At 42.3% G+C, this 57671-nt stretch carries 45 protein-coding genes and 2 pseudogenes (2 of these 47 cut by a window edge); 18 read left to right on the top strand and 29 right to left on the bottom strand.

The features are described 5' to 3' along the window. From recA to trmB, 4 genes are all read right to left on the bottom strand, one after another. A protein-coding gene (gene recA / locus ACERC6_RS02880) for a recombinase RecA (protein WP_284674617.1) crosses the window boundary here: on the bottom strand, nucleotides 1–273 show its beginning. It extends 801 nt beyond the left edge of the window; the window shows 273 of its 1074 coding nt (coding positions 1–273); its start codon is at nucleotides 271–273; the stop codon falls past the left edge of the window. Between the two features lie 672 nt (nucleotides 274–945). Then, nucleotides 946–1743, bottom strand: a complete 798-nt coding sequence (locus tag ACERC6_RS02875) for an endonuclease/exonuclease/phosphatase family protein (protein ID WP_373627628.1) — start codon at nucleotides 1741–1743, stop codon at nucleotides 946–948. A 665-nt stretch (nucleotides 1744–2408) separates the two neighbouring features. Next, nucleotides 2409–3860, bottom strand: coding sequence for an NAD-dependent succinate-semialdehyde dehydrogenase (locus tag ACERC6_RS02870; RefSeq protein ID WP_373627630.1), 1452 nt, complete (start codon nucleotides 3858–3860; stop codon nucleotides 2409–2411). 289 nt (nucleotides 3861–4149) lie between these two features. After that, on the bottom strand, nucleotides 4150–4929 hold the full coding sequence (trmB, locus tag ACERC6_RS02865; protein ID WP_373627789.1) for a tRNA (guanosine(46)-N7)-methyltransferase TrmB: 780 nt from the start codon (nucleotides 4927–4929) through the stop codon (nucleotides 4150–4152). A gap of 158 nt (nucleotides 4930–5087) precedes the next feature. Between trmB and ACERC6_RS02860 the strand changes: the two are divergent. Then, nucleotides 5088–6027 (top strand): annotated as a pseudogene (locus ACERC6_RS02860) (DUF2628 domain-containing protein). Beyond that, nucleotides 6024–6761, top strand: a complete 738-nt coding sequence (locus ACERC6_RS02855) for a TraX family protein (RefSeq protein ID WP_373627632.1) — start codon at nucleotides 6024–6026, stop codon at nucleotides 6759–6761. The pseudogene ACERC6_RS02860 and the gene ACERC6_RS02855 overlap by 4 nt, the downstream one beginning before the upstream one ends. Before the next feature lie 9 nt (nucleotides 6762–6770). Here the strand turns inward: ACERC6_RS02855 and ACERC6_RS02850 are convergent, their stop codons facing one another. From ACERC6_RS02850 to queE, 5 genes are all read right to left on the bottom strand, one after another. Continuing rightward, nucleotides 6771–9044, bottom strand: a complete 2274-nt coding sequence (locus ACERC6_RS02850) for a primosomal protein N' (RefSeq protein ID WP_373627633.1) — start codon at nucleotides 9042–9044, stop codon at nucleotides 6771–6773. Between the two features lie 49 nt (nucleotides 9045–9093). Next, nucleotides 9094–9477 (bottom strand): Rid family detoxifying hydrolase, encoded by a 384-nt coding sequence (locus ACERC6_RS02845; RefSeq protein WP_284673247.1) that lies wholly within the window; start codon nucleotides 9475–9477, stop codon nucleotides 9094–9096. A 394-nt stretch (nucleotides 9478–9871) separates the two neighbouring features. After that, the gene (locus ACERC6_RS02840; protein ID WP_373627634.1) at nucleotides 9872–12088 is read right to left on the bottom strand and encodes a bifunctional (p)ppGpp synthetase/guanosine-3',5'-bis(diphosphate) 3'-pyrophosphohydrolase; all 2217 of its coding nucleotides are present in this window, start codon (nucleotides 12086–12088) and stop codon (nucleotides 9872–9874) included. 426 nt (nucleotides 12089–12514) lie between these two features. Further along, entirely contained in the window at nucleotides 12515–12784 is a 270-nt protein-coding gene (gene rpoZ / locus ACERC6_RS02835) for a DNA-directed RNA polymerase subunit omega (RefSeq protein ID WP_284673245.1), read from the bottom strand. Nucleotides 12785–12855: 71 nt separating this feature from the next. Further along, a complete protein-coding gene (queE, locus tag ACERC6_RS02830; protein ID WP_373627637.1) occupies nucleotides 12856–13599 on the bottom strand; it encodes a 7-carboxy-7-deazaguanine synthase QueE in 744 nt (247 codons plus the stop codon). A gap of 136 nt (nucleotides 13600–13735) precedes the next feature. Here queE and ACERC6_RS02825 point away from each other — a divergent pair, with 136 nt between their 5' ends. Further along, nucleotides 13736–14140, top strand: a complete 405-nt coding sequence (locus ACERC6_RS02825) for a hypothetical protein (RefSeq protein ID WP_373627638.1) — start codon at nucleotides 13736–13738, stop codon at nucleotides 14138–14140. Nucleotides 14141–14297: 157 nt separating this feature from the next. Here ACERC6_RS02825 and ACERC6_RS02820 read toward each other — a convergent pair. The 5 genes and pseudogenes from ACERC6_RS02820 to ACERC6_RS02800 form a co-directional block, all read right to left on the bottom strand. After that, nucleotides 14298–14444, bottom strand: a pseudogene (locus ACERC6_RS02820) (TM2 domain-containing protein); the annotation flags it as partial. A gap of 82 nt (nucleotides 14445–14526) precedes the next feature. Beyond that, the gene (dapD, locus tag ACERC6_RS02815) at nucleotides 14527–15345 is read right to left on the bottom strand and encodes a 2,3,4,5-tetrahydropyridine-2,6-dicarboxylate N-succinyltransferase (RefSeq protein ID WP_284673242.1); all 819 of its coding nucleotides are present in this window, start codon (nucleotides 15343–15345) and stop codon (nucleotides 14527–14529) included. A 117-nt stretch (nucleotides 15346–15462) separates the two neighbouring features. Then, nucleotides 15463–16386: an alpha/beta fold hydrolase gene (locus ACERC6_RS02810; RefSeq protein ID WP_373627639.1), complete on the bottom strand. Its 924-nt coding sequence runs from the start codon at nucleotides 16384–16386 to the stop codon at nucleotides 15463–15465. 278 nt (nucleotides 16387–16664) lie between these two features. Next, nucleotides 16665–17729: a lipoyl synthase gene (gene lipA / locus ACERC6_RS02805; RefSeq protein WP_373627640.1), complete on the bottom strand. Its 1065-nt coding sequence runs from the start codon at nucleotides 17727–17729 to the stop codon at nucleotides 16665–16667. A 373-nt stretch (nucleotides 17730–18102) separates the two neighbouring features. Next, nucleotides 18103–18852 carry a TSUP family transporter gene (locus ACERC6_RS02800; protein ID WP_373627642.1) on the bottom strand — a complete coding sequence of 250 codons (750 nt, stop codon included), beginning with the start codon at nucleotides 18850–18852 and terminating at the stop codon, nucleotides 18103–18105. 132 nt (nucleotides 18853–18984) lie between these two features. On the opposite strand from ACERC6_RS02800, the gene ACERC6_RS02795 reads away from it, so the two are divergent. From ACERC6_RS02795 to ACERC6_RS02745, 11 genes are all read left to right on the top strand, one after another. Further along, nucleotides 18985–19701, top strand: coding sequence for an aspartate/glutamate racemase family protein (locus ACERC6_RS02795; protein WP_284673238.1), 717 nt, complete (start codon nucleotides 18985–18987; stop codon nucleotides 19699–19701). Between the two features lie 204 nt (nucleotides 19702–19905). After that, the gene (locus ACERC6_RS02790) at nucleotides 19906–21183 is read left to right on the top strand and encodes a dicarboxylate/amino acid:cation symporter (protein WP_373627643.1); all 1278 of its coding nucleotides are present in this window, start codon (nucleotides 19906–19908) and stop codon (nucleotides 21181–21183) included. Between the two features lie 217 nt (nucleotides 21184–21400). After that, nucleotides 21401–24025: a bifunctional aconitate hydratase 2/2-methylisocitrate dehydratase gene (locus ACERC6_RS02785; protein ID WP_373627790.1), complete on the top strand. Its 2625-nt coding sequence runs from the start codon at nucleotides 21401–21403 to the stop codon at nucleotides 24023–24025. A 465-nt stretch (nucleotides 24026–24490) separates the two neighbouring features. Further along, nucleotides 24491–25867, top strand: a complete 1377-nt coding sequence (locus ACERC6_RS02780) for a diaminobutyrate--2-oxoglutarate transaminase (RefSeq protein WP_373627644.1) — start codon at nucleotides 24491–24493, stop codon at nucleotides 25865–25867. Nucleotides 25868–26138: 271 nt separating this feature from the next. Then, the gene (locus ACERC6_RS02775; RefSeq protein ID WP_373627645.1) at nucleotides 26139–27683 is read left to right on the top strand and encodes a type I restriction-modification system subunit M; all 1545 of its coding nucleotides are present in this window, start codon (nucleotides 26139–26141) and stop codon (nucleotides 27681–27683) included. 1 nt (nucleotide 27684) lies between these two features. Beyond that, nucleotides 27685–28707: a virulence RhuM family protein gene (locus ACERC6_RS02770; protein ID WP_373627647.1), complete on the top strand. Its 1023-nt coding sequence runs from the start codon at nucleotides 27685–27687 to the stop codon at nucleotides 28705–28707. Continuing rightward, nucleotides 28707–29837 (top strand): restriction endonuclease subunit S, encoded by a 1131-nt coding sequence (locus ACERC6_RS02765; RefSeq protein ID WP_373630500.1) that lies wholly within the window; start codon nucleotides 28707–28709, stop codon nucleotides 29835–29837. Before ACERC6_RS02770 ends, ACERC6_RS02765 begins: the two co-directional genes overlap by 1 nt. 22 nt (nucleotides 29838–29859) lie before the next feature. Then, nucleotides 29860–31029, top strand: coding sequence for an anticodon nuclease (locus ACERC6_RS02760; RefSeq protein WP_373627650.1), 1170 nt, complete (start codon nucleotides 29860–29862; stop codon nucleotides 31027–31029). A 2-nt stretch (nucleotides 31030–31031) separates the two neighbouring features. After that, nucleotides 31032–34133 (top strand): type I restriction endonuclease subunit R, encoded by a 3102-nt coding sequence (locus ACERC6_RS02755; protein WP_373627651.1) that lies wholly within the window; start codon nucleotides 31032–31034, stop codon nucleotides 34131–34133. 158 nt (nucleotides 34134–34291) lie between these two features. Then, the gene (locus ACERC6_RS02750) at nucleotides 34292–35833 is read left to right on the top strand and encodes an aspartate aminotransferase family protein (protein ID WP_373627652.1); all 1542 of its coding nucleotides are present in this window, start codon (nucleotides 34292–34294) and stop codon (nucleotides 35831–35833) included. Nucleotides 35834–35842: 9 nt separating this feature from the next. Continuing rightward, nucleotides 35843–36667 carry a DUF72 domain-containing protein gene (locus tag ACERC6_RS02745; protein WP_373627653.1) on the top strand — a complete coding sequence of 275 codons (825 nt, stop codon included), beginning with the start codon at nucleotides 35843–35845 and terminating at the stop codon, nucleotides 36665–36667. Between the two features lie 85 nt (nucleotides 36668–36752). Here ACERC6_RS02745 and ACERC6_RS02740 read toward each other — a convergent pair whose 3' ends face one another. The 3 genes from ACERC6_RS02740 to ACERC6_RS02730 form a co-directional block, all read right to left on the bottom strand. Continuing rightward, complete coding sequence (locus ACERC6_RS02740) at nucleotides 36753–37316, bottom strand: tetratricopeptide repeat protein (RefSeq protein WP_373627654.1); 564 nt, start codon at nucleotides 37314–37316, stop codon at nucleotides 36753–36755. An 82-nt stretch (nucleotides 37317–37398) separates the two neighbouring features. Further along, the gene (metW, locus tag ACERC6_RS02735; protein WP_373627655.1) at nucleotides 37399–38016 is read right to left on the bottom strand and encodes a methionine biosynthesis protein MetW; all 618 of its coding nucleotides are present in this window, start codon (nucleotides 38014–38016) and stop codon (nucleotides 37399–37401) included. 68 nt (nucleotides 38017–38084) lie between these two features. Beyond that, nucleotides 38085–39296, bottom strand: coding sequence for a homoserine O-acetyltransferase (locus tag ACERC6_RS02730; protein WP_373627656.1), 1212 nt, complete (start codon nucleotides 39294–39296; stop codon nucleotides 38085–38087). Between the two features lie 285 nt (nucleotides 39297–39581). Between ACERC6_RS02730 and hemH the strand changes: the two genes are divergently transcribed. After that, nucleotides 39582–40547: a ferrochelatase gene (gene hemH, locus ACERC6_RS02725; RefSeq protein ID WP_373627657.1), complete on the top strand. Its 966-nt coding sequence runs from the start codon at nucleotides 39582–39584 to the stop codon at nucleotides 40545–40547. Between the two features lie 87 nt (nucleotides 40548–40634). Here hemH and ACERC6_RS02720 read toward each other — a convergent pair whose 3' ends face one another. The 12 genes from ACERC6_RS02720 to ACERC6_RS02665 form a co-directional block, all read right to left on the bottom strand. Next, nucleotides 40635–41258, bottom strand: coding sequence for a trimeric intracellular cation channel family protein (locus ACERC6_RS02720; RefSeq protein ID WP_284673224.1), 624 nt, complete (start codon nucleotides 41256–41258; stop codon nucleotides 40635–40637). Between the two features lie 55 nt (nucleotides 41259–41313). Then, the gene (locus ACERC6_RS02715) at nucleotides 41314–41451 is read right to left on the bottom strand and encodes a hypothetical protein (protein ID WP_373627658.1); all 138 of its coding nucleotides are present in this window, start codon (nucleotides 41449–41451) and stop codon (nucleotides 41314–41316) included. A 43-nt stretch (nucleotides 41452–41494) separates the two neighbouring features. Next, nucleotides 41495–42133: a guanylate kinase gene (gene gmk / locus ACERC6_RS02710; RefSeq protein WP_373627659.1), complete on the bottom strand. Its 639-nt coding sequence runs from the start codon at nucleotides 42131–42133 to the stop codon at nucleotides 41495–41497. 105 nt (nucleotides 42134–42238) lie between these two features. Then, entirely contained in the window at nucleotides 42239–42724 is a 486-nt protein-coding gene (locus tag ACERC6_RS02705) for a protein disulfide oxidoreductase (protein ID WP_373627660.1), read from the bottom strand. Nucleotides 42725–42791: 67 nt separating this feature from the next. Then, nucleotides 42792–45014: an NADP-dependent isocitrate dehydrogenase gene (locus ACERC6_RS02700; RefSeq protein ID WP_373627662.1), complete on the bottom strand. Its 2223-nt coding sequence runs from the start codon at nucleotides 45012–45014 to the stop codon at nucleotides 42792–42794. Nucleotides 45015–45281: 267 nt separating this feature from the next. After that, a complete protein-coding gene (locus ACERC6_RS02695; RefSeq protein WP_373627664.1) occupies nucleotides 45282–46175 on the bottom strand; it encodes a LysR family transcriptional regulator in 894 nt (297 codons plus the stop codon). A gap of 252 nt (nucleotides 46176–46427) precedes the next feature. Further along, nucleotides 46428–47813 (bottom strand): APC family permease, encoded by a 1386-nt coding sequence (locus ACERC6_RS02690; RefSeq protein ID WP_284673218.1) that lies wholly within the window; start codon nucleotides 47811–47813, stop codon nucleotides 46428–46430. A 391-nt stretch (nucleotides 47814–48204) separates the two neighbouring features. Beyond that, the gene (locus ACERC6_RS02685) at nucleotides 48205–48978 is read right to left on the bottom strand and encodes a pteridine reductase (RefSeq protein WP_373627666.1); all 774 of its coding nucleotides are present in this window, start codon (nucleotides 48976–48978) and stop codon (nucleotides 48205–48207) included. Then, nucleotides 48971–50143 (bottom strand): tRNA nucleotidyltransferase, encoded by a 1173-nt coding sequence (locus ACERC6_RS02680; protein WP_373627667.1) that lies wholly within the window; start codon nucleotides 50141–50143, stop codon nucleotides 48971–48973. Before ACERC6_RS02680 ends, ACERC6_RS02685 begins: the two co-directional genes overlap by 8 nt. A gap of 95 nt (nucleotides 50144–50238) precedes the next feature. Beyond that, the gene (locus tag ACERC6_RS02675; protein ID WP_284673215.1) at nucleotides 50239–52572 is read right to left on the bottom strand and encodes an NADP-dependent malic enzyme; all 2334 of its coding nucleotides are present in this window, start codon (nucleotides 52570–52572) and stop codon (nucleotides 50239–50241) included. A 155-nt stretch (nucleotides 52573–52727) separates the two neighbouring features. Then, complete coding sequence (gene hemB / locus ACERC6_RS02670; RefSeq protein WP_373627669.1) at nucleotides 52728–53732, bottom strand: porphobilinogen synthase; 1005 nt, start codon at nucleotides 53730–53732, stop codon at nucleotides 52728–52730. Nucleotides 53733–53939: 207 nt separating this feature from the next. Continuing rightward, nucleotides 53940–54428 (bottom strand): MCR_0457 family protein, encoded by a 489-nt coding sequence (locus ACERC6_RS02665; protein WP_373627670.1) that lies wholly within the window; start codon nucleotides 54426–54428, stop codon nucleotides 53940–53942. A gap of 428 nt (nucleotides 54429–54856) precedes the next feature. On the opposite strand from ACERC6_RS02665, the gene ruvB reads away from it, so the two are divergent. The 3 genes from ruvB to ACERC6_RS02650 form a co-directional block, all read left to right on the top strand. Next, a complete protein-coding gene (gene ruvB / locus ACERC6_RS02660; RefSeq protein ID WP_284673212.1) occupies nucleotides 54857–55843 on the top strand; it encodes a Holliday junction branch migration DNA helicase RuvB in 987 nt (328 codons plus the stop codon). A gap of 403 nt (nucleotides 55844–56246) precedes the next feature. Then, nucleotides 56247–57479 (top strand): phospholipase A, encoded by a 1233-nt coding sequence (locus tag ACERC6_RS02655; protein WP_373627672.1) that lies wholly within the window; start codon nucleotides 56247–56249, stop codon nucleotides 57477–57479. A 5-nt stretch (nucleotides 57480–57484) separates the two neighbouring features. After that, a protein-coding gene (locus ACERC6_RS02650) for a ComF family protein (RefSeq protein ID WP_373627674.1) crosses the window boundary here: on the top strand, nucleotides 57485–57671 show its 5' end (the start). The gene runs 575 nt beyond the window's last position; the window shows 187 of its 762 coding nt (coding positions 1–187); the start codon lies at nucleotides 57485–57487; the stop codon falls past the right edge of the window.

Genomic DNA, 57671 nt, shown 5'->3' with positions numbered 1-57671 from the left:
TGCACAAGTACCACCTTGCTTTTGGCATTCGGCGATGGTTTGTAGGGTGAGTGTGGTTTTACCAGAGCTTTCAGGTCCAAAAATCTCAATGATTCTACCTTTAGGCAAGCCACCGATACCTAAGGCGATATCAAGTGATAGCGAGCCTGTTGAGATGACATCAACATCTATTTTGGCAGATTCATCGCCTAGATACATGATGGTGTTTTTGCCAAAGCTTTTCTCAATCTGAGCCAGTGCTGCTTTGAGTGCTTTTTCTTTATTTTCGTCCACGCTACCGGTAGGTTCTTTCGCTTTACTCATGTTGTACCTGTCTGTTATCCAACTAAAATTATCTGTGTTTTAAAGTCAGCTTATTATAACATAATCATTATTGAGTTTTCACTTGTCGCTTCGCTTTTATGTGTGTTATTTTTGTTGCTAGGTGTGAGTGCTGATGAATGAGGTTGGGGTATTTTGCTTTAGGTAATTATTGGCTAGGTAAGTGGTGCTATCTTCACAGCTTTGGCTAAAAAGATGAAATTATCCACAGGTTTCACAAAGAGAAATTGATGGTTTTCGTGGAACATTTTTGTTAATTTTTACTAAAAACGACATAAAAAATAAAGCGAAGTTTATAGAAAAAATTATTTTATAACTTATTGATTTTATTTGATATTTTTAAATCATGTCCAAAGAAGTGTGAATTGTTTTTTTGCGTTGTAAGTGTTTATTTATAAGGCCTTTATGATTTTTTCTACTGCTTTTCCACAAAGTTATCCACAGATTTTGTGGATAAATTAACAAGGGGTGTGCAAAGTTAGTTGGTGTAAGCGTTGGCGGAATTTTGTCAATGGTTCTAAGGCTTGGTGCTCATTTTACTGATTGTGAATGATTGATGGGGGTGTTGCAATGTTTCACAAAAGATAATAAGACGCTGTATTGTGAAACTTTATTTAGATTGCATTAATATTTGGTTTTAATCACTTCTTGATTGGGGTTGTTTTTGGCGATTTTGTCTAATGTTTCGTGGATATCATCGCTACTTGGTGTGGGTTCTGTGGGTTGGGTGTTGTTTGGTTGATATTGAAATTTGCCATACACAGGGAAATGGTCAGAGCCGATGTTAGGAAGAACTTGAATGTCCTTTACCATAAAGTCCCGGCTATGAAAAATGTGATCAAGTGGCCAGCGAAGTAAGGGGTAGTTGGCGTGAAAGGTGTTAAAGAGTCCACGCCCTTTGTGTGGGTCTAGTAGTCCACTGATTTTTTGGAAAAGTTTGGAGGTTGATGACCATGCCACATCATTAAGATCGCCAAATACCAATACAGGCTCATTCATGAATTCAATCTCACGCCCTACCAGTAGTAGTTCAGCATCTCTATCGGTGGCGGACTCGGTGGGACTAGGAGGCATGGGGTGTAAACAGTATATGTAAACCCAATCATTTGAGCGAAGTTTTAGTCTGGATTTGATGGAGGGTATGTCATCGGTTACCCAATGACGAATCTCACTATTTGCAAGCTCTAAGCGACTGTATAGGTGCATACCATAAAGGTTGTCAAGGGGGATTTTGACGGTATGATGGTAACCGCAATCCATGAGTGTATCAAGTTGACTTTGCCACCATTCATCGCTTTCTAGAGTCAGTACAATGTCTGGCTGCAACTGATGAATCTGATTAAGTAGTAGGTGTGCTTGATAATTGTGGGTGAGTACATTGGCAGTCAACAAAGATAAAGTGCGACTGTCATCCAGCCCCATAATAACTGTGCACCTTAGGTGGGTAAAGGCGGGCATAAACGATTATTTGACTGACTTGATATAAAAAACACAAGCCATTAACAATGGCGATTAACCAAAAGACTTGGTGGTGAGCATGAGCAAAAGCCATGCCTATTGGTGGACAAATTAAATTTGCAACTGCGATTTGCAATCTAGGAAAGTCAAAAATGCGAAACACCCAATGGTCATGCTTGACAAAAGGTAGGAGTGTTGCCACTATGGGAAGCAACATTAAGCAAAACCAACCATATTCTAGTATGGTAAAAGACACAAGACACCTACTCGCTACTCATAAAGGTTTAGTATAGCAAATTTTAATCAATGGAAAAGTTGGTTTTTGTTATTTTAGGTTAGTTTGCCTATGACTTATGAATGTTAATGAATGGCTAATTGTGGGGTGAGAATGGCTGTTGTGCAATGCTTAGGTATTAAAACTTGTCTGTATAAAGGGCTAGGTGGCTATCATGGCGGTTGTGGTAAATCAGTTTTGACCAGTGATAAATCCCCATCGCTAATCCAAGTTACCCAATTAAGGGTTTAAGATGGGTATTTAAGACCAGTACATCAGTATTTGTACTGGTCTTAATAGGTGTTCACCCATATGTTTTAAAGACCTAATGCCAAGCGGTCTGTGTTGCGGGTGTTTAGCTGATTTGCGTGCACCAGTATTTTGTGCTGATGTACTCTTCTATGCCGTATTTTGAGCCTTCACGCCCAAACCCTGACTGCTTTACTCCACCAAAAGGAGCAACTTCGGTGGATAAAAGCCCTGTGTTTTGGGCGACCATACCGTATTCTAGGGCTTCGGAAACTCGCCATGCTCGGGCATGGTCTTGGGTGTAAAAATAAGCCGCCAATCCATAGGGGGTGTTGTTAGCGTGTTCAATGACTGTCTTTTCGTCATCAAACACAAAAATCGGAGCAATCGGGGCAAATATTTCTTCGTGAGCGATATTCATGTCGTCACTAATGTCAGTGATGATGGTGGGTAGAAAACAACGGCTGTGAGTAGGGTGGAGTGTGCCACCTGTGATGAGTGTGGCTCCTTTATCTGTCGCATCCTTGAGTAGGTTTTGGGTTTTTTTGATGGCGGTATCATTAATCAAGCAGCCAATGTTTGTGCCATCTGTTAGACCATCGCCTACCGTCAGTGCTTCTACTTGGGCTTTAAATTTGTGAATGAATTCGTCTTTGATGGCCTGATGAACATAAATACGGTTGGCACATACGCAAGTCTGTCCTGCATTGCGGTATTTAGACATCATCGCACCATGGACTGCTTTATCAATATCGGCATCATCAAAAACGATAAAAGGTGCGTTTCCGCCCAGTTCTAAGGAGAGTTTTTTGACTGTTTTGGCACATTGCTCCATGAGTAGTTTGCCCACTTGAGTGGAGCCTGTAAAGGAGAGTTTTTTGATTCGTTCATCGCTTGTCAAAACGCCACCAATTACTTCTGCTTGACCTGTCACAATTTGTAGTACGCCCTTAGGAATGCCTGCTTGAATGGCAAGCTCGCCCAAAGCAAGAGCGGAAAAAGGTGTCTGGCTGTCAGGTTTGACTACAATGGTGCAACCAGAGGCAAGGGCAGGGGCGACTTTGCGAGTAATCATCGCTGATGGAAAGTTCCATGGCGTGATGGCGGCACACACACCGATGGGTTGCTTTAGGACGACATAACGCAGTTTGTTGTTTGTGGGGGGTATGATATCGCCATAAAGTCGCTTGGCTTCTTCAGCAAAGAAACGGATAAAGCTATTGGCATAACCAATCTCCCCAAGAGATTCTTTTAGGGGTTTGCCTTGTTCGGTTGTCATAATGATGGCTAGGTCTTCACGATTTTCATCAATCAAATCCGCCCATCGGTGCAATACGGTCGCTCGTTCATTGGCGGTTAGGGCTGCCCATGATGGCTGAGCTTGGCAGGAAAAACCGATGGCTTTTGTAACTTCATCGGCAGACAAGTCAGGAATTGTGCCGATTTTTTTATCATTAAAAGGATTAAAAACTTCAATGATGTTGGCGGATCTGGCAGACTGCCATGTGTTATCAATGAGAGCTTGCTCGTGGAATAAGGCAGGGTTGGTTAATTTCATAAAAATCCTCTTGTCAAATGGTGGTTGGCTAATTGATGTGTTCAATGAGTATTTAACATTTGGTACAAATTAGCACCATCCATCCATTTAAACAAGTGGTTTTCTGTTAATAATCAAAATCAAGCCAACACCACTGCCTTAACATGATGTCAATGTAGGTTGTATCGTCAAAAAGCCACACGCCAGTCTTATCGGCGTTCTTGCTAAAGAGCAATCGTTTTTGACTATTTGTTAAAACCTAGCAACCAAAAATGACCAAAAGGTGCTAGGTTTTTTGGTGCTTAATGAGTTATGGGTTGTGATTGATTTTTTGGTAAATCAAATCCCAAGAAGGGCGACCGTAATCTTGTCCACGCTTTTCAAATTTCGTCTGCGGGCGAAAATCAGGGCGGGGCGTGAATTTACCTTGTCCTGCTGTGTTTTTAAAGTCTGGCATATTGTCCAGTACTTCAAGCATCCACATTGCATAGTGTTCCCAATCAGTTGCGGCATGAAATAGACCGCCAGTTTTTAGCGTGCGAGAGACGATTTGCATGCGATGCGTGGTTACAAAGCGTCTTTTGTAATGACGTTTTTTTTGCCATGGGTCTGGAAAATACAGCTGTACGGTGTCTAGATGTTCATCAGGTAGGTTTGATAATAAAGCGATGGCATCGCCGTTTAATACTTTTAGGTTGGTCATACCTAGTTCATGAGCCAAATAAGCCACACGACCGATACCAGGTTCATGCACTTCAATGCCGATAAAATTACGCTGTGGGTCATTTTGAGCCATCTCAATCAAGCTGTCGCCCATACCAAAGCCAATCTCAAGCGTGATGGGTGCGTCAGCACCGTTTGGCATATCAGTAAAATAGGCACGCAAATCGTTGATATTGCTAACATCGCCAAGCCGACCAAGTTCAAAGCCATGATTAATGACATAAGGGGCGTAGATGCTATCGGTCAATGCCAGTTCACTGGCTTGGCTCATGTGTGTACGCCGTTTCATGAAGGTGTCAATCTGACGAAACTGTTCGGGAGTTTGGGCTAAGCAAGCTATCTGCTTACTGATGGTCTCAGGATTCATGTCGGGGGTCTGTCTGTCCCCACCGACAGGGGTTAAAAATTCTTGATTTGGTTCTGTCATGGCTTTATTTGTATGAAAAAAAGGCGTAAAATGTACAAGCCGTCATTATAAGTCAAGCCACCTGCAACCGCAAATACTTTTCCATTTTTAGCGTCATTATGTTTCGTCTGCCATTTTTAGAAGACACAACCCCGCCACCATTTTATCAAGCGAATCTTGGTGAAAAAGAACGAACCGAATTGGATCGGTGGTTTATTGGGCTGCGGTCTCAGCGTTATTATCTTAAGCGGTTTCATCAGTTTGATGAGATAGGTTGTCTGCACGCACGCTGGCACTGGGCGGCGTTTTTTTGTACTTTTGGCTGGCTTTTGTACCGAAAGCGTTATCTGGACTGTGTGGTGTACTGTGTGGCAGGTTGGTCATTCATCAAGGTTAATATCGCCATTGTTTTGGCGGTGCTTGAATTTAGTATTATTGGTTTTTTGCCTGAGCAATATCAGATGGGTAGTCGCATTGGTGTGGGTTTGGCTGTCTGGCTGTTTTGGGCAAGTATGGTGGCACGATGGGCGGATGCTTATTATTATCGCACGGCTCGGCGAGAGATTGCTGATGCTTTAGAATTTTACCCCAGAAATAAAGATGAACAAAAAAAATCACCTAAAGCAAGAAGGTGGGGTGAGCTTGGTTGGTATGTCAGTGGCATTTGCCATGTTTGGGGCGATGATGGCGATTGTGATTGGGCAATTTATGCCTATTATCGCTACACAAAAAGAGCAGGCGGTTATCTTTGAAAGCTATCGTTCAGCAAAGGCGGTACAAAATCGAGTAGAAATCATCTACCAAAATACACAGTACTGCCCAGTTGCCTTACCTGTATCTACGGATAATCAGCGTGTATCAATGGAAGTTGTCTCAAGCGTGGCAGGCGTGTTGACTGACTGTGCGGTGGTGGCAAAGGTATCGGGTGCTAGCTATCCTGTGCGATATCTTAATGGCGAGACGCTTGTCATCTATCACACTCAAGATGAAAAAGGAAAAGATATCTGGCGGTGCCAAACTTCACTTAACAAAAAACGCCACCCAAAAAGCTGTATATGATGAATGCACAGCGGACGACCAGATGGGGGTTAGATGCCCTGTCGCTAAAGTGTATCGCCATGTTTGCGATGACGCTTGACCATCTGGCGTGGGTGTTTGTTGATGTGGAGAGCTGGCTGTCTGAGGGGCTACACTTTATTGGACGACTTGTTGCACCACTGATGGTGTATTTTTTGGTGGTTGGATTTTATCACACCAAAGACATCAAGGCTTATGCCATGCGACTGCTTGTATTTGCTTTGATTGCACAGTTACCTTATTGGTTGTTTAGTTTATCTATTGAACAGATATTGCTGGGCGTGGCATGGCAGGAGTATCTGAGGGGTAATGTGCTATTTACCTTATTGTTTGCTTTGGTGGCACTTGTGGTATGGCATTCCGGTTGGCATCCTGTGGTGAAAGCGACTGGTATTTTGGCATTATATCCTATGGTGCAGTTGGCAGATTATGGCTTTTCGCTTGTGGTGATGTCGCTTGTTCTTGCCTATTTTTATTCTAATAAGCACACAATGCTACTGGCTTATGCACTGCTATCGCCTGTGTTTTATGTGCTTACTTATGGTTTTTATCCCACCATAGGTCTTGGGCTGATGCACTTTGGTGTATTGCTTGTTGTACCGTTGATTTATTATTTTGATGGTCGTAAAGGTAAGCAGGTGGGTGGTCGCTATGTATTTTATTGGTTTTATCCTGTGCATCTAAGCGTTATTGCCGTGCTTGATTATGCGGTGTAGCCCCAAGTATTACCAACCTATTGGGTCAATATCAAGCGAGATTCTCACGCCTTTTAGGTCTGAGTTGGCTAAGATGTCTTGCCAGTGTGTCGCCAAAACGGTGTGTAAGGTCTTTCGGTCTTTGGCAAGAAGTAGTAGCTGAGTGTGGTACTGGTTATTTTTTTTGCTCATCGGTGCGTCTGTGGCGTTACTTTTAGCAAGATTGGGCGTGTTGGGTATTTGTTGGGCAATGCTACTGATGGTAAGTCGAGCACGAGCAAGGTCTTGGCTTTGTGCACGAATTAGGGCGGCATGAGCATAGGGGGGTAGCCCTAACAGCTTTCGCTCGCCAAGTAAAGTCTTGGCAAGTGCCAGATAGCCATGATTGATGAGTGTCAGCAATAAGGGATTCATGGGTTGTCTGGTTTGAATCAATACTTCACCCATTTTATCAGCACGACCTGCTCGTCCTGCAACTTGTATGATTCTTTGGGCGGTGTGTTCGGGCGAGCGAAAATCAGGTGATAAAAACCCTAAGTCCGCATCAGCAATCACAACCAAAGTAACATTAGGAAAATGATGACCTTTGGCAATCATCTGCGTTCCAACCAAAATCGCAGGCTGATTGGATAGAATCTGTTCATACATACGCTCCCAAGCACCTCTTTGACGCATGGTATCCTTGTCGATTTGCCAAATGGGGTGGGTTTGGTGTGTGGTTTGGGGGTTGGCAAAGATGGCGTGTAGTTGCTCGGTCAGCTTGCTTGTCCCAAGTCCTAAATCCTGCAGGTTATGGCTATTGCATTTTGGGCAGGTGGTGGGGCTGTGCGTACAAAAACCACAGTGATGACATTTTAACTGTGATGATGGGTGCTTGTGCAAAGTCAGATGAGCATCACAATGCGGACAATCTGCCTGCCAACCGCACGCATCGCATAGCAATATTGGAGCATAGCCACGCCGATTTAAAAAAATCAACACCTGCTCACCCAAAGACAATCGCTGTTTGATGCGTCTTACACTTTCATCGCACAGTAAGGTTTGTTGCTCTTGCCCACTCATCTGAACGATATTTCTTGTACCTAGACGGATATCCACCAAACGCAAAGGAGCGGACTTGGCGTTGCCTGCTCGGATGTTTAGCTGACATTCGGTAAGTTTGCCATCTTGAGCGAGTTTGAGATGTTCAAGGCTTGGCGTGGCTGTGCCAAGTACGATGGGAATGTTAAGTTGGTATGCTCGCCACATTGCCACATCACAGGCGTGATAGCGTAGATGGTCTTGTTGTTTGTAGGAGCTATCATGAGCTTCATCAATGACAATCAATCCTAAATTAGCAAATGGATACAGCACGCTTGAGCGTGTGCCGATGACAATCTGAGCCTCTCCGGACTTGGCAGCTTGCCAACCGTGCAAACGGTCGCCATCACTCATGTTTGAATGTAGAACGCAGATATTGGCGGTAAATCTTGAGCTAAATCTTGTTTTGGTTTGTGGAGTGAGCCCTATTTCTGGCACCAAAATCAGCACTTGTTTATTGGCTGATAAAGCTTGCCATATGGCGTGTAGATAGACTTCGGTTTTACCAGAACCTGTGATGCCATTGAGCAAGATGCCCTGATAATTGCCATTTATCATGGACTGCTTAATAATCTTAAAGGCGGATTGTTGCTCATCATTAAGTGATAAGGGGGCGTCTTGCAGTTTGGCAGGCTGAGTGTTTTTGGAGCTTGTTGTGATAAATGAGGTGATTAGCCCTTTTTCTTGCAAGGTTTTTAAGGTGGTTTTGCTAATACCCATATCAAGCAGGTCTGGCTCGGCTAGCTTGGCTGGACTGTCTTTGATGGCATTGATGGCTTGCCATTGTTTTTTGGCAGTTTTTTTGAGTTGGGTGGTGATATGTTCATCATCAATATCATCTAAAAGCCGCCAGAAGGTTGTTTGTTGTATGGCAGGTTTTCCTTGATTGATGAAGCTAGGCAACATGACAGGTAGCGTCTCGCCGAGTGGATAATGGTAGTAGGAGGCTAACCATTGTGCCAAATTTAACAGATGGTCATTAATGATGGGTGTGGTATCAATGACGCTTCGTATTGGTTTTAGTTTCTCATAAGGAATGTTAATATCCTTAACAGAGATGTGTGAGATGATGATGCCGACAAGTTCTTGGCGACCAAATGGCACACGCACCCGAGAACCAACGGTCGGTAGTATGCCATTATCTAAGCAGGATAGAGGGCATAGGTAATCAAACAGCTGATACAGGGGTGTGGGCAGGGCGATGCGTAATAAGGTAGTGTGCATGATGATAAAGGCTTGTCTGGCAAGCCCTTAGAGCAACGAAATCATAAAATCAAGCATCAAGATGTAAGATTGCTTCAATCTCAACCACACCACCTTTTGGTAATGCTGCAACTTGTACGGCAGCACGAGCAGGGTAAGGTGCGTTTAGGCGTGCATCAAAGATTTTATTTAATACAGCAAAATCATTTAGATCGGTCAAAGAAACATTGAATTTTACGGTATCGCTGAGCGTACCACCTGCTGCTTTAGCGATGGCAGATAAGTTGTCAAAGGCTTGTTCGGCTTGGGCTTTAAAACCTTCTTTTAGAGTCATGGTCGCAGGGTCTAATCCGAGCTGACCTGAAATATAGACAATATTGCCAACTTTGATGGCTTGGGAATAAGTGCCAACAGCGGCAGGGGCTTTGTCGGTGTGAATGACTTGTCTGGTCATGGGTATTCCTTTGTGTTTGTGCTTACAATGGGCTGGGTATCCATCATAGATTGAGGGGTAATTTGATACAATAACACTGGCTATCTTTTGGGGTATGATATTAAATCTTGATGACCCCATAAACTCATCTCTGACTTATTGGCTTAGATGATGGAGATGGGATTGGCGGAATTACCCCCATAAACTCATCTCTGACTTATTGGCTTAGATGGGTTTTTAAGATATTGTCAGTAGTTTTTGGTTATTGGTTTACCAAAATGTGCTACTTGCATCTGTGAGCTTCAATCGTCTCTACAATGCCATCTTCATCAGCGAGCTTTGTTTGGTGATATTTATGATAAAACAAAGCCTGCTATAAATTCAAGCATTTTTTGATTGATGCATCTATCCTAAGTTAAGCGTGGTTATGATGGTGGTATAGTCGCATGATATTTGGATAGCCTAAAATTTGGCGTAAAACATGAATGCCCTCTTCAAGATGTTCTCGAGAGCGAACGACCACATTGAGCGTGGTTGTGCCTACCTTACTATTTTTATCTTTGATATCAGCCTTAACAGAGGTGTGTTCAACGCCGATATTTAAGGCACGAAGCTCATAGATGGCTTGGCTTATTTGCTCTTCGTTTAGCATGGCAAAGATACGCAGTGACGCTGAGAAATGCAGTTGGTGACTGTCATGATTGATTTTGATGTCATCTTTCCAATGCACTTGAATAATCTGGTAGGGGTTGGCGGCACGAATGGTGTTTAGTGAATAGCATTTGTGGCGATGAATGACCAGTCCATGACGAGCGGAGAGATGACCGACAATGTGGTCGCCATAAATAGGGTTGCAACATTTAGCAAAGGTAACCTCAACGCCTTTTACCCCTGCAATGAGATGCTTGGATTGGGTGATTTCATTACCATCGGCGATATCTACTTCCTCACTAAATAATCGTGAGACCACTAACTGTGCCAATAGTGAACCTGTGGCGATTTGTAGGAATATATCACGCTGGCTGTCCACACCACGCCATGCTAAGATATCAGCCCATTTGCTATCGGTAATGTCTTCAATGACCTTGTCATAGGCTTTAAGGGCTCGCATGAGAGCTTCTTTACCTGCATATTCTTTTTGGTCATCTGGTAGGTGTTTTAGAAACTTTAGAATCTCACTGCGTGCTTTATTGGTCGCCACAAAACCTAACCAATCAGCCTTTGGTGTGGCATTTTTGTCGGTGTCAATACTCACTGAATCACCATCTGCCAGTACCAAGCCTAGCTTGCCATGCTCGCCATTGATGTCAGCACCGACAGCGATATTGCCAATGGCAGGACCGACCGCATAAGCAAAGTCTAAAGCGGTTGAACCACGAGGCAGTTCATAAGCACGACCCTGCGGACTATAACAGACGATTTTTCGTTCGTGCAGGTAGTTTAGTAGCTCATCGATAATGGCAACAGAGTATTCATTGTTTTCTTGGAAGTCTTGTCCAGATTCGCTATTAGCAAGGGCTTGCATATTGCGAAGGCTGGCTTGGACGACAGAATGGCTGATATCCCCTTTATCTTTACTAATCACACCTAGGCGAGCCGCTTCTTGCATTCTTTTGGTTAGCAAGGTGATTTTGATGTGGTTATAATCTTGTTCGTAAATGAGCGTGAGCGATTGGTTGCCACCTGCTTGGGGCTTTCTAATGTTATCACGAATCATCTCATCACTGATTTCGTATTTTTGCACCAAATAGCACGCCAGTTTATCACAAGACTCAATGTCATCAAGCACAACTTCAAAGTCATATTGGCGAATCAGTCGGTTGATTTGCCCACGATTTTTAAAAAATTGGCGGTACATGGAGGTGCGGTTGTCAAGAACTTGTACATGACCGCTTAGGTTTAGATGGCTTAATAAATTTTGTAGATAAGTGCTGATTTCAATCTTTTGGAAGTTACGACCCAATCCGTGTTGAAGTAGCTTGTCAGTAAATTTGTTATACATCTCAGGGTTGAGATTGCGATAGCACAAAAGCTCAATATAATCGGCAATGTCATTTAACCCCATGATGCGAGCAAAAGGAATGTAGAAGTCTAGCGTTTCGTTGGCGGTGCGTTTTTGTTTTTCGGGACTGACCGCATCTAAAGTGGACATATTATGCAAGCGGTCGGAGAGCTTGATGATGAGAACACGAGGGTCGGTCAAGGTGGCAGTGAGTATCTTATGAAAGGTGGCCGCTTGGCTTTGTTGCTTATTCATGCTTGACGACCTAAGTTTGGTTACGCCATCAACAAGCCGTGCAACCGTCTCGCCAAACTCTGTTGTGAGCATTTCTTTTGTTACTTCGGTGTCTTCTACTGTATCATGTAAAATCGCTGAGATGATAGTATCTTTATTCAGACGAAACCCTGCCAAAATTTCCGCCACTGCAATGGGGTGGGTGATGTACGGCTCGCCCGATTTGCGTTTGTCCTTAATGTGTGCCACATCGCCAAAATGACACGCACGCAGAATGTCTTCATGCTCTTGTTGCTCTAGGTAGCTGACCGCACGCATTAAGCTATCACGAGATTCATCGACTAGCGGGTGGCTAAGATGGGTAGGAATGTCATGCGGATGGTAGTTGGCTAGCATAGGTACTCTTGGTTGGTAAATGATAAATGGGCTCACTAAGAAAGCCGTGTGGTTGTACAAATAAGTTGTATCAATCAACATTGATTATAAATATCAATTATCTGCAACATTGTCAATAGATTGTTCTATCATTTTATCACTTTTATACGAATAATGGCATAACAAACCGTGATTTAATCCAATAAGAAGCGAATTTTTAAATTGGGTTTTATCTCATTTATGGCAATGTTATAAAGATGTCATAAAAATGACTTAAACTGACATTTTGGCTTGCCAGTGATATCGGATAGATTGGGTGTTGATGGATAAATGCGTAGGGGTCTGCTTGTGATGGGTTGGTTGTGATTGCCAGATTGTTAAATGTCATAAAAAGACCGCACTTTGTGGGCGGTCTTTGATTAACAAAAGTGGCTTTTAAGCAAGTGCTTAAAAATCATCAGGTGTTAATTTTGAGAAATCAACAAATTCTGGTGTTTTGATGACAATCTCTTCATCTGGCTCATCCAAAATGGTGCGAGTAATGTTGCCAGAGGCAATCTCACGAAGTGCCAAAACGGTAGGCTTATCATTTTCAACGGTTACAGTCGGTTCAGCACTGCCTTTAGCCAGTTGGCGTGCACGCTTGCTTGCGACCAAAATCAGCTCAAAACGGTTATCGACATTGTCAAGACAGTCTTCAATAGTAACTCGTGCCATGGCTCTCTCTTTGCTAAATTCATGAATAATCGCTTATTTTAGCAAATTACATTCATCTTTAAAAGCATTTTTTATTTACCTCGTGCATCCGCCCAGATGATTTTGTGTAACTGTAATTGCAAGCGTACGGGCAGACCATCCGCCAAAATCCATTCGGCTAATTGTACAGCAATGTTTGGCACATCGGATCTTCGTTCATCAATCTCAAACATTGGTGAGAACCACACTACGGCACATTTTTTATGTAGCTCATATTGCCATAATTTTTCCACCGCCCATTCATAATCGGTGCGATCAGCAATCACGATTTTAATTTGGTCGTGGTTGGTCAGATGACCAAAGTTCTCCCATAAATTCCGCTTGTTCTCGCCGGAGCTTGGCGTTTTTAGATCCATGACTTTGGATACGGCAGGCGGGACATCTTTGACTGACAAAGCTCCTGCGGTTTCTAGTGATATATCATAGCCATGTTCTAAGAGTAGTTTCATCAGGGCAATGACATTGGGCTGGGCGAGCGGCTCTCCGCCTGTGATACATACTCGCTTGCAAGGAAAACTGGCGATGTGAGTCAAAATCTCATCAAGCCCCCATCGTGCACCGCCTGTAAAGGAATAGGTCGTATCGCAATAAGTGCAACGAAGTGGACAGCCTGTCAAGCGAATAAAAATGGTCGGTAGACCAGCAGCCAGAGCCTCACCTTGCAAGGAATAAAAAATTTCGGTCAAGCGAAGTCCTGCCAATGGGTCGGTGATGGGGATTTGGGTGTTTCGCAGTTGGCTGGTTTTGGACTGGGGGTGTTTTGAAGCGGTGGACATATTGATGATAAATACTAAAGAAAACCTAGTATTCTAGCAGATTTTCAGATGATTGGGTAATTTTAATAATCACTTGACAAATAAATGGGGGGGGGAGGTAAGATACAATCACTAAACCTCATCATAAGGAACAACAATGCTCTATACATACAAAGAATTTGAGACCATTAATCATTTTTCCACACCAAGCACCCTAACAAATGATGAGTTGGAACTGATTTTGGCATATTTACAAGGTATGGTCAATTTGTGGTGTGCTGTTTGTGGCGATAAGCCTTTTTCGGCAAGGGATTTTATCGGTGGCGAAAATTATGATTGGAAAGGCACGCCTTTGATGGCAGCTTGGGAAGGGCGTTATAACCATTATAGAAGAGAGTATCCAGACGAGACGAGCGAAAATTTGGCTGAATGGACACACGGACAATGTGCCAAAGATGTGGGGCATTTATTAAAACAAGTACTTATCAAGCATCGTCAGCGTCATTTTGTATCATTAAAAGGATTTGGTAACGCTTATCAATGGATCAAAGATAAGAAATAATAGTTAATGCCAAGCTTAGCTTGAAATACTAAGTCTCATTTTAAAATTTTAAATTTTATCATCAATTTAGCCAAAAATAAAAAAGACGAACATCTAGTCCGTCTTTTTGTTTTTAAAGAATTAATTTTGAATAAAATCGCCATTGGTATCGGTAAATTTACCAACAATAATCATAATCAATCAATGCCCAAATACCAAATCCACCAAAGGTAATCAGTTGCAAAATACCAGTCCCAATCTTACCCACATAAAAACGATGAACACCAAAGCCGCCCAAGAAGAAACAAAGCAAGGCAGTGGCAACAAAGGATTTATCAGATTTTTACATAACAATTCCTTAAAAATTGCGATAAAAGAACAGTCGTTAAATCAGCCCACAAGCAACATTAATCCGCTCTTAGCAAATCGTTGATGGACGTTTTGGCACGAGTTTGGGCGTCTACTTTTTTGACGATAATGGCGGCATATAGGCTGTATTTACCACAAGGGCTTGGTAGGTTGCCAGGAACAACAACCGAACCTGCCGGCACTCGTCCGTAGTGAATCTCGCCTGTTTCACGGTCATAAATTTTGGTTGATTGACCGATATAAACGCCCATTGAGATGACCGAACCTTCTTCAACAATCACGCCTTCAACGATTTCACTTCTTGCACCGATAAAGCAATTGTCTTCAATGATGGTTGGATTGGCTTGAAGTGGCTCTAAAACACCACCAATGCCCACACCGCCTGATAAGTGAACATTTTTACCAATTTGGGCACAGCTACCCACCGTTGCCCAAGTATCAACCATTGTCCCTTCATCTACATAAGCACCAATATTGGTATAAGATGGCATTAAGATGACATTTTTGGCGATGTACGAGCCTTTGCGAGCAACCGCAGGGGGAACGACACGCACGCCTGCGTTTTTATAGTCTTCTTCTGTCCAGCCGTTGAACTTGGTATCTACTTTGTCATAAAAACCAAGTTCGCCTGTATTCATAGGCTTGTTGTCATTGATTTTAAAAGAAAGTAGCACGGCTTTTTTGACCCACTGATAAACCACCCATTCATCATTGATTTTTTCGGCAACACGCAGTGAGCCATTATCAAGACGGCTAAGTACTTCTTCAACAGCAGAGCGAATGTCAGCAGGGCAGTCGGTAGCACCAAAGCTGTTGCGGTTTTCAAAGGCTGTTTCGATGATTTGTTCAAGACTCATAAAAATTCCTATAAAAAAAGAGTTAATCAAATGATGTTAGATTATTTTACCACAACTTCTTACTCATTATCATAAGTTTTCAATAAGTTTTATCAATCATGGCTTTTGTTTATCGTGTTATATTAACCAGTGCAAAATGTCTTGATATACTTTATTTTTGGCGGTTTCGTGCAGTGGTTCATGTCTCATGTTGGGATATAGTCGAGCTTGCGTATTCTTATCTGAACTCACCAATTCATCAAAAATTTCATCGATGTCTTGCCCCATACGCCCCACAGGGTCATCTTTGCCACTGACGAGCAAAATGCGAAAGTTTTTGGGGGTGTGGGCGTACCATGTGGGTGATGTGGCTTTTTTGATGAGAGTTTGTAGAGCGATAAAACCATTGTTGCTAAACGCAAAACCGCACAAAGGATCGACTTCAAAGGCTTTGATGTTATCGGTATTTTCAGATAGCCATGCAAAGGGTGAGACAGATATCGGATAGCGGATTTGTGATAGCAGGTAGTCATTTAAAAGCATGGCAAAATACCTATTGGTTTTTTTGGGGTTTAGGTAGTGGATTACCCCAAGCGTGGTTAGAGCAAGGCGGTTCATCAGCCCAAAACTATTGCCCGTCCCCATGAGTATCGCTCCATGAAAACTTGTGGCGTGATGGGTTAGTACCGTTCGTACAATGAACGACCCCATTGAATGCCCCATGATGTAGTGAGGAATGGGGCGGTCAGTTAGGGTGCAGGCTTTATCTTTTAATTTATCCGCCATAATAACAACATCTTTACATAGGGCTTGGACGGGGTGTTTTTCATCGATAAAGCCAAGTTCGTACTTGTCTTTGACCGTCCGTCCATGTCCAAGCTGATCATAAGTGGCAACCAAGATACCATGATTGGCAAGAAACCTAGCAAAATCGGCATAGCGTCCGCTATGTTCACTCATGCCGTGTACAATAAGTAGGCTTGCCTTGATGTCGCCTTTTGGCATAAAAAAAGTGTGGTGTAGGCGGTGAATGCCGTTTGATGAGAGAATGGTTTGAGTCATGATATCTGTTCTGTATTTAACTATATACTGCCTGTCGTGCGATATGATCAGTATTGTCGCCAAAAAGTTGTTACTATCTTTAAGGTGGTTTGTGTCAATCCGCCAAAAGTAAGTCGGTATAACTTGGCTAAGATATGGCAGTTTGCCAGTTTTGAGAATCAATGCTTTAAAATAGTGCATCAACCAGCCATCGCTTTGGCACAATACAAGACTGACAGTTTTTGGAAAATCAACTGACAAAATAGGACGATAAACTCGCCCTAAATGTTTGTGTTGTGTTAAAAACACCCAGTTTTTTCGCCTTTTTCGGCTTTTGCCAGTTTCTCTTCGGCAAGTGCTTTGGCTGAACGCACAGGTGGTGGGCAAGGCTCGCCATAATATTGGCGGTCAGCAAAATAACTTGAACGCACCATTGGGTTCGCCCAAATGTTAAAAAAGCCTAACTTTTTGCCATATTCGGTATATCTAGCAAATTCATCAGGGTGTACATATCTATCCACAGGGGCGTGATTTTTACTTGGAGCAAGATATTGCCCAATGGTGATGATGTCCACATCGTGTGCTTTTAGGTCGTCAAGCAAGCGATAAACTTCTTCTTCACTCTCGCCAAGCCCTACCATAAATCCGCATTTGGTAGCAATGTCTGGACGGCGTGCTTTGTATTCTTTTAATAGCTTTAACGAATGCTCATAATCTGAACCTGGTCGAAACGCCTTGTATAGGCGTGGCACGGTTTCAATGTTGTGGTTGAAAACATCAGGAGCGGTTTGGCTTAAAATAGCCAATGCCAGTTGCTCTCGTCCACGAAAATCAGGTACCAAAATTTCAATCAAGCAGTTGGGCGATAAAGCACGGCTTTCGTTGATAACCTCAGCAAAGTGTCCTGCACCACCGTCTTTTAGGTCGTCTCTATCCACGCTAGTGATGACGGCATATTTTAGCCCAAGCCCCAAAATGGTCTCGGCAGTATGGCGTGGCTCGTCTGTGTCAAGCGGATTGGGTCTGCCATGTGCCACTTCGCAAAACGGACAACGGCGGGTGCAAATATCGCCCATAATCATAAAGGTGGCTGTGCCATCGCCAAAACATTGGGGTAGGTTGGGGCAGGCAGCTTCTTCACAGACTGTATAGAGTTTTTGCTGGCGGAGTGTGCTTTTAATGCGTTCAACTTCGGCAGGGCTAGATAATTTGACACGAATCCAATCAGGCTTTTTTGGGGTTTCTAAGTTTGGAATAACCTTAATGGGGATACGAGCCACTTTGTCATAGCCACGCAATTTTTCGCCTTGAACGGCTTTTTTTGGAGCAGGCTTAGGGCTTGGGGTGTGGGTTTGGACAGACATAAGTTATACTTTAAAAATTAAATAAAAGAAAGAAAAAATTAGACCAATTTTACGCTATTTTTATATAAAAAGCGATCATCTTGATAAAAAAACTGCCATGCTTAGAATTTTAATCAAAAACATCTTGTGGCTAGACTAGATAGTCCGATGAGTAAATGTGCCATGATTACCATAACAGATTGACTGTTGATTGGATAAAAAGCATGATTTAAGCTATTTTGAGTTTTTATGGTGGTGGTAATTGCTAGAATGTATCAACACAAAAGTAAATGCCATAACAGTGAAACTTTAAAAATAATAACATAAAAACTAAGCGTTAAGTGAGCTTGGTTCTGATGGTTTGCCCATTAAAGGTAATTTGTGATTAAAATCTTTACCAAAACACATATCTTGCGACCATACAAAAACACATTAGCACAATCATTGGGCGAATGTATTTTGCTCCGCCTTTGACGACCATATTAGCTCCCAATACTGCACCAATGACTTGTCCGACAATCATCACTGCACCAACCAGCCAGACCACCTGACCGCCAATGATAAAAAAGATGAGACTTGCAATATTGGTGGCAAAGTTGAGCAGTTTGGCATTGCCTGTTGCTGTTACCAAGTCCATGCCTCGACCAACCACGCTAGAGAGTGAAAAAAATGTTCCTGTACCTGGTCCAAAATAGCCATCATAAAACCCAATGATAGGCACAATCCCTTTTTGCCAAGCATTGTGTGAGATTTTGGCTTTTTGTTTTATGGCACCCAAATTGGGTGAAAATAGTGTGTAAAGTCCCATTATCCCAACGACCACAGGAATGGCGATTTTTAAAAATTCTGGTGGCGATAGCTGTACCAAAACCGCTCCAATCGCTGAGCCAACAAAAGCAAGAATGAGAGCGGTTTTGATGTATTTGGGGTGGGTAACTCCCTTTTTTATCATTGCTAGGCTTGCTGACAATGAGCCTGCCGAGCCTTGCAATTTGTTGGTGGCAAGAGCGGCGACAGGGTTCATGCCTGTTAGCAGTAGGGCAGGAATGGTCAACAGTCCGCCTCCGCCTGCCACAGCGTCCACAAAACCTGCAAGTATCGCCACAAAAAATAAAATGCCTAAAAGCTCAAAGGTTAGTTCCATATGCTGATGTATGAATGCCAAAAAAGTTGACCGTATTGTACTAAAAAACAAGCAGTAGATAAATGAAAAACTTTTAAACTGGTTGCTAAAATTTGTTAACATAATTCTTTTTTAAATTAGAAGGAAAATTCAGTGTCAAACAAAAAACCCACTATCGGTATCTTGGGTGGTATGGGACCGATGGCAAGTGCCGATATGTTTTTAAAATTCATTAAGTCTGCTCACGCCACAAGCGACCAAACGCACATTCCGCTCATCATCTCATCCATACCTGATATACCTGACCGCTCCGCCTATCTCCTTAGTGATGGGGCTGACCCTTATCCTTATTTGTATGAATATACGCATAATCTCGTCAAGGCGGGGGCGGACTGCATGGTCATTGCGTGCAACACTGCTCATTATTGGTTTGATCGACTTCAGGCTGATTTTTCGCACATCACCATGCTGTCTATGATTGATGTAGCGGTGGCGTACGCCAAACAAAGTGGGCATACGAATATTGGTATTTTGGCAACCAACGCCACTTTGGCAACCAATCTATATAAACACAAAATACAAGAAGCTAATCTTAACTACATCGCCCCAGAAGACAACACGCTTGTCATGCAAAGCATTTATGATTATAAGGCAGGGCGAATTGATGAGGCGACTACCTTGATGCAATCTGAGCAGGACAAACTGTTTGATAAAGGGGCAAGTGCGTTGATTATGGGTTGTACCGAAGTGCCACTTATTTTAGCCAATGACGCAAAAGCCAATCCTAATGCCTATATTGATGCCACGCAGGTATTGGTGGATAGGGCGATTGCTTGGTATCGTGAGGCGATTGCTCAAGCGAACGGTTAATTATTAAAAATATTGATATGCCTATTGACTTAATTAATAAGCTTTCTTAAAATGTTGTGATGGAGCTTTTTGCCATCAAATGGAAGTTTGTTTTTGTGAACAGCCTTACTTAATAGGTTAGTAAATCAATTTTAAGCCATTGTTTGTGATATAAACACGGTGGCTTGTTTTATTTTTCTCATGACAAAATAGCAAGGGTGTGCGATGTCTATTTTAAAATTATATTTTAAATCCAATCTGCTGATTCGCATTTTATTGGCACTGATTCTAGGGGCAGTAGGCGGATTGATTATCGGTAATTCGCCGAGTGTGATGGCGGTGCTTGCCCCGCTTGGCGAGATTTTTGTGCGACTACTAAAAATGATTGTTGTGCCTGTCATTGCTAGCACGCTCATTGTTGGTGCAAGTTCCATCACCCCAGCTCAGCTTGGACGCATTGGTGCTAAAACTTTGATTTATTACACCATCACTTCTATTTTTGCCATCATCATCGGACTTGGCATTGGTGCTTTAATCAAACCAGGTAGTGGACTTAATTTAATTGCTGATGCTGCCGCTGAAGGTAAAGTGGCTCAAGCCCCAACTGTCATTCAAATCCTACTTGACATCATTCCCACTAACCCTATTGGTGCAATTTCTGGCGGTCAAGTGCTACCGATGATCTTTTTTTGCTTGGCGTTTGGTATTGCTCTTGCCTTTGGGCGTGATAGCCATGATGAACAAATCAAAAAAAGTTCGGATACGGTGTATTATTTTGTAGATGGTGTTAGCCAAGCGATGTTTAAGATTGTCGGCTGGGTAATGCAATATGCACCAATTGGTGTGTTCGCTTTGATTTTTGGGGTATTTGCCAAAAATGGTGCGGTGGCTTTTGGTTCTTTAGCAAGTGTTACTGTTTCGGTTTATTTAGGGCTTTTGCTACAAGTCGTGTTGGTGTACTGCGTGATTTGTGCGATGTTTAAATTATCGCCAATGATTTTTTTAAACAAGGTTCGCCCTGCCTTGATTACCGCTTTTGTTACTCGTTCATCTGGAGCGACTTTGCCTGTCTCTATCCAGACTGCTCAATCCATGGGCGTGCCAAAGTCAGTGTATAGCTTTGCTTTGCCAGTCGGCTCAACGATGAATATGGACGGCACAACTGTATATCTTGGCGTGTGTGCGATTTTTATCGCCAACGCAGTGGGCATGCCTTTGACTGTCGATCAGATGATTACTGTAACCTTAACGACGGTATTGGGTGCTATAGGTACGGCAGGTGTGCCTGGAGCCGGAGCGATTATGCTGTTGATGGTGCTTGAGTCTATTGGACTACCTGTTGAAGCTGACTCTGTAGTGGCGATTGCTTACGGCATGATTTTGGGTATTGATGCCATCTTGGATATGGGGCGTACTTCAATGAATGTGGTGGGCGATATCGCAGGTACAGCCGTTGTTGCCAAACAAGAAAAAACACTAGATGAGACGGTGTGGAAATCTTAACCAAATCATTGACAAATCCGCTCAATTTACTGGGCGGATTTTTTGGTATTTTTAAAATAAATATTGGCTATCTTACTATAACCTTTTGAAACTTTGATAAATTTGCGGTATGATAGCTTAGTTTCTTTTTTCTTTGGTGTAGGCACTTTTGTGGCGACACAAAGCACCCAACGCACCGTTTTTACAACAATAACCTAAGGAACTTGTTATGTCCAATATGTTAGCCGAATACAGAGCCCACGTTGCTGAGCGTGAAGCCTTAGGCGTACCACCACAGCCATTGACCGATGCCCAAACTGCTGATTTGGTAGAACTTCTAAAAAATCCGCCAGCGGGTGAAGAAGACTACTTGGTGAATTTACTTGAAAACCGTGTGCCAGCAGGGGTTGACCAAGCTGCCTATGTGAAAGCTGCTTTTTTAAATGCCATTGTTAAAGGCGAAGCAACTTCTCCACTTGTCAGCAAAGAGCGTGCGGTATATCTGCTAGGTACGATGCTTGGTGGTTATAATGTTGCACCACTTGTTGAGCTACTTGATCATGCTGAGCTTGGCGGACTGGCAGCAGAAGCACTTAAAAAGACGCTGTTGGTATTTGATGCGTTTCACGATGTAGAAGAAAAAGCCAAAGCAGGTAATGCTAATGCTAAAGCTGTACTACAATCATGGGCGGAGGCTGAGTGGTTCACTAGTCGTCCTGATGTGCCTAGCGAGATGACCATTACTGTATTTAAAGTAACTGGCGAAACCAACACAGACGACCTATCTCCTGCCCAAGATGCGTGGAGTCGCCCTGACATTCCACTACACGCTAACGCCATGCTAAAAAATGCCAGAGATGGTATCAACCCAGAAAAAAATGGTGAAGTAGGACCGCTAAGCCAAATCAAAGAGCTGATTGCTCGTGGTAATCCTGTTGCCTATGTGGGCGATGTTGTGGGTACTGGCTCTAGCCGTAAATCAGCAACTAACTCTGTATTATGGTTCTTTGGTGATGAGATTCCTTATATTCCTAACAAAAAAGACGGCGGTGTATGCTTAGGTGGCAAAATCGCACCGATTTTCTTTAATACCATGGAAGATGCTGGAGCGTTGCCTGTTGAGATTGATGTTGCTGATATGAACATGGGTGATGAAGTTACCTTAAAGATTGATCATGCAACTGCAACTGTGACCGCCTTTAAAAACGGCACACAGATTGCTGAATCTAAGCTAAAAACTCCTGTGCTACTAGATGAAGTGCGTGCAGGTGGTCGTATTAACCTAATCATCGGTCGTAACTTGACAAGTAAGGCTCGTGAAGCGTTAGGTCTTGAGCCTTCAACCTTGTTCCGTATTCCAGAGCAACCTGCTGATACAGGCAAAGGCTTTACTTTGGCTCAAAAAATGGTCGGTCGTGCGTGCGGTCTGCCAGAAGGTCAAGGCATCCGTCCAGGCACTTACTGCGAACCTAAGATGACAACCGTTGGTTCACAAGATACCACAGGACCGATGACTCGTGATGAGCTAAAAGATTTGGCGTGTTTGGGCTTCTCGTCCGACCTAGTCATGCAGTCATTCTGCCATACCGCTGCTTATCCGAAGCCGATTGATGTTGTTACGCATCACACCTTACCTGACTTTATCATGAACCGTGGTGGTGTAAGTTTACGCCCAGGCGATGGCGTGATTCACTCGTGGCTAAACCGCATGCTACTACCTGATACTGTAGGTACTGGTGGTGACAGTCATACTCGTTTCCCGATTGGTATTTCATTCCCAGCAGGTTCTGGCTTGGTGGCGTTCGCTGCTGCCACAGGTGTGATGCCACTTGATATGCCTGAGTCTGTACTGGTGAAATTCAAAGGCAAAATGCAACCTGGCATTACCTTGCGTGATTTGGTACACGCCATTCCTTACTATGCCATTCAAGAGGGTGATTTGACCGTTGAGAAAAAAGGCAAGAAAAACATTTTCTCTGGTCGTATCCTAGAGATTGACCTAACTGAGATGGAAAATGATTTGACTGTTGAGCAGGCATTTGAACTGTCTGATGCATCTGCTGAGCGTTCGGCAGCAGGCTGTGCCATCACGGTGTCTGAAGAAAAAGTCGCTGAATATCTGCGTTCTAATATCGTCATGCTAAAATGGATGATTAGCGAAGGTTATGGTGATGCTCGTACTTTGGCTCGCCGTGCTGAGAATATGCAAAAATGGCTAGATAACCCTTCGCTATTAAAAGCTGATCCAGATGCTGAATACACCAAAGTGTACGAGATTGACCTAGCTGACATCAAAGAGCCAATCTTATGCTGTCCAAATGACCCTGATGATGCTAAGCTACTATCAGAAGTTGCTGGCGATAAGATTGATGAGGTGTTTATCGGTTCGTGTATGACTAACATCGGACATTTCCGTGCTGCAGGTAAGTTGTTGTCAGAAGTGCCAGCAGGCAGCCTAACCACTCGTCTGTGGATTGCACCACCAACCAAGATGGACGAGAAACAACTGATGGACGAAGGTTACTATAATACCTACGCCCAAGCAGGGGCAAGAACCGAAATGCCAGGTTGTTCTTTGTGCATGGGTAACCAAGCTCGCATTGCACCAAATTGCACCGCTGTTTCAACTTCTACTCGTAACTTCCCGAACCGTCTGGGTCAAGGGGCGAATGTATATCTAGCATCTGCTGAACTTGCTTCTGTGGCATCGGTACTAGGCAAATTGCCAACCGTTGAAGAATACATGGCGTACGCAGGTAAGCTAGAATCTATGGAAGCAGAAGTTTATAACTATCTAAACTTTGACCAGATGAATGAGTATACCGAAAAATCAGACAAAATCAGCGTGGCACAACTTGCCTAACCTGATGAATGATTAAAAGAAAAACACCGTCAAGATTGGCGGTGTTTTTTAATTGCCTTAAGATGGTGCTAAGTTGGCATTAGAATCGTACAAAATTTACTTGTTAAATTTGCCCTGTATGTTATAATTTGCCACTTTTTAAAATTTAATGAATTTACAGTGGTTTATTTTGATAAATTCATCACATTTTTAAAATATTGCCGTGCAAGCGGTTGAATCGCTTTGATTTGCCCCCATGGAGAAACTGGAGCGATTACTCTTGCAAAATTGGCGTGCAACTTTTGATTTGTTAAGCCATGAAGATGCATGCCGAACATCGCCAAACCTTGTTAAACCCAAATTTTATTATTAATAAATTGGGTTTGGGTTTAGGAATGCGGTCATGAAGTTTTGTCCATGTTAGATGAGCTTGATGCTGTATTCATAGGTTTTTCTTTTAACCCTTATCTGAGATGGTAATCCGATATGAGCGTTCATTTTGTAAATCATGCCCCCGTAACCCCTAAAGACGGTGCAACTAACGACTACTACCTGACTCGTCAAGACCAAATGGAGTCAAATGTTAGAAGTTATCCTCGTAAACTCCCCCTAGCCATTGCCAAAGCACAAGGTTGCTGGGTAACTGATGTTGAAGGCAACGAATACCTTGACTGCCTAGCAGGTGCTGGTACTTTGGCTCTTGGGCATAATCACCCTGCCACCATCAGTGCCATCAAAGATGTGCTAGATAGTGGATTGCCACTACATACGCTGGATATTACCACACCGATTAAGGACGCTTTTACCGAAAAGCTACTCTCTTTCTTTCCGCAAGATTTTATACTGCAATTTTGTGGACCGACTGGGGCGGATGGTACAGAAGCTGCCATTAAACTTGCCAAGACTTATACAGGGCGTGATAATGTGATTGCCTTTTCTGGCGGCTATCATGGCATGACGCATGGCTCTTTGGCGATGACAGGCAACCTATCCGCCAAAGAAAAAGTAGGCAATCTGATGGCAGGCGTGCAGTTTATGCCTTATCCGCATGAGTATCGTTGTCCTTTGGGGCTTGGTGGCGAAGCGGGTGTTGATGCCTTGACTTATTATTTTAAAAATTTCATTGAAGATGTAGAAAGTGGGGTGGTCAAACCTGCTGCGGTTATTCTAGAGGCGATTCAAGGTGAAGGTGGTGTGGTTGTTGCTCCCACCAAATGGCTACAAAAAATTCGTGAAGTAACCGCCAAACATGATATTGTGCTGATTTTGGACGAAGTGCAAGCTGGCTTTGCTCGTTCTGGCAAGATGTTTGCCTTTGAACACGCTGGTATTATCCCTGATGTGGTGGTGATGAGTAAGGCGGTTGGCGGTGGCTTGCCACTTTGTGTGCTTGCCATCAATAAGAAGTTTGATGCTTGGTCTCTTGCTGGTCATACAGGTACTTTCCGTGGCAATCAGCTGGCAATGGCGGCAGGTTATAATGTGCTAGAAGAGATTAGCAACAATAATCTAACCGAAAATTCACGCATTCAAGGTGAGTTTTTGCGTGCTGAGATCAATCAGCTTGCCCAAGAATATCCTTGTATTGGTAATGTGCGTGGTCGTGGGCTAATGAACGGTATTGAGATAGTAGATGAGCGTCAGCCTGCTGACCAAATTGGCTCATATCCTGCCGATGGCGAGCTTGCAGCAGCCATTCAAAAAGCGTGCTTTAACAATAAACTACTCTTGGAGCGTGGCGGTCGTGGCGGTACGGTGGTGCGTATTTTATGCCCAATTACCATCACTCGTGAAGAGTGCGAAGAAGTCGTAAAACGCTTTAAGAAGTCGGTGGGCGAAGCACTAAAAGCGGTGCGTGGGTAAGCTCTTTATTTGGTTTTAGATTCAACAAGGCATTCTTTGGAGTGCCTTGTTTTTTTGTGGTATAATTTTTAGATTAAGTGTGCCTAAATCAACATGGGTGATTTTGGGTGGTTTGGCTAAAGACATAAAGATAGATACCATCTATGCTTTATGAGAGCCAAAACAACAAGCTCAACATGATTATTGGTAATGCAGATAGTTTTTATAAGATCTATCATAAGATGTATGGTAAATTAAATACTTTGATTTTTATTGTTAAGGGATATGAGTCATGACAGCACAACAGCAACGAGCCGAATTACAACGCCGCATCTGGCAAATTGCCAACGAGGTGCGTGGGGCGGTAGATGGTTGGGATTTTAAACAATATGTATTAGGCACGCTCTTTTACCGCTTCATCAGTGAGAATTTTTCTGCTTATATTGAAGCAGGAGATGATAGCGTAGATTATGCCAGTTTTCCTGATGATAGCTTGATTTTGGCACAAATCAAAGAAGATACCATAAAAACCAAAGGCTATTTTATTTATCCTAGCCAATTATTTGAAAATGTCGCCAAAAATGCCAACGACAACCCCAACCTTAACACCGATTTAAAAGCCATTTTTGATGCCATTGAATCGTCCGCCAATGGCTTTGAATCTGAACGAGATATCAAAGGTTTGTTTGCTGATTTTGATACCACATCTAGCCGACTAGGTAACACCGTTGCCGACAAAAACAGACAGTTGGCGGCTGTTCTAAAAGGCGTGGAAGGCTTGAATTTTGGTGATTTTAAGGACAATCAGATTGATTTGTTTGGCGATGCTTATGAATTTTTGATTTCCAATTATGCTGCCAATGCAGGCAAATCGGGCGGTGAATTTTTTACCCCACAAAATGTTTCTAAATTAATTGCCCAATTGGCTTTACACGGTCAAACCAGCATTAATAAAATCTATGACCCTGCTTGTGGGTCAGGTTCGCTGTTATTACAAGCTAAAAAACAATTTGATGAACACATCATTCAAGATGGCTTTTTTGGGCAAGAGATTAACCACACCACTTACAACCTTGCTCGCATGAATATGTTTTTGCACAATATCAATTATGACAAGTTTGAAATTGCTTTTGGTGATACTCTACTAACACCAGAGTTTGGTGATGGCAAGCCTTTTGATGCCATCGTCTCCAATCCGCCTTATTCTATTAACTGGATTGGCTTAGACGACCCTACTTTAATCAATGACGAGCGTTTTGCCCCTGCTGGCGTGCTCGCCCCCAAGTCAAAAGCCGATTTTGCTTTTATTATGCACGCTTTAAATTATCTGTCTGCCAAAGGGCGGGCGGCGATTGTTACTTTTCCGGGGATTTTTTATCGTGGCGGGGCAGAAGCCAAAATCCGCAAATACTTAGTTGATAATAATTTTGTAGAAACCGTGATTGCCCTTGCCCCCAATCTGTTTTTTGGTACAAGCATTGCGGTCAATATTTTGGTTCTGTCCAAACACAAAACAAGTAACCAAATTCAATTTATTGATGCCAGCAAACTGTCCAAAAAAGAAACCAATAACAATGTTTTGACCGATGAGCATATTGAAAAAATTCTCCAAATCTTTGCCGACAAAAGTGAAATCGCTCATCAAAGTGCCAATATTGAAAACAGTCAAATTGCCAAAAATGATTACAATCTTTCTGTATCCAGCTATGTAGAGGCCGAAGACACCAGAGAAGTGATTGATATTGCGGTATTAAATGAAGAAATCCGCCAAACGGTCAGTAAAATTAGCACTTTACGCCAAAGTATTGATGAGATTATCAAAGAGATTGAGATGTAAGATGGACATTGTTTTATATACAACCAATGATGGCAAATCACAGTTTTCCTTGCAACGCTTTGATGAACAAATATGGCTAACACAAGCCCAAATTGCTAAGCTTTACCAAACCACACCACAAGCAATTACACAGCATATTAAGGCAATTTACCAAGAGAGCGAGCTTGATGAAATTTCAACTTGTAAGCAACACTTACAAGTTGAAACCGAAGGCAGCCGTCAAGTCAGTCGGCAAAAGAAGTTCTATGCCCTGCCTGTGATTATTGCCATTGGTTATCGTGTGCGTTCCACACGAGGTACAGAGTTTCGTAAGTGGGCAACCGAACGACTGAGCGAATACCTTGTCAAAGGCTTTACAATGGACGATGAACGCCTAAAAGGAGCAGGCGGAGGAGATTATTGGCTAGAATTATTAAACCGCATTCGAGACATTCGTTCTAGTGAAAAGGCGTTGTATCGGCAAGTTTTGGATTTGTATGCAACCAGTCAAGATTATGACCCAAAAAGCGAAAAGAGTTTATTGTTTTTTAAAACCGTCCAAAATAAATTACATTATGCGGTTCACGAACATACAGCACCAGAGATTATTTTTGAGCGAGCGGATAGTTCAAAAGATTTTATGGGATTAACAACTTTTAAAGGGGCAATGCCAACCTTAAATGAAATCAAAATCGCCAAAAATTATTTAACAGAAGATGAATTATTTCGCCTTAATCGCTTGGTCTCAGCTTTTTTTGACTTGGCAGAAATCAAAGCAAGTGAACGAATGCCAATGCGAATGCAAGATTGGATTGATGAATTGGATAAGTTTGCAACCACTTATGGCAAAGGGGTATTGCAAGGTACTGGCGTGGTCAGTCGTGAAATGGCTGATAAAAAAGCATTGGCAGAATATCGGACATATCAAGCCAAAACCTTATCATCTGTGGAGGTGGCATATCTAGAAAGCGTGGGCTTGGCTGATGATGAATTAAATCAACTAAAATCCCTAGAACGACAAGCCAAAAAAGCGAGTAAAAAATAATGCACACCTTGATTAAAAATTTCTTAAATGGGCAATCGGTGAAATGGAGACCGTTGGGGGAAGTTGCGGAAATTGGTACGGGTAATTCAAATCGCCAAGATGAAGATGAAAATGGTGAATATCCTTTCTATGTTCGCTCAAAAAATATATTAAGATCCAACACTTATCAATTTGATGAGACAGCAATTATCATTCCAGGAGAAGGTGGAATTGGTGATATTTTTCATTTTGTTGAAGGTAAATATGCATTACATCAGAGAGCTTATAGAATTTGCTTGAACAATGACGATATTAATCCTAAATTTTTATTTTATTTAATGAATAATTGTTTCAAAAACTATATTATTGCAAAAAGCGTTGGAGCAACTGCCACTTCAATCAGAAAACCGATGCTTGAAAAATTCCCAATCCCAATCCCGCCCCTACTAGTCCAACAAAAAATCGTCCAAATTTTGGACGCATTTACCGCCGTAACCGCCGAGCTAACCGCCGAGCTTAACCTAAGAGTTAAGCAATATCAATACTATCGTGATTTATTATTGGATTTTAATCATTTAAAAAACCCTTTTGCAAATGGGTTAAATGTAGAATGGAAACCATTGGGGAAAGTGGCAGATTACGAGCAACCAACCAAATATTTAGTAAGTACAAATAATTATGATGATGAATATCAAATTCCAGTTTTAACAGCAGGAAAAACCTTTATTTTGGGTTATACAAACGAAACTCACGGTATCTATTTGGCTTCATCAAAACCTGTTATTATTTTTGATGATTTTACAACAGCAAATAAATGGGTGGATTTTGATTTTAAAGCCAAATCATCCGCAATGAAAATGATTACATCAAAAGATGAAAATCAAGTTTTATTAAAATATATTTATTATTGGCTAAATACATTATCCAATCAACAAATGGAAAACGACCATAAACGACAATGGATTAGTAATTATGCTAAAAAGAAAATCCCAATCCCACCCCCAGAAACCCAAACCCAAATTGTCGCCATTTTGGATAAATTTGACACGCTTACACATTCTATTAGCGAAGGCTTGCCCCGTGAAATTGAACTACGACAAAAGCAATATGAATATTATCGGGAGTTGTTATTAAACTTTCAGGCTGCCTGAAAATAGTTAGAGAGTCAATATTATGGGAAAAACACTGAATGAAATTGCACAAGAATTGAAGGCTTCAAGTAAAAAATCTCAATTAATCTATGCTTTTAATGGTACAGGAAAAACTCGCCTATCTCGTGAGTTTAAAGAGCTTATTTCGCCTAAATCCCAAGAAGGTGATGAACATATTGGGGATTTGGAATATAAGAAAATCTTATACTATTCATCGTTTACAGAAGATTTATTCTATTGGGACAATGATTTGGAAAATGATGCCCAAATCAAACTAAAAATTCATCCAAATTCATTTACCAATTGGGTTTTTATGGAACAGGGTTTGGAGTTAAAAGTTACTGAAAACTTCCAACGCTATACAAATGCCAGATTAACACCAAATTTTAATCAGCAATACGAAATTAAAGATGGTAATGGTCGTAGGGTCGTTATTCCAGCTTTTTCTGAAGTAACTTTCTCTTATGAAACTGGCGATGATACTCCTAAAAATCATATTAAAATTTCTAAAGGAGAAGAAAGCAACTTTATTTGGAGCATATTTTCTACTTTAATAGAAGAAGTTATTCAGATTCGCAATCAGGTAGAACATAGACAAACAAATAAATTTGATAGTATTGAATATATTTTTATTGACGACCCAGTCAGTTCATTGGATGAAAATCATCTTATTGAATTGGCGGTTAATTTAGCAAAATTAATCAAATCTAGTGATTTTAACAATAACAAAATTAAGTTTATTATTACCACTCACAGCTCTATTTTTTATAATATCTTATATAATGAACTGTCTCTAACGGAAGGGTTTCTATTGGAAAAATATGAAGATGAATCTTTCTCCTTAAACAAAAAACAAGGAGATTCTAACTCTGCTTTTTCCTATCATATCCACTTAAAGCAAACATTAGAAACGGCAATATCCAATAATATGATTGAAAAGTACCATTTTACTTTGTTACGTAATTTATATGAAAAAACAGCTAGTTTTTTAGGATATAAAAATTGGTCTGATTTACTTCCCGATAATGATAGCCGACAGAGTTATTATAGTCGTATAATGAATTTTTCCAGCCATTCATCTTTGGCAAATGAAACTTCAATTTATTTAACTGATGCTGAAAAAAATATTGTTGGTTATTTGTTAAATGATTTAACCAACAGATATAATTTTTTTAAATATGAAGAGCAATAGTTATGACCATCCAAACCACCCCCATCGCCGAAACCAATCATTTTATTGTCCTAGACAAATACGAAAAAATTGACCAATCGAGTGCCAGTTATCAAAGTGAAAGTGCTTTGGAAAAAGAATTGATTGAAGATTTAATCAATCAAGGTTATGAATATCGCCGTGATTTAACTAGCCAAGCTAGACTCTTGGCAAATGTGCGCGAGCAATTACAAAAGCTCAATGATGTGGCTTTTTTGGATAAAGAATGGGAGCGTTTTGTCGCAGAATATTTGGATGTGCCATCTGAAAATATCATTGAAAAAACCCGTAAAATTCACGATGACCATATTTGTGATTTTGTCTTTGATGATGGGCGTATCCAAAACATTTATTTGCTGGACAAAAAGAACATTGCCCGCAATTTTGTGCAAGTCATCAATCAATTTGAACAAACGGGCAATCACAAAAACCGCTACGATGTTACGATTTTGGTCAATGGTTTGCCTTTGATTCAAATTGAACTCAAAAAACGAGGCGTTGCCATTCGTGAGGCTTTCAATCAAATCCATCGTTATAGCAAAGAGAGCTTTAATTCAGATAATTCTTTATTTAAATTTTTACAAATTTTTGTGATTAGTAATGGCACAGATACGCGTTATTTTGCCAATACCACCAAGCGAAACAAACACAGCTTTGATTTTACAATGAATTGGGCAAGGTCTGATAATCACCCAATCAAAGATCTAAAGGATTTTACTGCCACATTCTTTCAAAAAGATACCTTGTTGCGTGTGTTATTGCAGTATTCGGTATTTGATAGTAGTGATACGCTATTGATTATGCGACCTTATCAAATTGCTGCGGTGGAGCGAATTTTGTGGAAAATTAAAAATACGCATTTAACCAAAAACTGGGGAAGTTTAGAAAGCGGCGGTTATATTTGGCATACCACAGGTTCAGGCAAGACGCTGACCAGTTTTAAGGCAGCCCGTTTGGCAACAGAGCTGGATTTTATTGATAAGGTCTTTTTTGTGGTGGACAGAAAAGATTTGGATTATCAAACGATGAAAGAATATCAAAGGTTTAGTCCTGATAGTGTCAATGGTTCAGAAAGTACCGCAGGACTCAAACGCAATTTGCAAAAAGATGATAACAAAATCATCGTAACCACCATTCAAAAACTCAACAATCTGATGAAAGCAGAAGATAATTTACCAATTTATCAAAAACAAGTGGTGTTTATTTTTGATGAATGTCACCGCTCACAATTTGGCGAAGCACAAAAGAATTTAAATAAAAAATTCAAAAAGTTTTGTCAATTTGGTTTTACAGGCACGCCTATTTTTCCACAAAATGCTTTGGGTGCAGAAACTACTGCCAGCGTTTTTGGTCGCCAGTTACATTCTTATGTGATTACTGATGCGATTCGTGATGAAAAAGTTTTAAAATTTAAAGTGGATTATAATGATGTTCGCCCAAAATTTAAATCACTAGAAGGCGAGCAAGATTTAGATAAATTATCAGCTGCTGAAAATAAACAGGCCTTGCTACATCCAGAGCGAATCCGTGAAATCACGCAGTATATTTTGGATAATTTTAAACATAAAACCCATCGTTTAAATGCAGGTGGTAAGGGGTTTAATGCAATGTTTGCGGTAAGTTCAGTTGATGCCGCCAAAGCCTATTATGAGGCTTTTAAAGAATTGCAAAAAGACCAAGAAAAACCTTTAAAAATAGCGACCATTTTTTCATTTTCTGCCAATGAAGCCCAAGATGCGGTTGGTGATATTGAAGATGAGGGCTTTGAATTAACGGCAATGAATAGCAGTGCCAAAGAGTTTTTGCAGTCCGCCATTAATGATTATAACGCTCTATTTCAAAGCAATTACAGCGTAGAAAGCCGAGAATTTCAAAACTATTATCGTGATTTAGCCAAACGCGTAAAAAATCAAGACATTGATTTATTGATTGTGGTTGGTATGTTTTTAACAGGATTTGATGCACCGACATTAAATACTTTGTTTGTGGATAAGAATTTGCGTTATCACGGTTTGATGCAAGCCTATTCACGCACCAATCGTATTTATGATGCCACCAAATCTTTTGGCAATATCGTTACCTTTCGTGATTTGGAACAAGCCACCATTGATGCCATTACTTTATTTGGTGATAAAAATACCAAAAATGTGGTATTGGAAAAAAGCTATCAAGAATATATGGACGGCTATACCGATAGCCAAACAGGCGAGGCTCGGCGGGGTTATTTGGAAGTTGTCAAGGAATTAAATGAACGATTCCCCGACCCTGAAAAAATAGAAACCGAAAAAGACAAAAAAGAATTTGCCAAATTATTTGGTGAATATTTGCGTGCCGAAAATATTTTGCAAAATTATGATGAATTTACCGCACTCAAAGAAATACAAACAGTTGATTTGAATGATGAAACTGCGGTAATGGATTTTAAAACCAAATTTCAATTAAGCGATGATGATTTTGCTACAATGCAAACCATACCAATGCCATCTGAGCGAGTGGTGCAAGATTATCGTTCTACTTATAATGACATTCGTGATTGGCTTCGTCAGCAAAAAGGGGCAGAAAACCAAAATCAAAGCCAAATTGATTGGGATGATGTGGTTTTTGAAGTGGATTTGTTAAAATCACAAGAGATTAATTTGGATTATATTTTGGAACTTATTTTTGACCATCACAAAAAAATCAAAGATAAGACGGCATTGGTAGAAGAAATTCGCCGTACCATTCGGGCAAGTATCAGTAATCGTGCCAAAGAGGGTTTGGTGGTGGATTTTATTAATCAAGCGGATTTGGATAGCATTCCTGATAAGCCAAGTATTATTGGTGAGTTTTATGAATTTGCCCAAAGCGAACAAAAACGCGAAGTCGATGAACTCATTAGCGAAAATAATTTAAATACGGAGGCTACCAAACGCTACCTGACAACTTCACTAAAACGAGAATATGCCAGCGAAAACGGTACAGATTTAAATGCGGTATTGCCAAAAATGAGTCCGCTTAATCCCAATTATTTAACTGCCAAACAAAGTATTTTTCAGAAAATTGTAGCGTTTGTGGAAAAATTTAAAGGGGTGGGGGGTGATGTTTGATGGTCATTGGGTTTGACCAGTCTGGCTTTTGGTGTTTGAGTTGCTAAGGATGGATAACCTTGTTATTATTTTTTTTGATGTTACAGGGCGAATAAATGGATTGATTTTAAAACCGTGTTATAATAAGTCATTTTCCATCAACATGAATTAGGAAGACAATGACCAATCTTACCAAACACCGTAAAGCTCTGTTTTGTAATGACGAACAGTCCGTCAATGATTATCAAAATGCAATGAATACGGCAGTAAAAGCCGTAGCTGACTGGTTGCAAGAAGATAAAATGTACACAGGCGGTAGTATTAACGAACTACGCCAAGCAATTAACTTTCAGCCAAGCCAAGAGGGTTTGGGACTTGATGAGGCGTTAAATCGTGCCATCAATTTGTTTTTAAATAAGAGCCTAAAAGTGCATCATCCGCATTCGCTTGCCCATTTGCATTGCCCAACGATGGTAAGCTCACAGATTGCTGAAGTGCTGATTAATGCCACCAATCAATCTATGGACTCTTGGGATCAGTCGCCTGCAGGCTCGTTGATGGAGGTGCAACTGATTGACTACCTACGCCAAAAAACAGGCTATGGCACAGGCACAGCAGGGGTATTCACATCAGGTGGGACACAGTCTAACTTGATGGGGGTGTTGCTTGCTCGTGATTGGGCGATTGCCAAAAACTGGCAAAATAACGGCAAAGAATGGTCGGTGCAACAAGATGGCATTCCACCTGACGCATTGGCGAAGGTAAAAGTGATTTGTTCACAAAACGCCCATTTTAGTGTCCAAAAAAATATGGCGATGATGGGCATGGGTTTTGCTTCAGTTGTTGCTGTGCCTGTCAATAACAATGCTCAAATGGATACGGATGCTCTTGCCAAAACAATACAAACGCTCAAAAATGACGGCAAAATCATAGCGTGTGTGGTGGCAACCGCTGGCACAACAGACGCAGGGGCGATTGATGACATTCGGACAATCCGCAAGCTGTGTGATGAAGTTGGGGCATGGCTACACATTGATGCGGCATGGGGCGGGGCGTTGCTGTTGTCTAACAACCATCGTGATATGTTGAGCGGTATTGAGCTGTCTGATTCGGTAACGCTGGATTTTCATAAGCACTTTTTCCAAAGCATCTCATGCGGTGCGTTCCTACTAAAAGATGAAAAAAATTATCGCTTTATGCACTATGAAGCCGAGTATTTAAATTCAGCCTACGATGAAGAGCATGGCGTGCCAAATCTGGTATCAAAATCACTACAAACCACTCGCCGTTTTGATGCGTTGAAGTTATGGTTGACCATTGAGGCTTTGGGTGAGAGGCTTTATGGTTCAATGATTGATCATGGCGTGCAATTAACTCGTCAAGTGGCAGATTACATCAAAGCGACCGATGACTTGGAGCTATTGGTAGAGCCACAATTTGCTAGCGTATTGTTCCGTGTTATGCCAAAAGATTATCCGAGCCAATTTATTGATAATCTCAACCAAAATGTGGCAGATGAACTGTTTGCCAAGGGTGATGCTAATATTGGCGTAACTCGTGTCATTGACGGCAAGCGTGATGTGCAATCATTAAAAATGACAACGCTTAGTCCCGTTGCCACTCTTGATAATGTCAAAGCCTTGTTATCACAGGTCTTGGCAGAGGCAGAACGAATCAAAGATGATATCAAAAATGGGACTTATACACCGCCGATTGCTTGATTGTGATTGATGAAGTCAAACATTTACATTGGCACAGGTGGATACAGCGACACTGATTTAATTGGTATGCTGTATCCACATGGTGTACGCCCAAGCGAGTTTTTGCACCACTATGCCAATCACTATGATTGCGTGGAAATTAACAGTAGTTTTCATGTACCGATTGGGCAAAAAACCGTGTTTGGCATACTAGATAAGGCAGGCGAACGGCTTAAGTTTTCATTTAAACTACACCAAGATTTTAGCCATACTCGTACCGCCACCATCAAAACTGCCAAAAGTTTTTTAAATATTCTTACGCCCATTCACTCCTTTCTTGCCCCGTTATTGTTGCAGTTTTCTTACAGTTTTGAGCGAACGCCTGTCAATCGTCAGTATCTAGGCGAGTTAGTCAAGTGGTTTGATAGGTATTTGCTTGCCATAGAGTTTCGCCACCCCAGTTGGCACCTTGCCCCTGTTTTTGAGTATTTTAGCAAATCGGCAAATCTCATCTGGGTTAATGCAGACTACCCTAAAAATATTGGACTGCCTAACACGCCTTTTTGGGTAAATACTCGCACTGCTTATTATCGCTTGCATGGCAATAATCAACATTGGTGGGACGAAGCAACCGCCAAAGAACGCCATGATTATCGCTATACCGATGATGAACTTGGTAGGATTGCTGATGAAATTTTTGGCAGTCGAGAGCAGTTTGATGAGTTGTTTATTTATTTTCAAAACACCACCAATGCCCATTCTTTTTATAATATCATGACGTTAAAAGAGAAATTATCAGCACTGGGTTTTTTGGTCAAGACGCCAAAACCAAGTGGGCAAGGTGTGCTTTTTTGATGGGCGGGTATGATAAAAACCGCCTTGGCTAGGGCGGTTTTGGTTTCGTTGTTCTTAGTGATGTTTGATGGGGTATGCTTAATGGTTATTGGTTTTGAAACCAACTATTGGCATTGTTCTTTGCATTCTCGATATCTTCAGATGATAGATTTAGAGCAAGCTGACCAATCTTGGTCTGGGCTTTATTTTTGATATTTTGATCTAACATGCCATCTCGTGTGGATAGGTCATACCATTTGTAAGCATCTACAAGGCGTTTTTCTCGTTCATCTAGTATGGCAAGAGCATAGCTGGCTCGATTGTCGCCTAGATGAGCAGCTTTTTCTAGCCATTTGCGTGCTTCATCCATGTCAGCCCCAACACCTTCACCTCGTAGGTACATCAGACCTAAGTTTAGCTGAGCGGGTGGGATATTTTGTTCAGCAGCACGAGTGTACCAGTAGGCGGCACGACTGGCATCTTTGGGTGTTCCTTCGCCTTTTTGTAGGCGTTTTGCTAGGAAAAATTGAGCGTGATGATTGCCTTGGGCTGCTTGGTCGGTCAAGTTGCTGATGTCTATGTTTTCAAACTGGACGCCAGATGACTGAGCATGGCTTACCACCGCAGTACTGAGCGTAGCAGAAAATAGAACGATTTTTAGGATTTTCATAATAACTCCAAAATAAATCAATATACTATCTTAGCATTTTATGCTAAAAAACTCAATGGATAAATCAAGCCTAAGGTGGGTGTTAGCGTAGTTTTGTAATGCGATACACCGCCACATCTGCCAATAGATTGGGAGCGACTTTGACGATTTTATTGCGGATAAACGCTGGGATTTTTTGGTTTGGGTTGTCCCATAGAGCGACTGTTTCAAGAATACGAATGTCGTTATCGTGGCAGAGTTTCTCAAAATCCTTGAAAGTGCATAGGTGTATGTTTGGCGTGTCATACCACTGATGGGGCAGGGTCTCACTGATGGGCATGATGCCTTTAATGCCTAGATACATTCGGTTTTGCCAGTAGGCAAAGTTGGGAAAAGTTACAATGCCAAACTTAGCAACACGAAGCATGTCGTTTAATAAATCTTGGGGGTTTTTGACTGCTTGCAAGGCACGAGTCATGACGACTGTATCAAAGCTGTTATCAGCGAAGCGAGCCAAGCCATCGTTTAGGTCTTGCTCTACGATGTTTAGCCCTTTGGCGATGGCTTGATTGATTTTATTGGAATCAATTTCAATGCCATAACCTGACACGCCCAGACGCTCATGCAAGTGAGCCAGTAGCGTGCCATCGCCACAGCCTAAATCTAGGACTTTAGCACCTTGTGTTATCCAGTTTTCGGCTAATTGATGGTCTATATTCATGGTTTTTCTTGGTGGTTAAAAGTAGGTCGATAAATAAGGCTTGAGTCTTTGCTTGGTTTATAGCCTTGTCAGCTAAGATGGTTTTTGTCATGCTGTTTGTGAGTGAAATTGATGGTAGGAGCATTTAAAAACCCTCGAACGGCACTGGTGTAGCGGTCAATGTCAAATAAGAACGAATCATGCCCATGAGGTGCATCTACATTAACAAAGCTAACAGGCTTATCATTTGCCATGAGTGCATCAACAATTTCCACCGAACGCTCTGGGCTAAACCGCCAGTCAGTCGTGAACGAGACGATCAGAAACTTGCATTCGGTACGAGCAAGGGTCTGCTTGAGTGCTTCTTTTTCATCTAAGTGATCGGTCGTATAATCCCGTGTTGGGTCAAAGTAGTCAAGGGCTTTGGTCATCAGCAGGTAAGTGTTGGCATCAAAATTTTTGCTAAACCGCTCACCTTGATAACGCAAATAACTCTCCACCTCAAATTCCACATCAAAGCCATACATGAATTTGCCCGACTTTAAATCACGCCCAAACTTAGCTCTCATGGCCTCTTCGGTGATGTAAGTAATATGCCCAACCATGCGAGCCAATATCAGCCCCCGTTTAGGATAAGTACCGTGCTTTAGATACCAACCATCATGAAAGTCAGGGTCGGATAAGATAGACTGGCGTGCCACTTCATTAAAGGCAATATTTTGGGCGGATAGCTTAGGAGTACTTGCGATGATGACCGCTCGCTCTAAACGGCTTGGGTAATCGACCGACCATTGCAGGGCTTGCATGCCACCCATTGAGCCACCGATGATGGCGTGCCATTTGGCAATGCCTAAGCGGTCAGAGAGCATGACTTGGGTTCTCACCCAATCTTTAATGGTGATAAGGGGAAAATCCGCCCCCCAAATCTCACCTGTGGCAGGGTTAATCGATGTTGGACCTGTTGAACCATGACATGATCCGATGTTGTTGAGACACACCACCAAAAATCGGCTCGTGTCTATCGTCTTGCCATTGCCAATCAGATTGTCCCACCAGCCTGCTTTGGTATCGTCAGGCGAATGATAGCCTGCGGCGTGGTGCGAGCCTGATAGAGCATGGCAGATTAAGATGGCGTTGGTTTTGTCAGGATTTAGTGTGCCATAAGTTTCAATAACAAGGTCAAAACTTGGCAGTACTTGTTCGCATTCTAGGCGTAATGGCTGGTTAAAATGCAGGGTTTGGGGTGTAACTATTCCAACAGAAGTTGGGTCAAGATAAGGTGCTTGGTTGTGAGATTGCACGAAAATTATCCATTTTTTGTTTGTTTTTGTAGTGAATTAAAAGGGGTTATTGTAGCATTTTGTTTGGCTCTTAATCAATGACTTGGTCAGCTTGATAAAGAATTTTGGCAAAGTTTGCTTGGCTGATGGCGACTTGGCGGTTTTTTGATTTAACCAAATTAAATTATTGATACAAATAGACTGCTATTTTTGATAAAAAAATGGTACACTAAGTCGCATTGTAACAATGTACATCAATCAAAAAGTTTTAATAAGACAGTTGCTAAAATAAGTTAAAATAAGCACATGAAAACAGCCATTATCCTTGTCAATCTAGGTACACCAGATGAGCCAACACCGCAGGCAGTGCGTCGCTACTTGCGTGAGTTTTTGTCCGATACCCGAGTGATTGAGATGCCATCGTTTATTTGGCAGATTATCCTAAATCTATTTGTATTGACCACTCGCCCTAAGCGTGTGGCTCATGCCTATGAAAGTGTATGGACGGATAAGGGGTCGCCACTGCTTGCGATTTTAAAGGCACAGGCAAGTCAGCTTGAGCACAAACTCTTTGAGATGGGCAAATGTATTTCTGTATTTCCTGCTACCACTTACGGCAATCCAAACATCAAGCAGGTACTACAAGAGCTACAAGCTAAGGGGTATGATGACATTATTGTCCTTTCATTATATCCACAGTATTCAGCGACCACGACCGCCGCTGTCTTTGATAAAGTGGCAGACTACTGCAAGGCACAGCGTCATATGCCGGCCATTCAGTTTGTGGGTGATTATCATGATCATCCACTGTATATACAGGCTTTGGCAGACAGTATTCGTAGATTCTGGGCGGTGCATGGGCGTGCTGAGCGTCTTTTAATGAGTTTTCATGGCATTCCAAAACCTTATGTTGATAAAGGCGATCCGTACGCTGAGCAATGTCATCGCACAGCAACGCTAGTCGCAGGCGAGCTAGGTCTTAATGATGATGAGTGGGCGATTAGTTTTCAATCTCGTTTTGGGGCACAAGAGTGGCTAAAACCCTATACTGATGAACTATTAACCCAATGGGGTGCAGAAGGGCTGTCTGTACAAGTACTAAGCCCTGCCTTTAGTGCTGATTGCCTTGAAACCCTAGAAGAACTTGCGGTAGAGAACCGTGATAACTTTATGAATGCAGGCGGTAAGTCCTATCAGTATATCCCTGCCTTAAACACCGATGAGCGACACATTCAGTTATTGGTAAGTTTGGTGGGGCGTTATTTGTCATAAATTGGCATTTGATTACGATTAACTTGGTTCTTTTATCAAAAAACCTGTCGTATCGGCAGGTTTTTTGATAAAGACTTAAACAAACAATCATAGCAGGCGAATGGATGGTAGATGCCAGTCAAAACGAATGGCAAGCATTCTAACCCCAAAGATGATGCCTAAGGCTAAAGTGTCTTGAATGCCATTGACAACACCTAGATAACCCAAAAGAAAGTACACCACTGAACCGATGATACTGGCACTGATGTAGATTTCTTTTTGTAATACCAGTGGAATTTCGTTGCAAATCATATCACGCATGATGCCACCTGCGATGCTTGTTAATACCGCCATCATGACTGCAATGAATGGATGGGCTCCAAAAGACAGCCCAACCTTTAGTCCGATGATGCTAAATGCGGCCAGACCCACTGCATCAAAGAATTTGAGCGTCCAATCAATTTTTTGGTAATAGCTAAAAAACATCTGACAAATGAGCGATGTCAATGTGATGATGATAATATAGTTCAGATCGGTCATCCAAAATAGTGGGTGGCGGTCTAGCATGACATCACGAATCGTTCCACCGCCGATGGCATTGACCATTGAGACCAAAATACAACCAAAAAAGTCAAATTTTCGGTGCAGGGCTAAGGTTGTGCCTGCGATAGAGCAAGCGATGATACCCACCATATCAAGCAGATAAATCATCAGTTCAGGGGTTGGTAACATATGTTGTCTTAAATAATCAGAGTGTTTGAAATGGTACGGACAAAGCGAATTAAACCTATCGTTGCCATTGCTGCCGATTTAGCTGATGGCGGACGGTGCGAGCAAGTCTGATAGGCACCATCATTGATGCTACCCATCTTTCTTGTGTGGCATCAATGATGGTAACAAATGCCTGAATTTGCCATCGGTTCATCAAGAACAAGGTTCTTAAAATGCTGATGGCAATTAGCAATATATCAGTCTTGTGATAATAGGGAGCTGATGAGCGTGTGATGGCGACTTTGTTGTTTGGCGAGTGTCAGTCGATTGGCAGTAATGATGGACTGTAAGTCGGTTAACGCTTGGTTAAAATCGTCATTGATGACCACATAATCAAAGTGATGATAATGTTGCATCTCATGAGTAGCACCTGCCAATCGAGTATTGATAACCTCAATGCTGTCCTGACCACGATTTGATAGGCGGAGTTTTAGAGTATCTTTGCTTGGCGGTAAAATAAAAATCATCACTGCGTGCTCAAACTTTTCTTTGACCTGCAAAGCTCCTTGCCAGTCAATTTCCAAGACAACATCAATTCCTTGATGAAGTAGGTCATCAACAGCCTGTTTGGAAGTGCCGTAGTAATTGCCAAAGACTTTGGCATATTCAAAGAACGCACCGTTTTTGATGAGTTGTTCAAAGTCGTCCTTGGTTGTAAAGTGGTAATGTACGCCATCTATTTCGGCAGGTCTGGGGTCTCGTGTGGTGTGAGAGATACTCACTTTTAGCTGTTCGGTGCTTGCTAGCAGTTCTTTAACCAGACTGGTTTTGCCCGTACCTGATGCGGCGGTGATGATAAATAGTGTGCCTTGGGTGTTTGTGCTGTGTGTATTCATGATGCTCTTGAATAACCGTCAATGATAAAAGGGGTATTAAAAAAGTATGCCATTAAAACAAACATTATAACACAAGCCTATCGTGTGATGAAGTTTTGTTGACATTTATAAACGAGCAAACCACAACCGAGCTTTTAATGACCAAAGTGGGGCAAATCCTGTGAAACTTTGTTTAATTTCACCATCTTTTAAAATGATAAAAGTTGGCACAACCTTACCTTGCCAGTCGGCAAAGATATCCCCTGCTAGGTCATTGATGACGATAAAATCATAGTCGTGAGTTTGTAGGTAAGTACTAAGCTCATCGGTGCTGTCTGATTTGACCGCCACAGAGACAATGGGTGTGCCTGTCTGATGTAGCTGCTGAATGTTGGGTGTGGTGAATCGGCAGATACTACACCAAGTTCCCCAGAAGTAGAGCAATACTGGTTCTTTATGGCTTTGGGCGATGACATCAATTGGTGTCTGGTGCTGAAGATAGGTCAGTTGCGGAACTTTTGGCATGGCAGGAGCTCGCCAAAAGTTAACGGCACTGTATATTACCAAGAATATCAGCAGATAGCCACAAAGATTGATTAGAAGTTTTTTCATAATAGGTGTTTTATGTGTTAAGAATAAAAATGCCACCTAGTTAGATGGCAGTTTTTTGTGGTTGGGTTTATAGCTGTGCAATGATGCGATTAAAGGTCTCGCTTGGACGCATGGTAGCAGTTAATACATCACGGTCGGCAGCATAGTAGCCTTTGGTATCAACTGGTTTTCCTTGTACGCCATTTAGCTCGTTAATAATGGCAGTCTCGTTTTCTGATAATGCTTGTGCAATTGGAGCAAATTCCGCTGCCAATGCCGTATCAGTGCTTTGAGCTGCTAGCTCCTCTGCCCAATATTTTGCCAGATAGTAGTGGCTACCACGGTTGTCAAGCTCACCTGCTTTACGCTTCGGTGATTTGTCATTTAGTAGTAGTTTTTCGGTAGCAGCATCTAGGGTGTTAGCCAATACTTGAGCTTTGGCGTTGCCAGTTTTTTGAGCGGTATGCTCTAGTGATACCGCCAGTGCCAAGAACTCGCCCAAGCTATCCCAACGCAGATGGTTTTCTTCGTTGAACTGCTGAACATGTTTTGGTGCACTACCGCCAGCACCAGTCTCAAACATACCACCACCGTTCATCAAAGGCACAATAGATAGCATCTTGGCTGATGTGCCAAGCTCTAAAATTGGGAATAGGTCGGTTAGATAATCACGCAGTACATTACCTGTTACACTGATGGTGTCTTGTCCATCTTTTAGACGCTCAAGGGTGAATTGGGTAGCGTCAGCGATAGACAAGATGCGTAAGTCCAAACCATCGGTGTCAAGCTCGCCAAGATAGGTGTTAACTTTTTTGATGAGTTCGGCATCGTGTGCACGATTGGCATCTAACCAAAATACCGCAGGCGTGTCTGAAAGGCGAGCACGGTTCACTGCAAGTTGTACCCAATCTTTGATGGCAGCGTCTTTGGTTTGGCAGGCACGCCAAATGTCGCCGTCTTGCACTTCGTGCGATAGCAACACATTGCCTGCATCGTCAATCACTTCTACCTTGCCTGCACCTTTGATTTCAAAGGTCTTGTCGTGCGAACCATATTCTTCAGCCTTTTGAGCCATTAGACCGACATTTGGCACAGTACCCATGGTAGTTGGGTCGAATGCACCATGCTTTTTGCAGAATGCAACCACGGTTTCATATAGCGGTGCGTAGGTGCTGTCAGGAATGGTAATTTTGGTATCTTGAAGTTCACCATCGGCGTTCCACATACGACCTGAGGTACGAATCATTGCAGGAATTGACGCATCAATAATCACATCGCTTGGCACATGCAGGTTGGTAATACCTTTATTGGAATCTACCATCGCAATGCTAGGGCCTTCATAGAATGACTTGGCGATCAAGGTCTCTACATCGGTGCGAGTATTGGCTTCTAGTTTGTCTAGATTGGCAAATAGGTTGCCTAGCCCATTATTGACATTGATGCCGGCACTGTTTAGTTCGTTGCCAAATTTTTCAAACACTGGAGCAAAAAACGCTTTAACCGCATGACCAAAGATGATGGGGTCGGAGACTTTCATCATGGTGGCTTTCATGTGCAAACTAAATAACACGCCTTTTTCTTTAGCATCTTGGATTTCACGGCTTAAGAACGCAATCAAGGCGTTTTTGTTCATGACGGTTGCATCAAGCACTTCACCTGCTTGTAGTGCCACAGGCTTGCGTAGTTCGGTGCGGTTGCCAGTATTGTCAGTAAAGATGATATTGGCATTCATTGCAACAGGTGCGGTGAATGATTTTTCGTTGTGAAAAAAGTCATGATCTGACATGGTAGCGACATGGGTTTTTGAGTCGGTTGTCCATGCACCCATTGAGTGTGGGAATTTTTTGGCAAAGTTTTTTACCGCTTTTGGGGCACGGCGATCAGAGTTGCCTTCACGCAAAACTGGGTTTACAGCTGAGCCTTTGACACGGTCATAGCGTGCTTGAATGTCTTTTTGTTCATCGGTGGTTGCATCTGCTGGATAGTCAGGCACGGCATAACCGCCACTTTGTAGTTCTTTGATGGTCGCCAGTAGTTGTGGCATAGACGCAGAAATGTTTGGCAGTTTGATGACATTGGCGTCTGGCTGCTTTACAAGTTCGCCAAGTTCAGCAAGTGCATCAGTAGTGCGTTGTTCTGGGCTTAGGTATTCAGGAAACTGAGACAGAATACGACCGGCAAGTGAGATGTCGCTAGTTACAAAATTGATGTCAGAACTTTTGGTAAAGGCTTGAACGATTGGTAATAAAGAATGCGTTGCTAGGGCAGGGGCTTCATCTGTATAGGTATAGATGATGGTAGATTTACTCATAAAAACTCCAGATTGTCATGTTGTAAATAGGGGGAATGCTGTGATTGGTATCAACCAAATATCCAGCGTCATCACAAGTGATGGTATCTGCACTTGTAACTAAGTCCATTTATTGCGTTGTCATTATATCATTGATGATGCTAAAGTAATAATATTGTTTGCATGATAAAAATACCATTACCATTTATTTAAAAAATATATACATTTAGCTAAATTTAGTCTCATCAGCCTTATTAACGGTCAAAAAGCATCATTGGGACTGATTATTTAGGTGGTGGGTTTTTTGATGTCATCAAACAGTGCTAAAAGCCCACGCATATACACCATATTAAGACTGCTTGAACGCACTGCTGCATACAGCTGACAATGCACGCCATCAGCTAAAGGGCGACTAACCACCCAACCTTTTTTTTCGTATTCTGACACCACCCAGTCAGGTAGGGCTGCTACACCTCGTTCGCTGGCGACCAGCTGAATGAGCATGGCGGTCAGTTCGGTGGTGCGAATACTTTTGGGTTCAATGCCTTTTGGTTCTAAGAACTTAGCGATGATATCAAGGCGTTTTTGTTCTACAGGATAGGCGATTAGGGTTTCGGTTGCCAAGTCGTTTGGGTGAATGGTGTTTTTGCTGGCTAAGCGATGAGCGGGCGAGAGTACCAGACGGCTTTCGTAGGTAAATAGGGGCTGATAATGAATATCCTCAGTCGACAAATGACTGGCTGTGATTAGCAGGTCAATATCGCCATCGATGAGCATCTGATGTGGATCTGGCTCAAATCCTGTGGCAAAATCAAGCTCAACATCACTGTACTCTTTGCGATAGATATTTAAAATTGGCATCAGCCAATCAAAGCAACTGTGGCATTCACTTGCCAATCTAAGTTGTCCTGATTGTCCGTGTGCCAGTCGCTTGATGTCGGACTTAGTGCGTGCTACCTGAGGGAGAATATTATCCGCCAACTGTAAGATAAGGCGACCTGCAGGCGTAAAATTGACAGGACGGCTACGGCGATTGACCAGTGTGATGCCATAGTAATTCTCCAACTCTTTTAGTTGATGGCTGATGGCGGATGCGGTTAGGTTTAACTCGTTGGCGGTCGTCGCAAGAGAGCCGTGACGGGCAAGGGTTGAGAGCATCTGTAAATGACGGATTTCTAGCATGATGGCTGAACGGTCTTGATAAAAGTTTTCATCATTTTAGCATAGATTGTTAGAATTTTTTATGTTGAATAAGCACTTGGAGTAAAAAGGCTAGTCAAGTAAAACTAGATTGGGCATCATACACCATCTTGTTGCGTACTGATAGATGATGAAATTTAGATGGTAAGATTATGCTTGTTTATTGTGGTAATTTAACTGCTTTTGGAAAGTAAAAACCCCATCATGAGATGGGGTTTTTGTATGAAGGAATGATTATACATCTTCTTCACGATATTGGGGGACAGGTTTTTTGAAGCCTGCGGTTTTGATGCCAAGCCACACAAATCCAATAGATGCCCATACCAAACCGACTTTTAGTGTCTGATGATCCACTTCTATCCACATCAAAAACACGCTGATGAAGCCAAGTACAGGAACGATGATATAGCTTAGAATGTCTTTGGCGGTATTGACTTTTTTATCACGGAAAGCATAGCGGAAAATCACCGACAAATTGACGAAGCTAAATGCGGTTAATGCACCAAAGCTGATCAAGTTTACTACTGATTCTAAGCTGATAAAGCCTGCTGTTAGAGCAATTGCACCTGCAATTAAGATATTATTCACTGGTGTAAAGAAGCGTGGACTAATTTGACCAAAGATTTTGTTGCTGATCACGCCATCACGACCCATGACATACATCAAACGAGATACGCCTGCGTGTGCTGAAATACCAGACGCCATAACTGTGATGATGGCAAAGCTTAGTACCCAACCTTTAAAGGCGGCACCACCGACGGCTTCTAAAATTTCAGGTTGAGTCTCATCAATCAACTTAAAGTAGGTAGCAGGGTTGTTTGGGAAATAGATTTGCATGAAATAAGTACTGATGATGAACACAACACCTGCAATCAGCGTAGTTAGAATCATCGCTCTTGGCAGGGTGTTTTTGGCATCTTTGGTCTCTTCGGCAAGATTTGACAGTGAATCAAAGCCTGTAAATGAGAAGCACAAGATGGTTGCACCAGTAATCAAAGCTCCTACTGAAGTCATGCTATCCCAAAAAGGTGTCATGCTCCACAACTGGTAGGCATTCTCTGGACTGATAAGACCATCAGCGTTCAAGCCGCCTGCTAATGCATCGTAGGTCAGATAGACAAAGATGGCAATAATACCAAGCTGAATGAATACAATCCAACTGTTAAAATATGCCACCACCTTAGAACCAAAGATATTAACGCCTGTCATGATGGCGGTAAGTCCAATGACCCACACCCAACTGTTAATTTCGGGGAATAGGGCATCTAGGTAGATTTTTGCCAAGATGATGTTAACCATCGGCGATAGCAGATAATCTAGCCAACTTGACCAACCCACCATAAAGCCCATCGCAGGGTTAATGGATTTTTGGGTGTAGGTGTATGCAGAGCCTGATGAAGGATAGACACGAATCATGTGCCCATAGCTGATAGAAGTGAGCAAAATAGCAACCAATGCGAATAAATACGACATTGGAACATGTCCGCCGCTCTCATTAGAAACTAGGCCAAAAGTATCAAGAAGTGTCATCGGCTGAATGTAGGCTAAGCCAATAATGATGACATGCCAGAGTCCAAGATTTCGTTGCAACTTAGCAACATTAGTAGTAGGTGTACTCAACGGTAGAGTCCTCCAAAAAGCGTGCGTAAACGCAGAACAGAGAAAGGCGTTGGGGTGCTAATACTGTTATCAAACTTACTTTTGGCAGATTGCAAATTTAGCAAAGCTAAAAATCTGTTAGCGGGCGTGTTTGAGATTTGATTAAGCTATCAACTCCGAAAATTTTACAAAATAAAACCCAAAAAGCCTGATGGATAGTTTGGGGTATTGTTAAACAAAAGATTAAAGGATGTATTCTACCTTAAAAATGACTGCATGCCAATATAATTTTTACTTTAGGTAAAAATTGGCAATAATTGGGCAAGAATATGGCGTAAAAAGACATACCTTTGTCTGAATGTTTTTGGTAGTTTGACCATATTCACCTTGGTGGATAGTGGTGGGCTAAAAATTATCCACCTTTGAGTGTCAAACTGCGACCACCATCCACAGCAATCACTTGCCCTGTGATGTAAGGAGTGTGTGCTAAGAATGCGACCGCCTGTGCAATGTCGGCAGGAGTGCCTATCCGACCTAGTGGGACGGACTGGATGAGTGCATCTTTGGTGGATGGATTTAGTGATGCATTTTGGTTGTCATCAGGAAAAATATTCACTCCTGGAGAGACACCATTGACACGCACGCATGGTGCCAGTTCTAGGGCGAGAGACTGCACCATGCCAAGATGAGCAGATTTTGCCATATTGTAGATGGGGTAGCCAATAAAAGGTTTATCACGAGCATGAATGTCTAGCAAACTTATGATGACTCCTTGTCGCTGAGCAAGTTCATCTTTAAATGCAAGACTTAAGAATAATGGTGCTTTGGCATTGGTTAAAAATAAATCGTCCCAATCTGCCTGCCATGTTTTAAAACCGTCATCTAAGGCGGTCGGATAAAAGCTAGAAGCGTTATGCACGAGTACATCAAGCCTGCCAAATAGTTCTATGGTCTGTTTTTTAAAGGCGTCAAGGGCAACATGGTTGTTGATGATGGATAAGTCTGCCTTGATAATCTTAGCGGAGTTAGGGCGGACGGCATTGAGTGTGTTTGCTAGCACCTGTGCATCTGCATGGCTATGATGGTGGTGGATAATGACATCATAGCCTTGATGATGAAAGGCGGTACTGATGGCATGACCGATACGCCTTGCTCCGCCTGTAACGAGAACAACTTTATTATTCATAAGAAAAATACTCGTTGATTAAATGCTTGATTTTGTCTTGTCTTACGCTACTTAACGCCATATGAATCTCCCTGCCTGTTAGCTGAGGGCTGATGTCATTGATGCTTACGCTTTTATAGAGTTTGATTGCCTGATGTATCATTTGGGCTATCTTATTTTGATTGGTTATTAAGCCACGATGAATGATAAAGATGGTGGTCAATACATCATTTAGGGTTTGTGTGTTGCCTTGATGAGCTTTGGTTTTCTCTATCAGATTAAGCACATCAGTTGCATTGATTTTTTGATTAAAAATATCATCAAACTCTGTCAATAAGTTGGCGATTTGGATAGGGTATTTGGGTGTGTTTAATTGGTGGGCGATTTTAGCGACTAACTGTTTATTTAAATTGTCATCACCCAAATAACCGCTGCATAAAATAGCAAACTGTACTGCTATGTTGCAATTTTTTGCCAAAGTTAGATCATCAATCGCTTGTTTAAAAACCGTGTCATTTTGCCAGCACGCATCCAATTCTGCCAAAAAATGGGGTAAAATCGCCAAATCTTTCAATGCCTGCCAATAAATATGCCCTGTGCCATTCTCCATTGCCTTTACGCTTTCTGCCCATAAGCGTTCACGACTAAGGTGAGATAGCTCGCCATCGTTTGACATTGTTTGCATGAGTACGATTGTTTCGTCAGCGATTTTAAAACCGTGTGCAAAATAGCGTGCCAAAAATCTTACCGTGCGTAAAATGCGTAGTGGGTCTTCACTAAAAGCAGGAGAGATGTGGCGTAGTGTTTTGTTTTGTAAATCAGTTAATCCACCATAAAAATCAATCACTTCGCCTGTTTTTGGCGTGTCATCAAACAGCCCTACCACCTCCACTGCTAAGGCGTTAATGGTCAAATCCCGCCTTAACAAATCATCAACAAGACTTATGCCTTTTGTGTCAGTAGAAAATCCCTGATAGCCCAATCCGTTTTTTCGTTCCACACGGGCTAAAGCGTACTCAAAATGGGTATCAGGATGCAAAAATACAGGAAAATCTGCCCCCACTTGATTAAATCCAAGCGACTTCATTGTATCAAAATCCGCCCCCACGACAACAAAGTCTTTGTCCTTGACGGACAGACCAAGTAGTGCATCTCGCACCGCACCACCGACTAAATAGACTTTCATGGGGTCTCTCAATTAACCAACTAACATCATTTTATCCTAAATTGACCCATAAAAAAAGCACTCAATGATGAGTGCTTTTAATGATACGAGTGGGTTTATTTTGCCATGTCTTGTGCATCTGTTACTGTCAAGGCTGTCATATTTACGATACGGCGAGCAGTCGCTGATGGTGTCAAGATATGCACAGGTTTATCCGCACCGAGTAGGATAGGCCCTAGGGCGGCTGAGCCTGTGGCTGTTTTTAGCAGATTAAAGGCGATATTGGCAGCGTCTAAGGTTGGCATGATCAGTAAGTTTGCCGCACCTTTTAGCGTGCTAAATGGATAGTTGTGTTCACGCATACGCTCATCTAGGGCGACATCACCGTGCATTTCGCCATCAAACTCAAAATCTACATTCATTTGGGTAAGTAGTTCGTGTACCTTACGCATTTTAATGGCAGATTCTTTGTCTGATGCACCAAAGTTTGAATGCGACAGCAGAGCCACACGAGGTGTGATGCCAAAGCGACGCACTGCTTGAGCTGCTATTACAGTCATTTCAGCAAGCTCTTCGGCGGTCGGATCTTCATTGATGTAGGTATCAGCGATGAATAAGTTGCGGTTTTGCATCAGTACGCCACTCATGGCATAGAAGTTCTGAACCCCTTCTTTTTTGCCAATGACTTGGTTTAGATAGTGTAGATGTAGATGATAAAAACCAAATGTACCACAGATTAAGCCGTCAGCGTCGCCAAGCTCCACCATGAGTGAGGCGATGAGCGTAGTCTTGCGTCGAACATCACGGCGAGCAAGCTCTAGGCTTACGCCGTTGCGTTGATTGGTTTTGTAGAAATAATCGCAGTACCTATCATAGTGTGGGTTATTGTTTGGGTCGATGATGGTGATATTTTTGCCGTCAACCAAACGCAGACCAAGAGAGGCGATCTCTTTATTGATGACATCGGGTCGACCGACAAGAATAGGTTTGGCGATTTTTTCATCCACCACAACCTGTACCGCACGCAGAACATTGATGTCCTCGCCTTCAGCGTAGACGATGCGTTTAGGGTCGGCTTTGGCTTTATTGAAAACAGGTTTCATCGCCAGTGCGGTGTTGTAGACGAATTCAAAGAGTTTTTGACGATACGCATCGAAGTCTTTAATTGGCAATGTTGCCACACCAGAATCCATCGCTGCGCGAGCAACAGCAGGAGCAATTTCTAAGATAAGATTTGGTTCTAGTGGTCCAGGAATAAGATAATCACGACCAAAGCTTTTTGATGTCTCATCTTTTTGGCTGTCGGTAGATGGCGTGGCTTCGGTATGTGCCATAGCAGCGATGGCGTGTACGCAGGCAAGTTTCATCTCCTCGTTTACCACTGTTGCACCAACATCTAACGCACCACGGAAAATGTATGGGAAGCATAGGGCGTTATTGACTTGGTTGGGGTAATCCGAGCGACCTGTTGCCATGATGACATCTGAACGCACCGCATGGGCAAGCTCTGGCATGATTTCAGGGGTTGGGTTAGCCAAAGCAAAGATGATAGGGTCTTTTGCCATAGAGCGAACCATGTCTTGAGTAACAACACCTGGACCTGACAGACCTAAGAAAACATCAGCACCTACCATGACCTCTGCTAGTGTGGTCTTGTCAGTAGCACGGGCAAAACGAGCTTTGGACTCATCTAGTTTTTCACGACTGGTGCTAATGACGCCTTTGGAATCTAGCACATAGATATTTTCTTTTTTTACACCAAGTGCAACTGCCAAATCAAGGCATGAGATGGCAGCAGCACCAGCACCAGAGCAAACCAGTGTGATTTCCTCGATTTTTTTGCCATTAAGCTGTAGGGCATTTAGTAGGGCGGCAGCTGAGATGATGGCGGTGCCGTGTTGGTCGTCATGGAATACTGGAATATTCATACGGCTACGCAGTTCACGCTCAATCTTAAAGCATTCTGGGGCTTTAATGTCTTCTAGGTTGATGCCACCAAAGGTTGGCTCAAGACTTGCTACTGTCTCAATGAATTTATCGGGGTCGGTTTCGTTAATTTCGATATCAAAGACATCAATCCCAGCGAACTTCTTAAATAGCACGCCTTTACCTTCCATGACCGGTTTGGATGCTAATGCACCGATATTGCCCAAACCAAGTACGGCAGTACCGTTGGTAATTACGCCAACTAAGTTACTACGAGCGGTGTACTTTGAGGCAAGTTTTGGGTCTTTTTCGATTTCAAGACAAGGCACGGCAACCCCTGGCGAGTAAGCAAGAGCTAGGTCTCGTTGGTTGGCGATTTGTTTGGTGGGGGTAACAGAGATTTTACCTGGTCTTGGGTATTCGTGGTAGTGCAGGGCGTTTTGTTCAAACTGTTGACGCTGTGCTTCAATGTCGTTATCAAAGGCGGTGTCGTCTGTTTTTTGTTGGGTTGAAATTTGTGTCATAAGAAGTACCATCAAGTGAAAAATAAGACCTGTTGGTTAAAATGCACCAAAAGTCTTTGGCTGAAAAATTGTTCTATTCTAACATGATTTTGGGGTCGGTGCTAGGGCTTGATTAATGAGTGTTTAATGCAAATCTTCTTGATTGGAAGTGGTATTCATTCATTTAGCATTCTTGCCGCCTTGAGTGAAAAGTAAGATAAGATACCATCACAGCCCGCTCTTCTAAACCCAAGCAGGCTTTCTAAAATTACCGCTTCGGTCAGCCAACCGTTTTGGATGGCAGCCATGTGCATGGCGTATTCGCCAGAGACTTGATAAGCAAATGTCGGCACACCAAAGTTATCCTTAACTTCACGCACAACATCTAGATAAGGTTGTCCTGGTTTTACCATCACCATATCGGCCCCTTCTGCGATATCTAGAGCGACTTCATGTAGGGCTTCGGCTCGGTTAGCAGGATTCATTTGGTATTGTTTTTTATGACCTTTTAGGTTACTGGCACTGCCCACCGCATCACGGAATGGACCGTAGTAGGCAGATGCGTATTTGGCAGAATATGCCATGATGGCAATATTGTGATGACCGTCAGTTTCAAGTGCTTCACGCATGGCACGAATGCGTCCATCCATCATGTCTGATGGTGAAATGACATCTGCCCCAGCATTAGCATGAGCAAGCGTCTGTTTAACCAATGCTTCAGTGGTGATGTCATTGATCACATAACCTGTCTCATCAATAATACCGTCTTGACCGTGTGTGGTATAAGGATCTAAAGCGACATCGGTCATGACAATCATATTAGGGCAAGCATCCTTGATTGACTTGATGGCACGCACAGCTAAGGTGTTTGGGTGGTAAGCATTTTCACCATTTGGGCTTTTTAGCGAAGGGTTGATTACAGGGAAAATATCCACCATACGCACGCCTTCACGATATAGCGATTTGACATAATCAATGGTTAAGTCAATTGATAAGCGTTCAACATTAGGCATACTTTTGATTGGTTGGCGTTCATTTTGCCCTTCAATGACAAATAGCGGTGCGATGAGATGGCAGGGCTTAAGATGGGATTCTTGTACCATCTCACGAATACCGTCTGTAACACGCAGACGGCGTAGACGAGTAAGAGGAAACTGGCGGTTAAAGGTGTGATTGGTCATGGTTATGATTCCGATTTTTGTTGTGAACATTGATAGGTGGCTATGTGTTCATCTTATCAAAATTTTGAGGAATAAAAAAGTCAATCCAAGCTGACTTTTAAATTAGGGGTAATTTTTGAGAGAGGAATTGGTGTAAAAAGGGAGTGAGATGGACTGGCTTGTTTTTTAAGTGTGATTTTTAAAAGTAAGTACTAAACCATCATCGCATCAAAATTCTACTTCTGCAAACTGTAGGCATAGCCTGCGGTTTTGGGCGGCAGGATAGCTGGTGGTCCACGCACGCACGCTTTGTAGGGCGGCTCGATAATCACGCTGGGTGTGCAGGTGACGCAGAGTATCATTTGGGTTGGCGGAGGTTGGCATGAATGAACGCAACTGCTGATTATAAGCACGAGCGAAGCGAACTCGCTGATTGTTGTTTAGCATGGGCGGACAAATTTCGGACAGAACCTGCACCAAAGCAAGCTCATATTCAGAAACAGTAAAGGTGGTGCTGGAGGTCTTGTAGATTTTGCCTCGCATGGGGCTTGTGTAATCAGGATTGGCATGAGCGATGCAGACGCACAACAAGGCTGTCAATAAAGGTAGGTGGGTAGCTATTTTGATGGTTTTATCAAGATGGGTATCAAAAAACCAAATGCTAAAAATTGTTGCTTTGTGCGTTATATCAAAGTTCGTCATATCAAAGTTCGTCATATCAAGAAACACACCAAGAGAATATGTGCATATCATAAATGTTTATGCCCAAAAAGTCATATAAATCCTTGATTAAAGTGTTGTGTTATTGTTCTTTTTGGGTGGTTTTTAGCAATAAATGCGTAAATCTATCGGATGAAAAAAAACACAAAGTAATTACAAATGATTGATATTACAATCATTTTTTTAAGAATTTATGAAAACTGCACCCATCATGCACTGACATCATGATTAACGCATGATTACAATAATACACAAAAAATAAAATAAAAACCCTATCCTTATAAGCCCCAAAAACCAAACCAAGCACTAAAATGGGCGACAAAATTATAAAAATCCATTATAATAATCCGCATTTTTAATAATTTTTTAACGATGCTTGATGAGTAATTTTCTCTGATTTTTTGCATTATCATGATGATAACATAATGAACCAAAACCGCCTAATTGACCCCAATCCAAAAAAAGACGATGTTTTTGATCGTGTGATTCGCCCTGCCACTTTGTCTGATTATATCGGACAGCCTAAAGTGCGTGAGCAGATGGAGGTATTCATCACGGCGGCCAGAAAGCGTAACGAAGCTCTTGATCATACGCTGATTTTTGGTCCGCCAGGGCTTGGCAAAACCACACTGGCAAACATCATAGCTCGTGAGATGGGTGGCAATCTGCGTTCGACATCAGGACCTGTGCTTGAGCGAGCAGGGGATTTGGCGGCGATGCTCACCAATTTAGAAGAAGGTGATGTATTATTTATTGATGAAATTCATCGTCTAAGTCCTGTCATTGAAGAGATTTTATATCCTGCGATGGAGGACTATCAACTGGATATTATGATTGGTGAAGGTCCTGCGGCACGCTCAATTAAACTTGATTTGCCACCGTTTACACTTGTGGCAGCGACCACACGGGCAGGGCTATTGACCGCTCCGTTGCGTGATAGATTTGGTATTGTACAAAGGCTTGAGTTTTATAGTGTGGCAGATTTGACCACCATTGTTGAGCGTGCGGCACGGCTTATGGGTATTGCCATGAATAAAGATGGTGCGATTGAGGTGGCACGCCGAAGTCGTGGCACGCCTCGTATTGCCAACCGTCTGCTTCGCCGTGTGCGAGATTATGCCGAGGTTAAAGGCGATGGTGTGGTTACTAAGCTGATTGCAAGCTCGGCTTTGGATATGCTTTCGGTGGATAAGCAGGGGCTTGACCACTTAGATCGTCGTTATCTACTGATGCTTGCTGAGCGTTTTGATGGAAGACCTGCTGGTGTGGAGGCGATTGCTGCTGCGATGGCGGAGGATAGGGGTACGCTTGAGGATGTGATCGAGCCTTATTTGATTCAGCAAGGCTATATCCAGCGTACACCAAAGGGGCGGATTTTATTGGATAAAGCGTTGGGACTTAATTTATCTTGATGAAGTTTTATTTTGATGGCGGTTAAATGGCGGATTGTTGGCAGGGCTTGTTTTAAGATTTGCAAAATGACATATTCAAACATCCAACTTTAAGATAAAATATAAGCAATTAATATATAACTATTTATTCCATAAAGAGTGCAACAAGCAAGAAGGTGTGTGTGGTGCAAAGCGTGAGTGTGCGACTGTTTATGGCTGTGGTGAGTGTGTTTTTTATAGTGGGTCGCTATCAAGATGGTTATATTGAGCATCAAGACCTAAGGTTTGAGTGGGTTTTGATGGTTTGACTTAGGTTATTTTCTTTTTATTGTTACTGTTTTTTGCTTGGTGGCTTTTTGCTACTTGGTATATTCTGACCTATCATGCTTGGTATGTTGGTCTTTTTTTAATGATGGTTGTGAAGATGTTAAATAAAGTTTTACAAAAAAGTGTACTTGGTTTGGGACTGGGCGTTGCCATGACTGCGATGGCAGATGATGTTGTTTCTGAAAAGACAGCGGACGGCGTCTCTTCTTCTAATGTTGCAACGGTCGCAACTGATGACAGCAGTAGACCGATTAAGACTCGAGCAGAAGGGGAGGTGTTGTTTCATGATTGTGCGGCGGTGGTGAACGATGCGGCTCGTTTAGCTTGCTTTGACTCATTAGCACAGGGCAAATTGCCATCTGTCTTACAAAAAAAACAAGCCATTGTCTTGGGGGAGACGGTTAAAGGCGTGGTGAAAGGCAACCGACAGGTGATATTTGCCAAGAACGAGACAGCGTATAATGCCGTTAATGACGGTGTTGAAATGAACGATAAGACAATAGAGCGTTATACACCGCTGTCTATCAGCTATGATTTGGATAAAAATAGCGAGCAGGGATTATGGCGTGTGCGTCCACACAATCCTGTGTATATTCTACCCATGTATTTACATGGCAAGCCAAATCGCAGTCCAGGTACGCCAACTCAAGAGGCGTGGCATTATACATCTAATGATCAGCGTGCTCCTGAGCTTAAATATCAAATATCTGTCAAATCTAAGATGGCAGAAGATGTGTTTGGTAGTAATGCGGATTTGTGGTTTGGTTATACGCATTTGGCACATTGGCAGATTTATAATGAGGATAATTCTCGTCCATTTCGTGCACATGATTATGAACCTGAGATATTCTTAACTCAGCCTGTGGTGGCGGATTTGCCTTTTGGGGGTAGGCTTAGAATGCTTGGTGTGGGTGCGGTGCATCATTCCAATGGTGAGGATAATCCTTGGTCTCGATCGTGGAATCGTGGTTATGTGATGGCTGGCATGGAGTGGGGTAAATTAACTGTGATGCCACGCCTATGGGGGCGTATCCTAAAAGAGGGGGGTTCAAAGCCTGATGACAACCCAGATATCTTGGATTATTACGGATATGGTGATGTGAAATTTTTATATCATCTAAATAATGACAAAAACATCTCAGGTACAGCACGCTTTAACCCAAAAACAGGAAAAGGGGCGTTGCAGCTTGACTATGTACACCCCATTGGTAAGGGGATTAGTGGCTATGTACAGCTATTCCAAGGCTATGGTCAGTCACTGATTGACTATAATCACGAGGCAACCTCTATTGGTGTTGGTGTGATGCTAAATGACTGGATGGGCTTATAAAACGCTTGAATAATGCAAAAAAACGTACTCAAGTGGTGCGTTTTTCACCATACTTTTTGGCACAAAAAATCCGCAAATGGCATGGTCTGTGTGCCTTATGCCATGAGCCGATAACATCATATCAAGACAACAGATCGGATTTACCCATTCTTTGTTCTGCCTGTCATCATCTCATGAGATGGCACCTACCGC

Source organism: Moraxella sp. E33BD, assembly GCF_041807865.1.
GTDB lineage: Bacteria > Pseudomonadota > Gammaproteobacteria > Pseudomonadales > Moraxellaceae > Moraxella > Moraxella haemolytica.
This window is presented reverse-complemented; position numbering and strand designations above follow the sequence as displayed.

Excerpts from the sequence above, each read along its gene's own strand:
- ACERC6_RS02705 (WP_373627660.1), bottom strand. The coding sequence starts at position 42,724 with ATGAAAAAACTTCTAATCAATCTTTGTGGCTATCTGCTGATATTCTTG.
- ACERC6_RS02810 (WP_373627639.1), bottom strand. The coding sequence starts at position 16,386 with ATGACTCAAACCATTCTCTCATCAAACGGCATTCACCGCCTACACCAC.
- ACERC6_RS02750 (WP_373627652.1), top strand. The coding sequence starts at position 34,292 with ATGACCAATCTTACCAAACACCGTAAAGCTCTGTTTTGTAATGACGAA.
- hemH (WP_373627657.1), top strand. The coding sequence starts at position 39,582 with ATGAAAACAGCCATTATCCTTGTCAATCTAGGTACACCAGATGAGCCA.
- gmk (WP_373627659.1), bottom strand. The coding sequence starts at position 42,133 with ATGAATACACACAGCACAAACACCCAAGGCACACTATTTATCATCACC.
- queE (WP_373627637.1), bottom strand. The coding sequence starts at position 13,599 with ATGTCCACCGCTTCAAAACACCCCCAGTCCAAAACCAGCCAACTGCGA.
- ACERC6_RS02850 (WP_373627633.1), bottom strand. The coding sequence starts at position 9,044 with ATGCACACTACCTTATTACGCATCGCCCTGCCCACACCCCTGTATCAG.
- ACERC6_RS02775 (WP_373627645.1), top strand. The coding sequence starts at position 26,139 with ATGACAGCACAACAGCAACGAGCCGAATTACAACGCCGCATCTGGCAA.
- ACERC6_RS02760 (WP_373627650.1), top strand. The coding sequence starts at position 29,860 with ATGGGAAAAACACTGAATGAAATTGCACAAGAATTGAAGGCTTCAAGT.
- trmB (WP_373627789.1), bottom strand. The coding sequence starts at position 4,929 with ATGAATCCTGAGACCATCAGTAAGCAGATAGCTTGCTTAGCCCAAACT.
- ACERC6_RS02840 (WP_373627634.1), bottom strand. The coding sequence starts at position 12,088 with ATGCTAGCCAACTACCATCCGCATGACATTCCTACCCATCTTAGCCAC.
- ACERC6_RS02695 (WP_373627664.1), bottom strand. The coding sequence starts at position 46,175 with ATGCTAGAAATCCGTCATTTACAGATGCTCTCAACCCTTGCCCGTCAC.
- ACERC6_RS02665 (WP_373627670.1), bottom strand. The coding sequence starts at position 54,428 with ATGACGAACTTTGATATGACGAACTTTGATATAACGCACAAAGCAACA.
- ACERC6_RS02685 (WP_373627666.1), bottom strand. The coding sequence starts at position 48,978 with ATGAATAATAAAGTTGTTCTCGTTACAGGCGGAGCAAGGCGTATCGGT.
- dapD (WP_284673242.1), bottom strand. The coding sequence starts at position 15,345 with ATGAGTCTTGAACAAATCATCGAAACAGCCTTTGAAAACCGCAACAGC.
- ACERC6_RS02855 (WP_373627632.1), top strand. The coding sequence starts at position 6,024 with ATGATGAATGCACAGCGGACGACCAGATGGGGGTTAGATGCCCTGTCG.
- ACERC6_RS02715 (WP_373627658.1), bottom strand. The coding sequence starts at position 41,451 with ATGAACCGATGGCAAATTCAGGCATTTGTTACCATCATTGATGCCACA.
- ACERC6_RS02755 (WP_373627651.1), top strand. The coding sequence starts at position 31,032 with ATGACCATCCAAACCACCCCCATCGCCGAAACCAATCATTTTATTGTC.
- ACERC6_RS02675 (WP_284673215.1), bottom strand. The coding sequence starts at position 52,572 with ATGACACAAATTTCAACCCAACAAAAAACAGACGACACCGCCTTTGAT.
- ruvB (WP_284673212.1), top strand. The coding sequence starts at position 54,857 with ATGAACCAAAACCGCCTAATTGACCCCAATCCAAAAAAAGACGATGTT.
- ACERC6_RS02700 (WP_373627662.1), bottom strand. The coding sequence starts at position 45,014 with ATGAGTAAATCTACCATCATCTATACCTATACAGATGAAGCCCCTGCC.
- ACERC6_RS02770 (WP_373627647.1), top strand. The coding sequence starts at position 27,685 with ATGGACATTGTTTTATATACAACCAATGATGGCAAATCACAGTTTTCC.
- ACERC6_RS02825 (WP_373627638.1), top strand. The coding sequence starts at position 13,736 with ATGCTCTATACATACAAAGAATTTGAGACCATTAATCATTTTTCCACA.
- metW (WP_373627655.1), bottom strand. The coding sequence starts at position 38,016 with ATGAATATAGACCATCAATTAGCCGAAAACTGGATAACACAAGGTGCT.
- ACERC6_RS02790 (WP_373627643.1), top strand. The coding sequence starts at position 19,906 with ATGTCTATTTTAAAATTATATTTTAAATCCAATCTGCTGATTCGCATT.
- hemB (WP_373627669.1), bottom strand. The coding sequence starts at position 53,732 with ATGACCAATCACACCTTTAACCGCCAGTTTCCTCTTACTCGTCTACGC.
- rpoZ (WP_284673245.1), bottom strand. The coding sequence starts at position 12,784 with ATGGCACGAGTTACTATTGAAGACTGTCTTGACAATGTCGATAACCGT.
- ACERC6_RS02655 (WP_373627672.1), top strand. The coding sequence starts at position 56,247 with ATGTTAAATAAAGTTTTACAAAAAAGTGTACTTGGTTTGGGACTGGGC.
- ACERC6_RS02785 (WP_373627790.1), top strand. The coding sequence starts at position 21,401 with ATGTTAGCCGAATACAGAGCCCACGTTGCTGAGCGTGAAGCCTTAGGC.
- ACERC6_RS02870 (WP_373627630.1), bottom strand. The coding sequence starts at position 3,860 with ATGAAATTAACCAACCCTGCCTTATTCCACGAGCAAGCTCTCATTGAT.
- ACERC6_RS02745 (WP_373627653.1), top strand. The coding sequence starts at position 35,843 with ATGAAGTCAAACATTTACATTGGCACAGGTGGATACAGCGACACTGAT.
- ACERC6_RS02875 (WP_373627628.1), bottom strand. The coding sequence starts at position 1,743 with ATGGGGCTGGATGACAGTCGCACTTTATCTTTGTTGACTGCCAATGTA.
- ACERC6_RS02800 (WP_373627642.1), bottom strand. The coding sequence starts at position 18,852 with ATGGAACTAACCTTTGAGCTTTTAGGCATTTTATTTTTTGTGGCGATA.
- ACERC6_RS02740 (WP_373627654.1), bottom strand. The coding sequence starts at position 37,316 with ATGAAAATCCTAAAAATCGTTCTATTTTCTGCTACGCTCAGTACTGCG.
- lipA (WP_373627640.1), bottom strand. The coding sequence starts at position 17,729 with ATGTCTGTCCAAACCCACACCCCAAGCCCTAAGCCTGCTCCAAAAAAA.
- ACERC6_RS02845 (WP_284673247.1), bottom strand. The coding sequence starts at position 9,477 with ATGACCAGACAAGTCATTCACACCGACAAAGCCCCTGCCGCTGTTGGC.
- ACERC6_RS02680 (WP_373627667.1), bottom strand. The coding sequence starts at position 50,143 with ATGAAAGTCTATTTAGTCGGTGGTGCGGTGCGAGATGCACTACTTGGT.
- ACERC6_RS02780 (WP_373627644.1), top strand. The coding sequence starts at position 24,491 with ATGAGCGTTCATTTTGTAAATCATGCCCCCGTAACCCCTAAAGACGGT.
- ACERC6_RS02720 (WP_284673224.1), bottom strand. The coding sequence starts at position 41,258 with ATGTTACCAACCCCTGAACTGATGATTTATCTGCTTGATATGGTGGGT.
- ACERC6_RS02765 (WP_373630500.1), top strand. The coding sequence starts at position 28,707 with ATGCACACCTTGATTAAAAATTTCTTAAATGGGCAATCGGTGAAATGG.